The organism is Arthrobacter sp. MYb224, assembly GCF_002975455.1.
Lineage (GTDB): Bacteria > Actinomycetota > Actinomycetes > Actinomycetales > Micrococcaceae > Glutamicibacter.
The window spans coordinates 1-57185 of the sequence record NZ_PCPU01000007.1; the positions used below are offsets into that span (position 1 = coordinate 1).

Sequence of the window (57185 nt, forward strand, 5' to 3'; positions counted from 1 at the left end):
GCCGGTCCGCGACGCGCAGCAGGAAGTCTCCGCGTTCGGGGGCGGGGAGCTGGGACCAGGTCCCGGTGTCGAAGGCGCGGCGGGCCACGGCGATCGCGGCCTCGGCGTCCGCGGGCCCGGCCTCGGAGACGAGGGCTACCGGCTCGCCATTGGCCGGGCAGAAGATCTGCCTGGTCGCGGCCGAGCTGGCCGGACCAAAGCTGCCGTTAATATAAATCGTCGCGGCATTGAGCAGTAGCTCGTTTTGGTTCTGCGGAAAACTCATGACTCGTCCTTCGTCTTAGTTATCAGGGGAATAGAGGAAGTTTCAAAGTCCGACTCCCAGTCAGACTTTCCGGCTCCCGCCGCGTTGATCTGGCTGGGTCCATCGGATTCGATCTGTGCGTTCAGGAAGGTGAGGTGCGCTTCGTACTGGTCCAGCACATCGCAGATGAGCTGCTCTTTGCTCAGCCCCATCAGGTCGTATCCGTGGCTGCCTTCTTGGGAGAAGACTTCGATGCGGTAATAGATGTCGTCGCCCGCGGAGACTCTCGCGTAGCTCGGTACCGGAAGCTGGACCGGGTACACCTGGTATTTGAAGGGACGTTCCTGCCCGTTGCCGACTACCAGGTCCAGGGAGTCGAGGTTCAGGTTATGCACCGCTTCGGTCTCCAGCTGAACAGCTGCGCCGCGGGCGGTGAACTCCTCGCTCACCTCGCGCAGTGCAGGCTCGGCCACCTCAGCGAGGTAACGCTGCACCGCCCGGTGTCCGGGATAATTCATCGCCCGGGACAGGCGCTGCTTCCAGCTGCGCCGTTCGGAGCTGGGACCCATCCGGCTGCTCAGCACCTTGTGCATGGCCCCTTGATAGCTATCGGCCAGCGCAGATTCAACCCGCAGCGATTTAAACAGTCCCAGCATGATGAAGAGCAGCACGAAGGAGAAGGGAAGACCCATGATGACGGTCGCGCCTTGCAAGGTGGGCACGCCATCGACGAAGAGCATGCCCAAGGTCAGCAGGCCCGTGGCCAGCGACCAGAACAGGCGCACCGGCTTCGAACCGTCCGATTGCGCATCCTTCAGATGCGAGGTGAAGTTCGCCATCACCAGGGCACCGGAGTCGGCGCTGGTGACGTAGAACAGCAGGCCGGTGAAGGTGGCGATCGCCGCGGTGATGGGGGTACCCGGGTACTGCTCGAGCAGCGAATAGAAGGCCCGCTCGGGGGTGTTCATGGCGACCTCGCCGAAGGCCTCATTTCCGCCGCGCACCAGCGCCAGCGCGCTGTTGCCGAAGATCGAGATCCACAACAGGATGAAGGCGAAAGGAACTACCAGAACGCCGGTGACAAACTGGCGAATGGTTCGCCCACGCGAAATGCGGGCGAGGAACAGTCCGACGAAGGGCGCCCAGGCAATCCACCACGCCCAGAAGAAGAGCGTCCAGCCATTGAGCCACTCATCGGGCCGGTCATAGGCGAAGGTATCCAGCGCCATGCCCGGGAAGTTCGCGAGGCTGTCGCCGATGTTGATGATGATGCCGTCGAAGAGGTAGGCGGTACCGCCGACGATCAGCACAAAGAGCATCAGCGCAATGCACAGCAACACGTTGAGTTCGGATAGCCGGCGAATGCCTTTTTCCACACCGGTCAGTACCGAGATCGTGGCCATGAAGACGGCCGAGACGATCAGCACGATCTGCCAGCTCATGTTCTCGGGAATTCCGAACATGAAATTCAACCCATAGTTCAGCTGGGCCACGCCGATGCCCAGCGAGGTCGCGATGCCGAAAATCGTACCCAGCATGGCCGCGATATCCACGGAGTGGCCGATCCAGCCATTGATCCGGCGGCCCAGCAGCGGGTAGAGGGCGGAGCGGATCGACAGCGGAAGATTGTGCCGGTAGGCAAAATAGCCCAGCGCCAGTCCGATCAGCGCGTAGAGCCCCCATCCCAGCAATCCGTAGTGGAAGAGCGTCCAGACCACCGCTTGGCGGGCCGCCTCAACGGTTGAACCCTCTCCGGTAGGTGGCGCCAGGTACTGCGTGATCGGTTCGGCCACCGAGAAGAACATCAGGTCGATGCCGATGCCGGCCGCGAAAAGCATCGAAGCCCAGGTGAAAACGTTGAAGGTCGGCCGTGAATGATCCGGCCCCAGCCGGGTCTTGCCGACCTTCGAAATGGCGATGCTGATGACGAAGACGAGCACCGAGACGACGATGAGCGTGTAGTACCAGCCGAAGTTCTTGCCGATCCAGGCGACCGTGGCTCCGATCACCGCGTCGGCAGACTCCCTATCGAGAATGGCCCACAGGGCGATGCCGAGCACCAGCGAGGCCGAACCGAAAAAGACAACTCGATTGATTCGAGTTTCTTTCTGGACCGGTTCGGGCACCTTGGCTTGGTCGTTGGGTTTGCTTGGCGGTTCGGAATCATTCTTAGCCGTTGACATGCGTTCAAACCTACTCAAATTCGTGTCGAAAAGCACCCGAAACCGTGAATCCGAGGCACCGCGAGCATCCGAATTTGTGCCGCCGGGTCTAGTTATACCGGCTTGCTGGCGCGCCTGGCCGCCTTCGCCATCCGCTGCTTCGAGATAGTCCTCACAACCAGCAAAAACGCCCGTGACCTACCCTTTCGAGTCGGCCACGGGCGTCGGAAACTGCGTGCGCTAGAGCACGTCGGTAGCTCCGGAGGCCTTGAGCTTCTCCACCGTCTGCTTGACCTTCTGCGCGTGCTCCTTGGTCGTGACGAGCAAGGCGTCGGCCGTATCCACGACGATCACATCGTCGATTCCGATCAGCGCAACCACCCGGGGGCGATCCCCATAGACTACGCCGGTGGCATTATCCGAATACACCCGAACGTTCTCCCCCAGAGAGATCACCCCGGTGTCCTCGCTGGCCTTGTTCAGCCGACCGATGGCGGCGAAGTCCCCGACGTCATCCCAGTTGAAAACGCCGGGAATCACCGCGACGTCGCCGGCGGCCGCGGCGGGCTCGGCCACCGCGTAGTCGATCGCGATCTTGGGCAGGTCGGTCCAGACCGCGTTCATGACGGCTTCGCGCTCGTCGGTATCCCACGCCTCGGCGATGCGCATCAGGCCGGCATGCAGATCTGGCTCGTTCGACTTGAGGTGCTCGAGCATCAGCCCCACGGGGGCGACGAACATTCCGGCATTCCAGAGGAATCCCCCGCCGGCCAGGTAGCCGCGGGCCGTATCCTCATCCGGCTTCTCCACGAATTCCACGACGGCGCGGGCGGTGGGCGCGTTGGCAACATTCAGCAAATCGCCGGCCTTGATGTAGCCAAAGGCCGTCGAGGCATGAGTCGGATGGATGCCGATCGTCACGATCTTGCCCGTGGCCGCGGTATGGATCGCTTCGCTCAGCGCCTTCTGGAAGATGTCCACCGGGCCAATGACCTGGTCGGCGGCGAAAGAACCCATGATGATATTCGGGTCACGGCGATACAGGATGGCTGCGGCGAGTCCGATCGCGGCCGCCGAATCACGTGGCTCGGGTTCGAGCACCAGGTTCTCGTCACACAGTTCGGGGAGCTGGTCCATGACCGCGCCGCGGTGGGCACGACCGGTGACGACCATAATCCGCTCACCGGCCAATGGCACCAACCTGTCGTACGTCGCACGGATCAGGGTAGAACCCGAGCCGGTGAGATCGTGCAGGAATTTGGGAGCCGAGGCTCGGGAGAGGGGCCACAGTCGGGTTCCGACGCCACCGGCCGGAATCACGCCATGGAATCGCGCTAAAAGGTCTGCATTCACGAGCACAACACTAATTCATTCGGTGGGCAAACCCGGTCATTGAAGCTCTCGGGCGATCAATAAATACGAAACGTGTCTATGCGTTATTACGCGCGTATTTCCGGCCTTCTGGCGCATATTTGCCACTATTCGGTGAACATACTCACAAGGGCGAGACTCAAGATAGAACCGAGGCTCATATGTGGTTTAGACTCGCACAAGGAACGCTCGCACAAGTGCGTCAAATCTCATTGTGTGCAATATACACATGCGCCGTTGCGAGCCTTGGAGGTTTAGTTCAGTGTCGAAGACTTCGTCAGGCACCCTATACCGCGGCCGTGAAGGCATGTGGTCCTGGGTGGGACACCGGGTCACCGGTGTCGTTATTTTCCTTTTTCTTTTAGTGCACGTGCTTGATACAGCACTTGTACGCGTCGATGCCAGTGCATACGACGCAGTGATTGCCACGTACAAAAACCCCCTGATGGCACTCGGTGAAACCGCTTTGGTCGCCGCCATCCTCTTCCACGCATTCAATGGACTGCGTCTGATCTTGGTTGACTTCTGGAAGCAGGGCACCAAGTACCAGCGCCAGCTGTTGTGGGGCGTCATCGGCGTTTGGGTCGTTGTATTCGCCGGCTTCGCAATCCGCCACCTCTCGCTTGCATTCGGAGGACACTAAACCATGAGCGCAGAAATTGCTGCCCCCCGTAGCCAGCGTATAGACCCGAAGTATGTTCGCGGACCAAAGTCCCGCAGCAGCTTCGAGATGCTCGCATGGCTGTTCATGCGCCTATCCGGCGTAGTACTGGTCGTTCTGATCTTCGGTCACCTGATCGCCAACCTGCTGACCGGCACGGGCATTAACGCCCTGTCCTTCGGCTTCGTTGCCGGCAAGTGGGCCTCACCAATCTGGCAGTTCTGGGATTTGGCGCTGCTTTGGTTGGCGATGCTGCACGGCACCAACGGTGTGCGTACCATCATCAACGACTACGCCGAGAAGCACGCAACCCGTGCCTGGCTCAAGGGCGTCCTCTATGTGTCGACGATCTTCATCATCGTGCTTGGCTCCCTGGTGATCTTCACCTTCGATCCTTGCGTTGTGAACAGCCCGTTGCCACAGTGCTAAAACCCCTTTTTTAGCCACACAGATTTTTCAGAAAAGAGAGCATCAAGAATGCAGGTACACAAGTACGACGTAGTCATCGTCGGTGCCGGTGGTGCAGGTATGCGTGCCGCGATCGAGTCCGGTCAGCGCGCGCACACCGCAGTGCTTACCAAGCTTTACCCAACCCGTTCGCACACCGGTGCGGCCCAGGGCGGCATGTGCGCAGCACTTGCCAACGTCGAGGAAGACAACTGGGAGTGGCACACCTTCGACACCGTCAAGGGTGGCGACTACCTGGTGGACCAGGACGCAGCGGAGGTCATGGCGAAGGAAGCCATCGACGCCGTGCTCGACCTGGAAAAAATGGGTCTTCCGTTCAACCGCACCCCGGATGGCAAGATCGATCAGCGCCGCTTCGGCGGCCACACTCGTGACCACGGCAAGGCCGCCGTGCGTCGCGCCTGCTACGCAGCTGACCGCACCGGTCACATGATTCTGCAGACCCTGTACCAAAACTGCGTCAAGCACAACGTTGAGTTCTACAACGAGTACTACGTGCTGGATATGCTCATGGTTGAGGAGGATGCCTACCGCGAGGACGGCACCGCCTACAAGCAGAAGCGCGTTGCCGGCGTCGTTTCCTACGATCTGGCTACCGGCGAGCTGCACATCTTCCAGGCCAAGTCGGTTGTCTTCGCAACCGGCGGCGCGGGCAAGGTCTTCAAGACCACCTCGAACGCACACACCCTGACCGGCGACGGCATGGGCATCGCCTTCCGCAAGGGCATCCCGCTGGAAGACATGGAATTCGTGCAGTTCCACCCGACCGGCCTGGCCGGCTTGGGCATCCTGCTTTCCGAAGCGGCCCGTGGCGAAGGCGCGATCCTGCGCAACTCCGAGGGTGAGCGCTTCATGGAGCGTTATGCTCCGACCATTAAGGACCTCGCTCCGCGTGACATCGTCGCACGTTCGATGGCCAATGAGGTGCGTGAAGGCCGCGGCTGCGGCCCGAACAAGGACTACGTGCTGCTCGACCTGACCCACCTGGAACCGGCGCATATCGATGCGAAGCTTCCAGACATCACCGAGTTCGCCCGCACCTACCTGGGCGTTGAGCCGTACACCGAGCCAGTTCCGGTCTTCCCGACCGCGCACTACGTGATGGGCGGCGTGCCAACCAACATCGAGGCCGAGGTCCTGCAGGACAACGACACCGTGATCCCGGGCCTCTTCGCCGCCGGCGAAGTTGCTTGCGTTTCGGTCCACGGCTCGAACCGTCTGGGCACCAACTCGCTGCTGGACATCAACGTGTTCGGCAAGCGCGCTGGCCTCTCCGCGGCCAAGTACGCGGCCACCGCGGACTTCGTGGAACTTCCGGAAGATCCAGAGAAGTTCACCAGCTCCCAGATCGACTCCATGCTGAACTCCACCGGCACCGAGCGCGTTTCGGTACTGCGCAAGGAACTTCAGGACATCATGGATGCGAACGTCCAGGTGTTCCGTGACAAGGATTCGCTGGATCGTGCACTGGTAGTCATCGAGGAACTGCGCGAGCGCTACAAGAACGTTTCGGTCCAGGACAAGGGCAAGCGTTTCAACCTTGATCTGCTTGAGGCCATCGAGCTCGGCTTCCTGCTGGACATGGCAGAGGTCATGACCGCTGCAGCCATGCACCGCAAGGAATCACGCGGCGGACACTACCGCGAAGATTACCCGAACCGCGACGACGAGAACTTCATGAAGCACTCGATGTCGTACCGCGACGCAACGGCTACCACCGAGGGCATTTCCGGCATTCGCATGGAAACCAAGCCCGTAATCTTCACCCGTTACCAGCCGATGGAGCGTAAGTACTAATGAGCACGGAACTTCCGGAACCAGCATCAAAGATTGAACTCAAGCCAGGTGTCGGCGGCGGCGGAGAGATCCCTACCTTCGACATCACCTTGCGTGTTCGCCGGTACACCCCGGAGAGCACCGCTGACGCTTACTGGGAAGACTTCAAGCTGACCATGTACGGCACGGACCGCGTGCTGGACGCCCTGCACAAGATCAAGTGGGAGCACGACGGTTCGCTGTCCTTCCGCCGCTCTTGCGCCCACGGCGTCTGCGGTTCCGATGCGATGCGCATCAACGGCCGCAACCGCCTGGCCTGCAAGTCCCTGCTCAAGGATCTGGACACCTCCAAGCCGATCACCGTTGAAGCCATCAAGGGCCTGCCCCTTGAAAAGGATCTCATCGTTGACATGGAACCGTTCTTCCAGTCCTACCGCGAGGTCATGCCGTTCCTGATCAACGAAGGCCATGAGCCTTCCGGCGAGCGTTACCAGTCGGCAGAAGACCACGCCAAGTTCGAGGACACTACCAAGTGCATTCTTTGCGCCGCGTGCACCTCGTCTTGCCCGGTCTTCTGGACCGACGGCCAGTACTTCGGCCCGGCAGCCATCGTCAACGCGCACCGCTTCATCTTCGACTCGCGCGATGATGCAGGCGACATGCGTCTGGAGATCCTGAACGACAAGGAAGGCGTGTGGCGTTGCCGCACCACCTTCAACTGCTCCGAAGCTTGCCCACGTGGCATCCAGGTGACCAAGGCTATCGCCGAGGTCAAGCAGGCGATCCTGTCGCGCACCATCTAAGGATTCTTCCTTAACCCGCCAAGGGGCTCGAACCATCCGGTTCGGGCCCCTTCGCGTTAACTGCTGGCAACCAGCGGAGGAATTCCCGCCAGCGTATTTTGACCGATTCTGATTTGTGGCATGATGAGCAACAAGGGAGCTGGCGGCGACGCCAGCAGCCCTAAAAATTTCACAGACTTCCACGCACGCCACCCGTCCGTGGTTGAGGCCCATGCACAGGGCGTCCGCGACGCAGCTGCCCGCGGAGCGCACGGGGTAAACCCGTTCCTGGCAAATATGTAATTTCCACGCAAAGGAGAAACAATGGCTGAGAACAAGAACGTGAACCCCTCTGGTTCGACCACCCAGGCTGGCATTCCGACGGTCAGCGATCGCAACTCGCTCACCGTAGGCGCCGACGGGCCGATCGTCCTGCACGACCACCACCTGGTCGAAACCCTGCAGCATTTCAACCGGATGAACGTTCCGGAACGCCGCCCGCATGCCAAGGGCTCCGGCGCTTTCGGCGAATTCGAAACCACCGAAGACGTTTCGCAGTACACCAAGGCGGCCCTGTTCCAGCCCGGCGTCAAAACCGAAACCCTGATGCGCTTCTCCACCGTCGCCGGCGAGCTCGGCTCCCCGGACACCTGGCGCGATGTGCGCGGCTTCTCGATGAAGTTCTACACCACCGAAGGCAACTTCGATCTGGTCGGCAACAACACCCCGGTATTCTTCGTGCGCGACCCGATGAAGTTCCCGCACTTCATCCGCTCGCAGAAGCGCCTGCCCGACTCTGGGCTGCGCGACGGCACCATGCAGTGGGACTTCTGGACGCAGAACCCCGAATCCGCCCACCAGGTCACCTACATCATGGGCCAGCGCGGCCTGCCGAAGACCTGGCGCGAAATGAACGGCTACGGATCGCACACCTACATGTGGGTCAACGCCAATGGCGAGAAGTTCTGGGTGAAGTACCACTTCCTGAACCAGCAGTCCGAGAAGTTCGAAACCATGGGCGGGGAGAGGGCCGAATCGCTGGCCGGCTCCGATGCCGAATTCCACCGCCGCGACCTGTTCGAGAACATCAAGGCCGGCAACTTCCCGAAGTGGGACCTGTACATCCAGGTCATGCCGTACGACGAGGCCAAGACCTACCGCTACAACCCATTCGATCTGACCAAGGTCTGGTCGAAGAAGGACTACCCGCGCATCAAGGTCGGCACGATGACGTTGAACCGCAACCCGGAGAACTTCTTCGCGCAGATCGAACAGGCGGCCTTCTCCCCGGGCAATATGGTTCCCGGCATGGGCATGAGCCCGGACAAGATGCTGCTGGGCCGCAACTTCGCCTACGCGGACGCCCAGCGCTACCGCATCGGCACCAACTTCCAGCAGCTGCCGGTGAACAAGCCGAAATGCCCGGTCACCTCGTACAACTTCGAGGGAAGCATGACCTACGAGCACACCTCGGATCGCAGCGTCTACGCCCCGAACTCCTTCGGCGACAGCTACAGCGACCAGACCGGCCCGGCGGATAACTCCTTCGAGTCCGATGGCGAGCTGGTCCGCTCGGCCTACACCCTGCGTGAGGACGATGGCGACTTCGTCCAGCCAGGCATCCTGGTGCGCGAGGTGATGGACGACGCCCAGCGCGCCGAACTCGTGGAAACCGTCACCGGCGCGCTGGGCGGAGTGATCGAACCGGTGCTCACCAACGCCATCGAATACTGGAAGAATATCGACCCGGACGTCGGAGCCAAGATCGAAGCCAACGTGCGCGCCCAGTAGGCATTGCGCGGCGCTCTTCCGGGTGCAGGAGAGTGAGCTGAAACAGGTTGGTCCCCGCGAACATTCGCGGGGACCAACCTGTTTTTTTGCTTAACCGTTAGCGTGCTGTAGCTCCCGTTAGCGATTCTGACTGATTTTCGGGTTCATCGCACTTATGCGGATCGGGTTCCGATTCCAGGACTGCTTCCGTTTCATGCTCCGGGGAGACTTGCTCCCGGTTTGTGCCCGTTGCTCCAAGGGCGGGAACGTCTTCCCCGTTGAAAACCCGGCGGACCCGGTCGATATCCAGGGATTTGTCCCACCAGGCGATGAACAACGTAGCCACCGCATTGCCGCAGAAGTTCACCAGAGCACGGCACTCGGACATGAATTTGTCGATGCCGAAGATCAGCATAATGCCCGCTGCCGGAATGGTGCCCAATGTGCTCAGCGTTGCCGTCAGTGCGATGAATCCACCGCCGGCCACGCCTGCCGCGCCCTTCGAGGTCAGCAGCATCACCGCAAGCATTCCAATCTGCTGACCGACGGTAAGGTCCGTGTTGGTGGCCTGGGCTATATACACGGCAGCCAGCGACAGGTAGATCGCCGCCCCATCGAGGTTGAAGCTGTAGCCGGTAGGGACCACCAGGCCCACGGTTTCCTTCTTCACTCCTGCATGTTCCAGCTTCTTCATCAGCCCCGGAAGAGCCGGTTCGGCCGTTGAGGTACCCAGGATCAGCAGCAGTTCTTCGCGGAAGTGCTTAAACATCTTGAAAATGTTCAGTCCCAAGAAGGCCATGATTCCGCCAAGGAAGAAGACGACGAAGACGATAGAAGTGCCATAGAAGAGCAGGATCAGCCAGCCCAAGCTTGAGAGCGTTTCCACCCCGTATTTGCCCACGGCGAAGGCCATGGCGCCAAAGGCGCCCAGCGGGGCTGCTTTCATGATGAAGTTCAACACCTTGAAGATGACCGTTGTCAGACGCTGAACCATCTCCAGCACTGGGGCACCTATTTTACCGACCGCGTTGATCGCGATACCGAACACCACAGCCATGAAAATGATCTGCAGGATGTCGCCCTCGACGAATGGCGAAGCGACGGATCCCGGGATGATATGGGTGAGGAATTCCCACCACTGCTGGTTCTCGCCCTTGTCTATGAGTTCGGCCGCCTGGCCGGTGGTTTCGATCTTGCTCGCATCGGCGTTCACACCGTCACCCAAGCGGAAGATGTTGATCGCTACTAGTCCCAGGAGCATTGCGCAGATGGTGCCGATCTGGAAGTAGCCTAATGCCTTGAGCCCCGTGGCTCCGACCTTCTTCAGGTCGGCAACGCTGGCGATGCCGCCAACAATGGTCAAAAAGACGATGGGACCGATGAGCATTTTCATCGCTTCGACAAATGTCGTACCGATCGGTTGCATGGCTTGACCGGTCTTCGGCGCGAGCCAGCCCAGAATGATGCCGGCGACGATGGCGATCAGCACCCAGAAGTACAATTGCCGGTACCAGCGCTTGCGTACGGGAGGGTTGCTTTCGCTGTGCATGGTATTGCCCATGATTCCTACCTCAGTGTTGGAATAAGTCTTACTCCGTGGATCTCAGGCGTGCTTAGGAGCGAGACTAGAAAATATGTGGGGGGGTCGAAGACTAAGTCGCTCCGTGGGCGGAGTGCGGACTCTCGGGTCGGGTCGAGCACCCGACCCGAGAGCGCCGTGGCGCAGCTTAGACGGCTGCCAGGGTGCTGCTCAGCGCGTGGACGATGGCTTCGGTGACTGCTTCCGTGTCGGCGTTGCCGCCGATGTCCCGGGTCAGGTTTCCGGAGCCGGTGGCGACCTCGATGGCCGCCTCCACTCGGCGCGCCTCCTGCTCAAGGCCAAAGTGCTCGAGCATCAGCGCGGCGCTGGCGATCGCACCAATCGGATTGCAGATCCCCTGGCCAGCGATATCCGGAGCGGTGCCGTGGACCGGTTCGAACATCGAGGGGAAACGGCGTTCCGGATTCAGGTTCGCGCTGGCCGCCAGGCCCAGGCTGCCGGCGAGAGCCGATCCGAGATCCGAAAGGATGTCCGCATTGAGATTTGAGGCCACGACCACCGAGAGTTCTTCCGGATTCAGGATGAACTTCGCGCTCATCGCGTCGACGAGCACGCTTTCAGTGCGCACCTCCGGGTAATCCAGGGCCACCCGGTTGAAGACCTCGTCCCAGAGCACCATGCCGTACTGCTGGGCATTCGATTTGGTGACTGAGGAGACCTTCTTCACCGTGCGAGTGCGAGCCAGATCGAAGGCGAAGCGGATGATGCGTTCGCAGCCCTTCTCGCTGAACAACGCGGTCTGCAACGCGATTTCGTTGCCCGGTCCACGGCCCGATAGGTTGCGCCCGCCCAGTCCCGCGTACTCGCCCTCGCTATTCTCGCGCACGACGATCCAATCAAGTTCGGTGTCGTCGGCCTTGCGCAGCGGCGAGGTGACACCGGGCAGGAACTTCACTGGTCGGATGTTGGCCCACTGGTCGAAGTTCTGCGTGATGTTCAGGCGCAGACCCCACAGGCTGACATGGTCGGGGACGTTTTCCCAACCGACGGCACCGAAATAGATCGAGTCGAAGTCCTTCAACGTTTCCAGTCCGTTCGGATCCATCATGACCCCGTGCTGGGCGTAGTATTCACAGCCCCAAGGAAATTCGGTCCAGTCGAAGGCGAATTTGCCCGAGGATTGCTCGGCGATGGTGTCAAGCACGCGGCGCCCCGCCGCAACAACTTCCTTGCCGACGCCGTCGGCCGGGATTGAAGCGATCTTGAATACCTTGGTCTGGCTCATAGCGTTCTCCTCTGGAGTGAAAGTGTTCCGCGTCACATGCGAACTTAGTTTCAATTAGACCGGCTCCGCTGAATTGCGTCCAAGACTGAAATTGCATATTCCGAATAGGAAAAACCTATGAGTGGTGGCCAAGACTCGACGCGGCATACGCTTCGGCGACGCTCAGAAACGCCCGGGCTGCCGGCGTCAGGTTCGACTGCCTGCTGATAATCGCCACATGCAATTCGGCCACAGGCTCCAGCCGCGTCACGCGAAGTCCCGAACGGCGCGCCAGCGGCGCCCACGAGACGGGGAGGATCGCGTGCCCCACGCCGGCCAACACCAGCGGAAGTATCGAGGTGCGATGTGCAACCTCCGCCACGATCTCAATGTTGACGCCACCGGCGAGAAGGTCGTCAACCAGGGCGCGCATCAGTGAGCCCCGCTGCGAGATGATGACGCGTTCCCCACCGAGATCCTGGCCACTGAGCACCTCGCGTGCCCCAAAATTATCGGCCGTCGGATTGATGATCAGCATCAGCGGCTGGCGTTCGAGTTGCACCACGTCGACCCCGGGGGCGGTGATGGGCCGATCCGCGCCAAGCAGTCCTATTTCATTGCTGCCGTTACGCACCGAGGAAACCACATCGTCGACGGTAAACGCCGCGGCGGTGCTCACGGAGATCTGCGGATAGCGTTCGGTGTAGCCGGCTATCAGCGTGGTCAGCGGTTCGATTGCGGGCGAGGGCATGGCGATCAGCTCCAGGCGCCCGCGGCGCACCCCCTTCAACGCTGACATGGCCGAATGCGCGGCATCCAGGTCCCGGACCACCAGTCGCGCGGGTCCCACAAGCTCCTTGCCGGCCTCGCTGAGCACGGCCCTGCGCCCGACCCTGTGGAATAGCGGCAGCCCGATTTCCCGTTCAAGGCTTTTGATAGTTTGCGACAGCGATGGTTGTGCGATCAGCAAATGCTCGGCCGCCCGATTGAACCCCTCATGGTCGACCACCGCTAGAAAATACCTCAGCTGCCGAACATCCATGTCTCTCCTCCGCCGCGTTGCCCTGGCCATCACCGTGGCCCACTGACTATTATGTGATGCACCCCACGGGTCGCGTCACATCGTGAGTCAGTATGTGTAGCGCTGTTGGGGTTCCGTGCAGCTGGCCGGACAGAGAAAAACCCCGTGGAACATTTTTGTTCCACGGGGTTTTTGCTTTCCGTTCGGTTAACGCTAGCATCGCAGCGCGAGTTCCTCGCTGAGATTCCACGCCCCGCCGCGGGTGTCGAACAGCTGCAAAGTCCGCACCTCGAAGCTCAGCTCCACCTCGCGCAGCTGTTCCTGCGCGGCATCCAGGTCCGCACTGGGCACGTTCTGCGCGATCGTCAGGTGCGGGTGGTACTCGAATTGCGATTCGTGGCGCAACTGGTCGGCCAGCAGCTGCCGATGCAGCTCCCAGCACCGCTCGGCCCCCGCCGCCAGCGGCAGGTAGACCACCTCGCTGGCCGGGCGGAAGGAGCCGACCGAGGCGAGCCGCACCTCAAAGCACGCACTGCCCTGGGCAACTCGGCGCACCTGCCTGGCCGCCTGCTCCCAGGACTCGCCGTAGGACCCGGAAATCAAGGTGATATGCGGGGCGATCGGCTCGGTCGCCGCTCCCCCATAAACCCGCCGCCATTCGCGCAGCACGCTGCGCTGTGGTTCGGGCACGGGAATGACGACCCCCAGCGTGAAGCGGGGCTCGAGCATTCCGGCCTGCGGCTCGATCACGGTTAGCCGTGGCTTCCCAGCGGCGGCAGGAAGCCGACCTTCTCGTAGACATCGGTTATCGTCGCCGAGGCCACCGTGCGCGCCTTGGCGGCCCCGGCCAGCAGCAGCCGGTCCAGTTCCGCCGGGTCATCGAGCAACGCCAGGGTGCGCTCGCGGATCGGGGTGAGCCGTTCCACCACGGCCTCGGCCACGGCCACCTTCAGGTGCCCGTACATCTTGCCCTCGAATTCGGCGACCAGCTCGGTCACCTGGCGCCCGGTCATCGCCGCCAGGATGTCCAGCAGGTTCGAGACCCCGGGCTGCTCCTGCCGGTCGTAGGCGACGACGCTGCCCGCATCGGTGACCGCGGACTTGATCCGCTTGGCGATCAGCTTCGGCTCGTCGAGCACGTTGATCAGCCCGGCCGGGGACTCTGCGGACTTGGACATCTTGGAGGTCGGGTTCGCCAGGTCGTAGATGCGCGCCCCTTCCTTCGGGATGAAGGCCTCGGGCACCACAAAGGTCTCGCCGAAGCGGTGGTTGAAGCGCTTGGCCAGGTCGCGGGCCAGCTCCACATGCTGGCGCTGGTCATCGCCCACCGGCACGCCTTGGGGCTGGTAGAGCAGGATGTCCGCGGCCATCAGCATCGGGTAGGTGAACAGCCCGACGCTGGACTGGTCGGACCCGCCCTTGGAGCTCTTGTCCTTGAACTGGGTCATCCGGCTCGCCTCGCCGAAACCGGTGAGGCAGTTCAGCACCCAGGCCAGCTGCGCGTGCTCGGGGACCTGGGACTGGACGAACAGCGTGGATTTCTCCAGATCGATGCCGCCGGCGATGTACTGGGCCGCGGTCACCCGGGTGCGCTTGCGCAGCTCGGCCGGGTCCTGCGGCACGGTGATCGCGTGCATATCGGGGATGAAGAAGAACGCCTCGTAGTCGTCCTGGGCCTTGACCCAGTTGACCAGCGCGCCGAGGTAGTTGCCCAGGTGCAGCGAGTCGGCCGAGGGCTGCATGCCCGACAGGACGCGGGGACGGGTGGTGGTGGCGAATGTTTCGCTCATGGGATGAAGTGGTCCTTTAGAACTGGTAGTCGACGACCAGCGGTGCATGGTCGGAGAAGCGCAGATCGTAGGCCGAGGCACGGTCTACGTGGGATTTGATGGCCTTCGCCGCGAGCTGCGGCGTGGCCATCTGGTAATCGATGCGCCAACCGGCATTATTGTCGAAGGCCTGCCCGCGGAAAGACCACCAGGTGTAGGGACCCTGGGCTTCGGGGCCGGCCAGTTCGCGGGCCACGTCCTTGTACCCGATCTCCGCGCCGAAGAACCCGTCGAAGTAGGCGATCTCCTCGTCCATCACGCCGGCGCGCTTATTGTGGTTCGGCTTCCAGTTCTTGATGTCCTTCTCGGTGTGCACGACGTTCAAATCGCCCACCACCAGCACGTGGTCCTTCTCGTTCTTCAGCTCGAGCAGGCGCACGTTCATGCGTTGAAGGAAACGGTACTTGTCCACCTGCTTCTGGGTGTTCAGCTCCCCGGAGTGCACATAGGCGGAGACCACGCACAGCGTGCTGCCGTCTTCCATGGTGAAGTCCGCTTCCACCCAGCGCCCGGATTCGGCGAAGTACTCCTCGCCGATATCCCCGCGCACCGCGGTCGGCTCGGCGCGCGAAAGCACCGCCACCCCGGCGCGGCCCTTGTCCTTGGCTTCGGCGTGCAGAATGTGCCAGCCCTCGCCGATCAGCTCGCGCACGATCGCATCCGGCGCGCGCACCTCCTGCAGGCACAGGATGTCCGCGTCGCGGGCGGCGATCCAGTCGGCCATATTGCGCTTGTAGGCTGCGCGAATGCCGTTGACGTTGACCGAGGCGACGCGCACGGCGCCCTGAAGCTTGCTCAAAATTTCCACGCTGGTAGGTATCACAGTTCCACCTTACAAAAAGACAGCGCAACGTTCGGCGTGAACGTTGCGCTGCGCGGTAACAAAATAATTTAGTTGACGATCTCGCCGTCGATGGCCTCGCCGGAGGGCTTCATCATGTCGCGCGCGTTGGTCGCGGTCATTTGGATGGTTTCCAGGGCGCGGTCGATCATTTCCGCGGAGTTCTCCGCGTTCTGCTCGCGCTGCTCGGCGATCACCCGGGCCTGCACCTGGATGATCTTGAAGGAGTGGTCCAGCTTCATATCGCGCTGGCTCGTGCCTTCGTCGACGACGACGGTGGAGCCACCTTGCGCGCGGCCGGTGGCTGCCGCGGTGGCTTCGCGCAGCGAGCTGTTGATCTTATCCGCCCCGCGCTTCAGGCCGAACATCATGAACGCCGCAAGCAGCAGCCAGCCGGCGGAGATCGCGACGATGAACCAGCCGACGACCTCGTTCGAGTTGGCGGCGAACACGACCGCCACCAGGAGGACGACGACCATCACTGCCATGGCCAGAGTCGATGCGTTCAGGGTGACTTTCTTGCCCTGCTTCGCGGTGCTGCCTAGAGGTTCCATAGCTGAAATTATCTCATTTTGGCTCCGCGCTGACCAATTTTCAGGCCACCGGTTCGCCCACAGCGTGCCCCCGTGGCGCTAGGAATTGAATACGCGACTCATGAAGTCCCCCAGAGACATCCCGTCCAGCGCCGCCCGGATGATCAGAAAGCCGGCGATGCCCACCACCCAACCGAGGGTTTCCTGCGCGTAGCCGCCCAGTTTTCTGCCCACCCGTTGCAGCCAGTTATCCAAGCGGTCTCCGGCCGCCGCGCGGATGGCCGCGAAAATGAGGCCCGGGACGATCATCACCACGCAGTAGATCGCCAGCAAGGAGAGCTGCATCGGTTCGGACCAACCGCTCTGCTTGAGTATCGCCATGGCGCCGAGGTAGGGAAGCATCGTGGGCAGTTCCAGCAACCCCGCGACCAGCGCCAGCACCGCGATCCCGGACTTGCTATCCAGTGCCCGGGCCAGGAACCCGCGCAGGTTCTTCGGTATTTGCGGCCCGGCAGCCCCCGGCGTAGCTGGGTCCGTTGGCTCCGCGCGCTCTCGGGACGCGCCACCGACGGCCGATTTGCGCAGCGCAGCGGCCTTTTGCGCATCGGTTTTGTAGGTCAACGCCCAGATGATCATGCCCGCCCCGAGCAACAGGCTGAGCAGCCTGATCGTCGGGTGTTGGAAGAAGCCGGCCGGAACCAGTCCCGCACCAAGGTTCCATCCCGAGCCGATCAGCACGCCAATCACCCAGTAGAACGCCGCGAGCAGCCCCAGATACACAATCACACGCGGGATGGCTCGCCGGTAGTCGCGCCGCAGCAGCAACCAGATCGGGATGACCAGGGTGCCGATGCTTGTCGCGTCGATGAGCGCGAGGATTAGCAGCATCAGGCCCGGGGACTGCATCAAGAAGTTCATGCTTCTCACTGTGCGGCTTCGCTACGTGCTTGAAAATCGGGCAACGGGCCACCTGGCCTCCTACTTTAGGAGGACGCGAGGCGGCCGGAATAACGGGCATGCTTAATGGGTGAGAAGAAAACTAGCGCAGCTGCTGCGCCGCCTGGGCAGCGGGGATCAGGAACCCGAAACCGTAGGCATGTACTTGCTGCTCACCTCCGTGCTGCACTTGGCAAATCTGGTCAATCCGCCGCTGGCGGGTTTTGCTGCGCTGGCCGGATGGTGGTTCCCGGTGCTGGCCCTTGGCACGGCTCCGCTGTTTCTGCGCCGCCGGATGCCCACGCTCTGCGCCTTATGGCTGCTGCTGTTCGCGGCATTGCTGCTGGCGATGGGCAGCATCGGCGGGTATTTCCTGCTCTTCGAATCCGTATTCACCATCTACCTGCTGGCCGGCACACCGGTGCGGCGCTGGACGCTGATCGTGTTGAGCCTGGTCACGCTCACCGTGGCCGGGTACATCTGGGCGAAGACCGGATCCACCTCCGATGCGGTGCTGGCGATCTTCATCGCCGGGTTTGTCTTCTTCACCCCGATGCTCTGGGCCGAGAACGTGCGTACCGCCAAGGAACTGGCGCACATCGAATCGGCGCGGGCCGCCGCGGTAGGCGCCGCCGCGGCGGATCGCGAGGAACTGTTGGTGGCCGAGCATCGGGCGTCGAATATCGAGGAACGCACCGCGCTGGCCCGGGAGATGCACGACGTGCTTTCCGCACGGCTGTCCTCCATCGCGCTGCTCAGCGGCGCACTGCTCGAACGCGAGCCGGTGACCAGCCGGCCTGATCTGCGCGCCCCGCTGGAAAGCATCCGTGCCGAATCGGTAGCCGGGCTGCAGGAGATGACCTCGATGGTGCGCATGCTGCACGCGGGCGGCAGCTCGGCCCTGCGCGCGGACCTTAGCGGGTTGCCCGAACTGGTGCAGTCCTTCCAACAGGCCGGGCAGCGAATCCGCTATGACACCGGCGTGGATTCGGATCTGGCCCTGGTAGCCGAGCAGACCCAGACGGCGATCTACCGGACGGTGCGCGAGCTGCTGGTCAATCACGCAAAGCATGCGCCGGGCAGCGCGCTGCACCTGGAGCTGCTCCAGGCGCCGGCGGCCCTGGTGGTGCAGTCCAGCAATCCGCTGCGCGACGCGCCCGATTCGGCCGGCGCCCCTAGCGCTGGCGGAGCAGGCAGCGGGCTGAATAATATCCGTGCCCGCGTGCAGGCCCTGGGCGGGCACTGCGAATTTGGCAGCGGCAGCACATTCTGGACGCGGTGCGAATTCCCCACCGTCCCGGAAATCCAGCAGGGGAGCCGCATGAGATGAGCGTCAAAATCTTGATCGTCGACGATCATTCCACGGTGCGCATGGGGATCCGGCTGGTTCTCGAGGCCGACTCGTCCATCGAAGTCCTCGGCGAGGCGGCCGACGGCCGGCAGGCGGTGAGCATGGCGCGGGCGCTGCGCCCCGACGTGGTGCTCATGGATCTGCGCATGCCGATCCTCGATGGGGTCGCGGCGACAGCCGAAATCAGCTCCGCCGGATTGGCCCGCGTGCTCGTGCTGACCACCTTCGACGATGACGCCTACCTCTTCGGTGCGCTGCAGGCCGGCGCGCACGGGTTCCTGCTGAAAAGTTCCACGCCGACGCAAATCCTCGACGGGGTGAAAACGACCGCGCGCGGCTGTTCGGTGCTGGACCCCGAGGTGACTTCCCGCGTCGTGGCGCAGGCGATGGCGGCACTGGACCCGCACCCGGTGCCGCCCCCGCTGCCCGAGGCCCTCACCGACCGGGAATTGGAGGTGCTGGCGGGGCTCGGTGCGGGATTGAGCAACCCGCAGATCGCCGCGCGCTTGGGCATCGGGGAAACGACGGTGAAAACCCACGTATCCCGGGTGATGGGCAAGTTGTCGGTCAGCTCCAGATTGCAGGCGGCAAAGATCGCCTTTGCGCACTGGGGCTAGGCAAATCCCGCGCGGCTTACCAGCTCACCAGGCAGAACGGATGCTGTTGCGGGTCCAAATACACGCGGAAGGTCTTCGAGCCTTCACCGGTGAGCGCGGCACCGAGGGCGAGTACCTGCTGCTCGGCGAGATCCAGATCCTTGACCTTGACATCGAGATGCGCCTGCTGCGGGTGCAGATGCCCCGGCCATTCGGGGGCCACATAGGGGCTGACCGCCTGGAAAGCCAGTCCGGGACGGTCCGGTGCGTCGCCGATGCTCACCCAGTCCGGCTCATCGTCGAGCCGGATCATGCCCAGCAGCTGCTCATAGAATGTGGCCAACGCGCTGGGATCCTCGCAGTCGATGACCATGGCCTGCCATGTGCCAATCATTTCCTTAGCCCTTCGCCTTGAAAAGTCGTGTGTGCTTCGGATGCTTCCCATTATGCCCAGCCGCAGGCCCCGGCGATAGTGCCCGTCGGGGCAAGAATCCACGCTCTGCGGCGGTTCGGCCGTTGGCTTGGTGCGATGGGTTTTTGCCGATTTGGGCTAACTGCCGGCAGAACTCTGGTTCTCCGGTTGCGCACGCTGCCAGGACTCGTTCATCGCGGTAATGGCAAAGTCGATCAGGGCGAGCACCCGCGCCGAGAGCTGCGCCTTGCGCGGCCAGATCGCCACGACGGCGCTGGGATAGTTCGGCGGGTTGAGCCGGCGAATTGCCAGTTTGCGCCCCTCGAGCGATAGCTCGGCATTGTTCGGCCGTGACATCAGCAGCCCGTAGCCCAACCCGCGGCCAACCATCGCGTTGACCAGAATCATCTGCGGCACCGAGGCGGTGATCTTCGGCACCAGCCCGCGCGCCGCAAAAAGCTGCATGGTGTATTCGGTGCTCGGCACCGATTGGTACATGATCAACGGTTCCGTCACGAGATCGCTTAATTCCAGTGGCCGCTCAAGGCGCGCCAGCGGATGCTCGGGGTGCAGCACCACCTGCATCTCGGTCTCGTAGATGACCTGCTTATTCATCTCTTGCGGCAGCAACAGGTCGTAGACGAAGGCAACGTCGAGGTCCCCGGAGTTCAGCGCCGGGATCAGTTCCTCATGGGTGCCCACGCGCACGCTGACGTCCAGCTCCGGGTGCACCCGGGGAAATCCCTCGAGCAGCGCGGGGACCACATGGGGTGAGAGCGAAGCGAAGCAGCCAAAACGCACCGGACCGCGCAGCTTTCCCTCTTGGTGCGGAAAGGTCGCCTGCAGCTCATCGACCTGGGCAATGATTTTTCGCGCCATCGATGCGAAGTACTCCCCCGAGGCGGTCATCGAAACGCCATGGGCCTTGCGGCGCAGGCACAACGGTTCGCCGGCGATTTTTTCGATTGCGGTAATCGATTGGGACAAGGCCGATTCGGAAATCTTCAGCTCGCTGGCGGCCGAGCCTAGGGTGGCATGTTCGGGCAATTCGGCAATGATTTCCAGATGGCGCAGGGTGAACTTCGGCATACAGTTAAGTCTACCTTCAATAGTTCTGCAGATCTTTGAAGTTTACCTAAGGTTTGTGCGGTGCGACACTGTAGTGACTTACAACTCACGCAGTACTGGTTTTTTGGGGCCAGCGCAGCTCAGCGAGGAGCACCATGGGTAACACCGCAAACATCGCAGGACGGAGCGCCAAGTCCAATCAACGGCGCGTCGCTTTTGCCACCATCATCGGCACCACCGTTGAATGGTACGACTTCTTCATCTACGCCACCGCAGCCGGCCTGGTCTTCAGCCAGCTGTTCTTCGAACCGGCCGGCAAGGAAATTGGCCTGCTGATCTCCTTCGCCTCGGTGGGCCTGTCCTTCCTCTTCCGCCCGCTGGGTGCGTTCCTCGCCGGGCACTACGGCGACAAGATCGGCCGCCGGGCGATGCTGGTGCTTACGCTGAGCCTGATGGGCGCCGCGACGATGCTCATCGGCGTGCTGCCAACCTACGAGACCGCAGGCATCCTGGCGCCGATCCTGCTGCTGTCGCTGCGCATCCTGCAGGGCATCTCCGCCGGCGGCGAATGGGGCGGCGCGGTCCTGATGGCCGTCGAGCACGCACCCGATACCCATCGCGGACGTGCCGGTTCCTACCCGCAGATCGGCGTGCCGCTGGGCATGCTGCTCGCCTCGGGCACCATGGCGCTGATGACCGGCGTCATCTCCCCGGGCGAAGAATTCGTGCAGTGGGGTTGGCGCGTGCCGTTCCTGGCCTCCATCGTGCTGATCGCCGTGGGCTACTTCGTGCGCCGCGCGGTCGACGAGTCCCCGGTCTTCGAAGAGATCGCCGAGCAGAAGGCGCAGACCAAGGTGCCGATCCTCGAGCTGTTCCGCAAGCACTGGCGTCTGGTTGTCGTCGCGGCATTGGTATTCGCGGGCAACAACGCGGCCGGCTACATGACCACCGGCGGCTTTTTCCAGTCCTACACCACCGACCCGGATGGGCCAATCGGTCTGGAACGCACCGACGTGCTCATCGCGGTGGTCTTCGGGGCCGCAATCTGGCTGATCTTCACGATGATCGCCGGACTGCTGGCCGACGTGCTGGGCCGCGTGCGCACCTACCAGGTAGGCTTCGTGATTCTGGGACTGTCGATGTTCCCGGTCTTCGCGCTGGTCAACACCGGGTCGCTGGGCCTGCTCTACCTGGCCTTCGGCATCTTCGGCATCGGGCTGGGGCTGACCTACGGCGCCCAGTCGGCGCTGTACTCCGAAATGTTCCCCGCCTCGGTGCGCTTCTCCGGTGTGTCGATCTCCTACGCGATCGGCGCGATCGTCGGCGGCGCTTTCGCCCCGACCATCGCCCAGGCGCTGGTGCAAGCGACCGGCGGGACGAACGCGGTGGCCACCTACCTGCTGATCGTGGTGGCGATCTCGCTGATCGCAGTCTCGATGATCCGCGATCGGAAAGGCATCGACCTGTCCTTCCGCAATCAGGCCGAACAGGAAGTCGGCGCGCTGGTCTTCGACAAGCGCGTGGCAGAACCTGCCAAGGATCTGAGCAACCGCTAAACGGCACCTGGCATACAGCAATGCCCCGGCAAGAAACCAAATGGGTTTCCTGCCGGGGCATTGCCGTGCCCGTGGTGCTTAAAGTGCATGGATCTGCACGGCAAGATCCCGCATGGCAACGGCCGCGAGGGAGAGCCTGACCCCGGCTCCGTACACCATCGAGACCCCGACCCTTCGAACCGCCGGGTGAATTCGCTTGGTCACCAACCTCCGCCCTTCGTAGGTCAGATCAGAAGCGGGTCTCTGCACCAAAATCGCGTAGCCCATCCCCCGCCCCACCATCGAGCGGGTGACTTCGAAGTCGGTGGTGCGATACCTGATCCAGGGAGTCAGCCCCGCGGCTTTGAACACCATTTCTGTATGCTCTCGGCTAGGCGGCACGTCCAGCAGGATCATCGGCTCTGCGACGAGCTCCGCCAAGGCAACCTTCTGTTCACCGGCCAAAGCGTGGCCTGCCGGCAGCACCAGCGAGGGCTCGGTGGAAAAGAGCTTGGTCCGCTCCAGCCCGGCATCGAGCGAAAAATCGTAGACCAAGGCCAAATCCAGTTCGCCGGCCAACAACATCTCGTTGATGCGTTGCTGCGTTCCCGCATAGAAGTCCAGCTGCACCTGAGGGTGCAGCTGGCCATACACGTCCAAGAGCTCGGTGAGCACGGTGGGGGCCAAGGACGAGTAGCAGCCGATCTTTACCCGCCCACGCAGCACCTCTCCCACGCCGCTGGCCATTAGCTCCAGATCTTCGGCGCCTTCGATGAGATTGCGCGCCTGTGACAGCACGTAGCTGCCGGCAGGAGTGAGCTGCACCCCATGGGCTTTGCGCCGGATCGTCAGCTGGGTATTGAAGATCTTCTCCAACTCGTTCAGTGACCCGGTCACCGCCGAAGCCGATAGCGATAAGTTTTTCGCCGCGCCGGCTATCGATCCGGCCGCGCCGATCGCTACCAGGCATTCGAGCTGCCGCAGGGTAAAACGCATTTCAAAACCTCGCCTAAACCGTGGATACAGCTCACTTAAAACCAGTTTACCGACGATTGTGGCTTGTCGCACACTGGAGGAAGCCAGGAACATAACACGTACAGGAGCCCAGCCATGAGCACTTCCACCGACGCACCCGCCAGCTGCCCATTCAGTGGGGCAGCCGCCGAGGCTTCCAGCATTTCACCTGCGAAGGCCCGGCCGTCCAGCGAGACCGGAGCGGAAGCGCCTAGCGCGGACTGGGTCACCATCGCCGACTTGCACGACGATCCGTTCCCCATCTACCAGAAGCTGCGGGCGCAGGCTCCGATCCACTGGGTGCCCGCTGTCAACAGGTATATGGTCACCTCTTACGCGGCCGCACATGAAATCGAACAGAACGAGGCAGATTTCACCGCCAATGAACGCGAATCCCTGATGAAGCGCTCCATGGGCCATTCGATGCTGCGCAAGGACAATCCAGAACACCAGATCGACCGTGACTCCTATGGCAAGACCCTGCGTCCGGCAACCATCAAGAACCACTGGAATGAGATCTTTGCCGCCAACAATGACAAGTATCTGAACGAGCTGCAGGCCAAGGGGCCCGGCGCCGACTTCGTCTGGGACTATGCGGCCCCGTACACCGCGGAAAATTTGCGTCTGATCTGCGGATTCCACAACGCCAGCCAGCAAGACATGCAGCGCTGGAGCCAGAGCATGATCGACGGCACCGGAAATTACGCGGACGACCCGGCGATCTGGGCTAAATCCGCCGAGTCCTCCGCCGAGGTCGACGCCGCCATCGCGGAAATGCTTCCCTACCTGGCGAAAAATCCGGATCATTCGCTGCTCTCCGGGCTCGCTTCGATGCCGATTCCGTTGGAAGCGATCCGCGCGAACCTGAAAATGACCATCGGCGGCGGGCTGAACGAGCCACGCGACGTGCTGGCAACTACCGTCTGGGCCCTGCTGAATCACCCGGACCAGCGACACGCGGTGCAGAATGACGATGCGCTTTATTCCAAGGCGTTTGAGGAATCCGTGCGCTGGGTGGCACCGATCGGCATGTACCCCCGGGAGACCACACGTGATCTGGTGCTCGAGGGCATTGCTCTACCCCAGGGGGCCCGACTGGGGGTCGTGCTTGGTGCAGCGAACCGCGACCCGCAGGTGTTCGATGATCCGGAGTCCTTCAACATCTTCCGTCCGAAAAAAGCCCACTTGGCCTTCGGCGGTGGCGTGCACTTCTGCGCCGGCACTTGGATCGCCCGCGCACAGGTCGCCCAGATCGCCCTGCCAACTGTCTTCAGACGCCTGCCGAACCTGCGATTGGATCCGGCCAATGCGAGCGTCGACGCCGGATGGGTCTTCCGCGGCATGACCAAGATGCCGGTGCTCTGGGACAGCTAGTCCGCGCCGCATCTCCCGAATTTTCACCAACTATTCCAGTACGAAAGCGAGCCCCCCGTGCCTACCATCATTTTTTCACAGTCGGACCAGTCAGCTACCGAGATCGAGGTCTCCGAAGGCACCAGCTTGATGCGCGCCGCGGTCAGCAATGGTGTGGCCGGAATCGTCGGCGAATGCGGCGGTCAAGCCATGTGCGCGACCTGCCACATCTACGTCGACCCGGAATTCTCTGCCGAACTCGATGAGATCGGCGAGGACGAAGAGGAAATGCTCGACTGCACCACCGCAGCCCGCACCGAATACAGCCGGCTGGGCTGCCAGGTGAAGATGTCCGCCAAGCTCGCGCGGATTCGCGTAAGCGTACCGAACGAGCAGGTCTAGGGCCCGTGGGTGCAATCAACGAACGCGTCGTGATCATCGGCGGCGGGCAAGCGGGAATCCAGCTCGCCGACTCGCTGCGCGCGCAGGGGTACCAGGGCAAGATCAGCATCGTGGACGATGACCGGGCACTGCCCTACCAGCGTCCGCCGCTGTCCAAGGACTTCCTCGCCCAAGGCCCGGCCCCCGAGCCGCTGCCGCTGCGCGCGGCCAGCTTCTTCGCGGAGCAGAACATCGAGCTGCGCAGCGGTCTCACCGTGCTTAGCGTGGACACCGTACGACGCAGCGTGGCGCTCAGTGACGGAAGCACGCTGGGCTATGCGCATCTGGTGTTCGCCACCGGGGCACGCAACCGGCAGCTGGCCTGCCCGGGGGCGGAACTTCCCGGCGTGCTGGGGCTGCGGACCTTGGCTGACGCGCAACAGCTGCAACAGGCGTTGGGCCGCGCCCGGCAGGTGGTGGTGATCGGCGCCGGATTCATCGGCCTCGAATTCGCTGCGGCGGCGCGAGCCCGCGGGCTCGCCGTCACGGTGCTCGAATTCGCGCAGCGGCCGATGGGCCGCGCGGTGTCCACCTGCCTGTCGGACTGGTTTGCCCAGGCCCACCGGGACAACGGCATCGATCTGCGGCTCGGCGAGGGTGTGCGCGAAATCCGTGCCACGGGCAATTCCCTGGTGGTCGGATCGAGCACCGGCGACGAATACGATGCTGATCTGGTGGTCTATGGCATCGGGGTGCTGCCCAATATCGAGCTGGCCCAAGCCTCCGGGATTCACACCGAAAACGGAATCACCGTGGACGCCGCGCTGCGCACCAGCACCGCCGGGGTCTACGCCATCGGCGACTGCGCCTGGTTCCCCAACGCCTTCAGCGGATCGCGGACGCGCCTGGAATCGGTGCAGAACGCCACCGACCAGGCCAAAGCACTGGCCGAAGTGATCGCGACCGGATCCGGCGAGTACGCCGCGCTGCCCTGGTTCTGGAGCACGCAGGGAGCGTTGCGGCTCCAGATCGCAGGGCTTGCGCACCCGGAGGACACTCCGCTCGTGCTCGGCGAAATGCGGGCCGGCAAGTATTCGGTCGCGCTCTTCCGCCAGGGAGTGCTCACCGCGGTGGAGTCGGTTAATTCACCGGCGGACCACATCGCCGCGCGCAAGCTGCTCGCCTCCCGCACCGAAATTACCCCGGCGATGCTCCGCGAACCGGGGAGCACGCTGAAGGAATTGGCCAAGCGCGCGGTTCTCATCGGCGCCTGAGCCCGAACCTCGGAATCAGCTCAGCCATCAACGTCCAGTCAGGAACTCCATGAACACCGCCACCAGCACCCCAGGCCGCCGCGGCGCCAATCAGCGCCGCGTCGCCTTCGCCACGGTCATCGGCACCACCATCGAATGGTACGACTTCTTCATCTACGCCACCGCCGCCGGACTCATCTTCGCGCAGCTGTTCTTTGAACCGGCCGGCGCCCAAATCGGGCTGCTGCTGGCGTTCGCCTCGGTGGGCATCTCCTTCCTCTTCCGCCCGTTGGGTGCCTTCCTCGCCGGACACTATGGGGACAAAATCGGCCGCCGGGCCATGCTGGTGCTCACCTTGACACTCATGGGGGCCTCCACCACGCTGATCGGCGTGCTGCCCACCTACGACACCGCCGGGGTGCTGGCACCAATTCTGCTGTTGTCCCTGCGCATCCTGCAGGGCATCTCGGCCGGCGGCGAGTGGGGAGGCGCGGTGCTGATGGCCGTGGAACACGCTCCGGCGGACCGCCGCGGCCGGGCCGGGGCCTACCCGCAGCTCGGTGTGCCGCTGGGCATGCTGCTGGCTTCCGGGGTCACTGCCCTGATGACCGGAGTGATCTCGCCCGGCGAAGCATTCCTCGCCTGGGGCTGGCGGGTCCCGTTCCTGCTGAGCATCGTGCTGGTCCTGGTCGGATACTTCATTCGCCGTGCGGTGGATGAATCACCGATCTTCGAGGAGATCGCCGCCAAGAAGGCGCAAACGAAGGTCCCCGTAGTCCTGCTCTTCCGCAAGCACTGGCCGCTGGTGCTCATTGCCGCACTGGTCTTCGCTGGGAACAACGCCGCAGGCTACATGACCACCGGCGGATTCCTGCAGGCGTATATGACCAACCCGGAGGGTCCGGTCGGCTTCAGCCGCACCGCGGTGCTGATCGCGGTGTCCTTTGGCGCGGTCATGTGGTTCATCTTCACCGCGCTGTCCGGATTGGTGGCCGACAAGCTAGGGCGCAAACGAACCTACCAAATCGGTTTCATCTCGCAGCTGCTGTGCATATTCCCGCTCTTCTGGCTGGTCGATACCGGGAATCTAGGTCTGCTCTATCTGGCGTTCGCCTTCTTTGCCGTCGGGCTCGGATTCTCTTATGGTCCGCAGGCGGCGCTGTATTCCGAGCTGTTCCCGGCGTCGGTGCGCTTTTCCGGTGTGTCGATCTCCTACGCCCTCGGTGCGATCCTGGGTGGGGCCTTCGCCCCGATGATCGCCACCGCCCTGGTGAACGCCACCGGAGGGACCAATGCGGTGGCGCTGTACCTGATCAGCATCACCACGGTGTCGCTGATCGCCGTGTCGCTGTTGCGTGATCGCAGTGGGATCAACCTGTCCATCGAGAACCAAGCCGAGCAGGAAGTCGGGGCCACCATCTTCGACAAGCGCGTTGCCGTCGCGGTTCCGGAACAAGCAGGCATCCGCTAGACCACTTTGAGCATGTTTCAGGCTCGATAACCTGGCTCTTCGGCGGTCGTGCCCGGGTCAGCGCGGCGGGCGTGGCCAGCTGCGCTGACCGCCGGAGGCATCACCAGCCGGCGTTCCGGGTACGCAAAAGGCCCGTGGGCCATCCCCGCCGCGGCGGGGATGGCCCACGGGCCTTCGGGTTTCGTTGCGTCTAGCTGGCGACGCTGGCGGCGTGGGCGGCGTTGCGTTCGGCCGACTCGACCACGTTGTTCAGCAGCATCGCCCGGGTCATCGGGCCCACGCCGCCCGGGTTCGGGCTGATCCACGAAGCGACCTCGGCGGCCGCCGGATCCACATCCCCGGTGACCTTGCCGTCAACCCGGGAGACCCCCACGTCGAGCACGATCGCGCCGGGCTTGATGGACTCGGCCTTGACGATGTGCGGGACCCCGGCGGCGGCGATGATGACATCGGCCTGGGCCAGCAGCTCGGGCAGGTTGGTGGTGCCGGTGTGCGCCAGGGTGACGGTCGCGTTGACCGACCGGCGGGTGAGCAGCAGTCCGACCGGACGTCCGATGGTCACGCCGCGGCCCAGGACCAGCACGTGCTTGCCGTTCAGATCGATCTCGTGCCGGGCCAGCAGGTCCACGCAGCCCAGCGGGGTGCATGGCAGCGGGGAGGCCATCGGGCGGTTCACGTTGGCGACCAGGCGGCCCAGGTTCATCGGGTGCAGCCCGTCGGCGTCCTTCTGCGGATCCATCGCCTCCAGGATCGTGTCCTGGTCGATATGCTTGGGCAGCGGCAGCTGCACGATGTAGCCGGTGCAATCCGGGTTCTCGTTCAGCTCGCGCACCTTGGCCAGCAGCTCATCCTGGGTGGTTTCCTCCGGCAGATCCACGCGGATCGACTCGATGCCGACCTCGGCGCAGTCCTTGTGCTTGCCGCCGACGTACCAGGCCGAGCCCGGGTCGTTGCCCACCAGGATGGTGCCCAGCCCGGTGGCGTAACCCTGCTCCTTGAGCTTGGCGACGCGTTCGGCCAGCTCCGCCTTGATGGTTGCCGCGGTGGCCTTGCCGTCGAGAATACGTGCGCTCACACTGTTCCTTCCGTTGTGGCCTGCGCAGCTGCTGCGCGGCTCACGATGCTGTTCGGTACCAGACCCAGGCGCGCGGTCCGTATTCACTGCAGGTTGCTCGCTCCCCGGTGGTTATCCACCTCACGCCAGTCACGATGCTTCTGCGCACAAGTCTAACGAACTTCGCGGTGCGCACACCGGTGGATGACGGGCGAAAAATGTGATTTCCTCGGCCGAAGGCTGTGCACCATGTAGCGGGTGCGGCGGGAATGCGCACCGCTCCGGGGTTGTTGTACCCGGTGAGCGCAACGTGGAGAAAGCAGGTTCGGGTGAGCTACCAGAGCATCGTGATCGGCGCCGGCCAGGCGGGGCTTTCGGCGGCCTATCAATTGCACCGGCGCGGACTGGTACCCGGCGAGGATTTCCTGGTGCTCGACGCGAACGAGCGCCCCGGCGGCGCGTGGCAGCACCGCTGGGACACCCTCACCCTGGGCAAGACGCACCGGATCCACCCGCTGCCGGACTTCCCCTTCGAAAATCAGGACCCCACGCGGCCAGCCTCCGCGGTGGTCTCCGACTACTATGCGCAGTTCGAAGCGCTGCATCGCTTGGCGGTGCGCCGGCCCGCGAAGGTGGCGGCGGTCAGCCACGACGGAACCTGGTTCAGCGTTCGGCTTTCCAGCGGCGAGGAGCTCGCGACGCGCACGCTGATCAACGCCAGCGGCACCTGGACCAACCCCTTCTGGCCGGTCTACCCCGGCAGCCAAGAATTCACCGGGCCGCAAGTGCACACCTCCGGATTTGTGGCGCCGGAGCAGTTTGCCGGGCAGCGGGTGCTGGTGGTCGGCGGCGGGGCGAGCGCCACCCAGTTCATCGTGCAGCTGCGGTCCGCCGGGATCGACACCCTCTGGTCCACCCGGCGCGCCCCGGACTGGCGGGAGGTGGGCCACGATCCCGAATGGGGCGTGGCCGTGGAGCGCGAGGTCAACGCGCGGACCGCCGCCGGGCTGCCGCCGAAATCCGTGGTCGGCACCACCGGGCTGATTCTCACCGAGGCGATGCGGGCGGGCATCGACTCCGGTGCGCTGATCTCCCGCGGGGCCATCTCCTCGCTGGGTGCACGGTCGGTGCGCTTTGCCGACGGCACGAGCGAAAAGATCGACGCGATCCTGTGGGCCACGGGCTTCCGCCATGCCCATCGGCACCTGCGCGGGCTGAAGCTGCACACCAGCGCCGGCGGGATCCGGGTGCTTGCCGATTCGGTGAGCGCGGCGGCGCTGCCGGGAATGTTCTTCGTCGGGTACGGCGCCTCGGCCTCCACGATCGGGGCGACCCGGGCCGGGCGGAAAGCCGCGGTGGCGGCGGTGCGCCGGCTGGCCGAGCTCGGGGTGGCGGCTGGTTCCGCGGACGCGAGCGAAGCGGGGGCCGAAAATCGCCCGCCGCAGATGACAACGGCCAGGTAAATATCGCGCTGGCAAGACGCCGGATTCGGCGCAGGGGGCTCCGGGAGGTTAACCTCGATCCATGAGCAACCAGTACATCGTGACCCTTTCCTGCCTGGACCGACCGGGCATCGTGCATGCAATTTCCGGCGGGCTGCTGGGCGCTGGTTGCAATATCACCGAGTCCCAGCAGTATGAATCGCCGGATTCGAACACCTTTTTCATGCGCATCGAGGTGGCCACCGAACAGTCCCTGGTCCAGGTGCGCGCGGCGCTCGCGCCGATCCGCGAGGAATTTGTGATGTCGCTGCGCGTGGACGACGCGGCCAAGCGCACCCGCACCATGATCATGTGCTCCAAGGCGGGGCACGCGCTCAACGACCTGCTCTTCGCCCAGCGCGCCGGAAATCTGGCCATCGAGGTGCCGGTGATCGTCTCCAACCACCTGGATCTGAAGCCGATGGCCGAGTTCTACGGGGTGGACTTCGTGCACCTGCCGGTGACCCCGGCGAACAAGTTCCAGGCCGAGGCGGAGCTGCTGGCCCTGGCCGATGAGTACGATATCGAACTGGTGGTGCTCGCCCGCTACATGCAGATCCTCTCCGACGCCTTGTGCGAGCGGATGGCCGGACGGGTCATCAACATCCACCACTCCTTCCTGCCCTCCTTCAAGGGGGCGAAGCCGTACCACCAGGCCCACGCCCGCGGGGTGAAGCTGATCGGCGCGACCGCGCACTATGTGACCGCGGATCTGGATGAGGGGCCGATTATCGACCAGGAAGTCACCCAGGTTTCCCATGCGCGCACCCCCGCCCAGCTGGTCGCGCTCGGGCGCAGCGTCGAGGGCCGCACGCTGACCCGTGCGGTGCAGTGGCACTCCGAGCACCGGGTGATGCTCGATGGGCAGCGCACCATCGTCTTCTCCTAGTTTCGCGGCAGTGCCCGGCGGCGCGCACCGCGCAGCGCTTCGCCGAGCCGGACCCCGGCTGCGGATAGGATGGGTGCCATGGCTCACATCATTACCATTGACGGCGTTACCCCTACCGTGGGCGCCGAAGTTTTCCTTGCCCCGACCGCGACGCTGAGCGCCGACGTGCACCTGGCAGATCGCGCCAGCGCCTTCTACGGTGTCTCGGTGCGCGGCGATTCGGCCCCGATCCGGGTGGGCAAGGGCACCAATCTGCAGGACAACGTCGTATTGCATGCCGATGCAGGGTTCCCCTGCACGCTCGGGGACGCGGTATCCGTCGGCCACAGCGCAGTGGTGCACGGCGCCACCGTGGGCGATGGCTGCCTGGTCGGGATGAGCGCGACGATCATGAACGGCGCGGTCATCGGCGAGCAGTCGCTGGTGGCGGCCGGGGCCCTGGTGCTTGAGGGCACGCAGGTGCCGCCGCGCTCGCTGGTGGCCGGGGTTCCCGCGAAGGTGCGCCGCGAACTGACCGCGGAAGAGGTCGCCAGCCTGAACGTGAACGCCGAGCACTACCTGGTGCTCGCCGCCAAGCACCTGGCCGCCAACGGTTCCTGACCGCCCCGCCGATTCTCGACTCCCAGTACAAGGACACCGCCGATGACCTCGCATATCCGCACGCCACCGACCGCGCAGCCTTCAGCTCCGCCGGCCGCCGAGGCCACCGGGCGGACGTTGAACTGGGGCGTGGTGTCCACCGGGCGGATCGTCTCCAAGGTCCTGGGCGACCTGCAGGCGCTGGCCGACGCCAAGGTGTGCGCGGTGTCCTCGCGGAATACGGCCAAGGCGCGGGAATTCGCCAACGAGCACGGCATTGATCGGGCCTACGGGTCCTATCAGGAGCTGTTCGCGGACGAGCAGGTGGAGGTCGTCTACATCGCGACCCCGCATGGGCAGCATTATGAGATCGCCATGGCCGCGCTAGCGGCCGGCAAGCATGTGGTCTGCGAGAAGTCGCTGACCATCAACGCATCCGAGGCGCGCACGCTGGTGGAATTCGCGGCCGAACGTTCGCTGTTCCTGATGGAAGCGCTCTGGGCACGCTTCACTCCGGCATTCGCCCGGGCCCTGGCGATCCTCGCATCGGGGGAACTGGGCGAGGTCACCTGGGTGCAGGCGGATCTGGGGTTCCACGCCGCCTATGATCCGGCCTCGCGCCTCTTCGACCCGAAGGCCGGCGGCGGGGCCCTGCTGGATCTGGGCGTGTACCCGCTGACCTGGGCCATCGGCGCGCTCGGCTTCCCCGAGTCGGTGCACGCGGTAGCTCAGCTCAATCAGGACGGCGTGGATACGCAGACCGCGATGAACCTCTCATACGCCGGTGGCAAGCATGCCCAGTTGCTGCTGACGCTCAACGGGGGCGCCCCGCAGCAGGCGCGAGTCACCGGCACCGGCGGATGGCTGGCCACGAACGCGCCGCTGTACAACGCGAGCAAATTATTCATCCACCCCACCGATGGCCCGCCCCGCGTAGAAGAGTTCGAGGCGGTAGGCGAGAACTACGGATACGAATTCCGCGAGGCGACCCGCTGCATCCAGCAGGGGCTCACCCAGTCGCCCACGATGCCCTGGGAGCACTCGGTGAAAACCATGGAGCTCTTCGATACGATCCGCGAGTCTGCAGGGGTCGTCTACCCGAACGATCTGGTGACGCGCTGAGCTCCGGTCGCGTCAAAGCTCTGCGGCACAAAAGCGCCGGCCCCACGCTGAATTTCAACGTGAGGCCGGCGCTTTTTGCGTGGTGCAGCCGTGCGGCTAGTTGACGGGCTGTTCCGCGGTGGCCAGCTGGTCATTTTTGGCGCTGCTGCGCCGCCAGTAGGCGGCAATGAGCGCGCCGGAGAGGTTGTGCCAGACGGAGAAGACCGCGCCGGGAAGCGCCGCCTCGGGGGTGAAGAAGTCCTTGGCCAGCCCCGAGGCGAGGCCGGAGTTCTGCATGCCGATCTCCACGGCCATGGTGCGGCGGCTCGCGATCGGCTGCTTGAACAGCTTCGCGGTGCCATAGCCCAGGGCGATGCCCCCGGCGTTGTGCAGGATCACCGCGAGCAGGATCAGCAGGCCCGCGCTGAAGATGGCCGCCGAGCTGCCGGCCACCACGATGACCACCACGAAGGTGATCGCGATGACCGAAACCCACGGCAGGGCCGGCAGCACCATGTTGACCAGGCGGGGCAGGATCGTGCGCAAGACGAGGCCCAGGACCACCGGAATGAGCACGATCTGCACAATGGACAGCGCCATGGTTCCCGCGGCCACCGGCAGGTATTGCCCGGCGAGCCACAGGGCCAGCAGCGGGGTGAAGATCGGCGCGAGCAGCGTCGAGACCGAGGTCATCGTCACCGAGAGGGCCACGTCGCCCTTGGCCAGGTAGGTGACCACATTCGAGGCGGTGCCGCCCGGGGCGCAACCGACCAGGATGACGCCGGCGGCCAGCGCCGGAGGCAGCGCCAACGCCATGGCGATGCCCAGGCCCAGCAGCGGCATGATGATGAATTGGGCGATGACTCCGAGGAGCACCGGCAGTGGCCTGCGCACCACGAGGGCAAAATCGGGCAAGGTGAGCGTGAGCCCCATGCCGAACATGATGACCATCAGCAGCGGATTGATCAGCTTGGAGAAGCCGGAGAAGGTTTCGGGGGTGAGCAGTGCGAGCGCGCCGCCGGCCAGCACCAGCAGCGGGAAGAGGGTGACCGCAACTTTGGCGCTGCGTTCCTCGCCGGCCTTTTCGGGCGCGGAGTGAACAGGAAGATCAGAAGACATGGGATAATCTTGGCAAATCGATCATCGTTGCGCCAATTGTGACGGCAATTCGATCAAGCGCAGGCGGTCAGGGATCGACGATTTCCACGTCCAGCTGCCCCGCGCGCCACAACCGCGTCATCCGCTGCGCCAGCTCCTCGGCTTCCAAGGCCTCCGAAGGCGTCATGAAAAACGTATTGACCCGCAGGCGCTGTTGTGGATCCAGCTCCTTGGAGAGCAGCACCATTGGCCGGCACCCCTTGATCTTCACCGCGTGGAACAATCCGCAGTGCCGCTCGATATGGTGCACCGAGCAGCCCAACTCCGAGGATTCCACATCCGTGGCTCCGCCCTTCTCCCAGGCGTCCAGATGATCCAGCTCGCACCGCTCGGCGGGCATGCTGCATCCAGGATAGGCGCACCCCCGATAGGCGGCGCGTATCGCCCGGCCCTGAGCCTTGGAAAACAACCGCTGGGTGCGTCCCAAGTCCAATGGCAGGCTCTTGCCGTTGAGCACCAACGGGTACACTCCCGCGTTGCATAACGCCGCCCGCGTTTCGCCTGCCGACAACTCGATGCCCGAGGAGGTTACGGCGAAATCCTTGCCGCGCTCGCGCATCTTCTCGTAGTCCAAGATGATGCTCACCTGCGGGGCGACCAGTCCCGGCTGCTTCCCCTTCGAACCACCCGAACCGGTGCGGTCGGCCATCAGCAGCGCCATGAAGCCGATCAGATACCGGCGTTCGGGCCGCAGCTCTTCCCACGGCGCCTGCGCCTCAGGGCCGGCACGGGCAAGATCTGGCGGGTCAACCGCGGATTCGGGAAGGTCCTCGGCATCGCGGCTCTGCGCCACCGCGGTCGAGAGCCGCGGCGCATCGGTGCCCGGGAGCGCCGGCGCTGCAGGACAGCCGCCGGGCAGATCCGCTGGGCGGCTTTCGGCTTCCGCCGCCGGAGCCGCCGGTTCTTCATCCTGGGCTGCGCTGCCGCGCTCCACGGCGTTGCCTGGCTCGTCGTTTTCCGCGGGCTCGGTGGCGTCGTTGCCGGGCTCGGCATGCGCCGGGCGGTTTTCGACGTTCTCGGCATCCGCGTCGCCTTTGGCCCAGCCGGGCATCGAATCCGAGTCGTCCCACGAGCTGCCTGGCTCCCCGGTCAGCTCGGCATCCAAATCCTTCAACGCCTCCCGGTTGCCCGCGATCGTCTTCGGATTGTTCAGCGCCTGCTGGAACGCTTCGATCTGCGCCGCCTGCGCAGGCAGCACGCGCAGCAAGTACTCCACCAGCCCGTTGCGCACCCCGAGCTTGAAAAAGCCGATTTCCGCCAGCAGCGCCTTCATCGGCCGCTTCCCGGCCTTCACCTGCGCGACCAGATCCGCCACATGCTTGCGCGCGGTTTCCGGTTCGTTCTTGATGAAGCTCACCGCTTCGGCCTGCAGCCGCGCTTTGGCGGCCTCGCCCTCGGCTCCTTGGCCCAGATCGTTGCGGGCCGCGTGGATCTTCTTCGCCGTCCCCACGACCAGGCGCGGATCTGCGGCGGGATCGGCGAACTGCTCTGCCAATTGCGGCAGCCAGGGGTCGAGGCGTTGCCCGGCTTCGTCGACCCCGGCGATCAGGCAATCGGCCTGCAGCAGGCGTTCCCGCGCGGTGGTTGCGGGCACGCCCAGCCAGCCGTGCAGCAGCTCCGCGGTCGCCTTGAACTGCGTCCGGCCGGTGGTGGTCTGCCCGTGCAGTGCGTCGAGCTCTTCGGGTGCCGTCTGCGAGCCGGCGTCGGAAATCTTCTGGAGGGACTGCTGGTCCAGCTTGTGCGCTCCGCTGCGGCGCAGTGCGTCGGCCGCATGGATCTGCGCGTGGGCCACGGCCGCGGCGGCCCGCTCGGTGAGCCAGGCGAAGTAGGCGGCGTGCCCCGGGGCGGGCGTCTCGGCGGCGATGGCCTGCGTCGCGGCGGTCATCAGCGCCAGGCCCCGGGCCAGCTGGCCCAGGGCCACTGCGGTGCTGCGGGAGTTGTCCATGGCCCCAGTGTGCGCGGCGGTTAAAGCTGCAGTGCGGGTTCTCTCGCCGGCTGTGGACAAGTGGTGCGTGCCGGGCCGGCGGCGTTACGCGCGGCGGCCAACCCGCGGGAAAGATCCGCGATGAGGTCCTCGGGTTCCTCGATGCCCACCGAAAGGCGGACCAGGTTGGCCGGGATTTCCAGCTCGGTGCCGATCAGCGAGGCATGGGTCATTTCGCGCGGGTAGCAGACCAGGGATTCCACCCCGCCCAGGGAGACCGAGAGCTGGAAGTACTCCATGGATTCGGCGAATGCGCGCGCGGCGGGTTCGTCGGTGAGCTGCAACGAGACGATGCCGCCAAAACCACGCTGCTGGCGCGCCGCAAGCTCATGGCCGGGATGGGATTCCAACCCGGGGTAATAGACCCGCGTCACCTCAGGCTGGTCATCAAGCCAGCGTGCCAGCTTAGCTGCGGAGGCGCAGTGGCGTTCCATGCGCAGTCCCAAGGTCTTCAGGCCGCGTGCGGCCAGGTAGGAATCCTGCGGGCCGGCCACCGCGCCGCCGGCGAATTGCTGGAAGTCGACGGCTTCGGCCAGCGGCTGGCCACGGAAGAGGTGATCGGCGACGATCACCGCGCCGCCGAGCACATCCGAGTGTCCCCCGATGTACTTGGTGGTGGAGTGGACCACCGCGTGGGCCCCGAAGTCCAAAGGCCGCTGCAGGTAGGGAGTGGCGAAGGTGTTGTCCACCACCAGCAGGGCGCCGTGCTCGCGGGCGATGTCCGCCCAGCCGGCAAGATCGGCGATGCCCAGCAGCGGGTTGGAGGGAGTCTCCACCCAAAGCAGCGCGGTGTTCGGGCGCACCGCTGCGCGCACCGAGTCCAGGTTGGTGATATCCACCGCGGAAGAGGTGATGCCCCATTTGCTGTGCAATTTGGAGATCAGCCGGTTGGTGCCGCCGTAGCCGTCGGCGCCCAGGATGATGTGGTCGCCCGGTTCGAGGACCGCACGCAGCAGCGCGTCTTCGGCGGCGATGCCCGAGGCGAAGGCGAACCCCGCGGCTCCGCCTTCCAGGGCGGTGAGCTGCGCTTCGAAGCCATCGCGGGTCGGGTTCGAGCCGCGGGAGTATTCGTGCCCGGAGCGCAAGACGTTGATTCCGTCCTGGATGAACGTGCTGGTTTGGTAGATCGGTGGGACCACGGCTCCGGTGTGCGGGTCTTTATGCTGGCCGGCGTGGACGGCGAGGGTGTTGAAGCCGCTCATGATGCTCCTTGGGTTTGCGGGGCCAGGGCCCGGTTTAGTGCGCTGTCCAGCGCTTGGGTGAGGTCGGCGAGCAGATCGGCGGGGTCTTCAAGCCCCACCGAAAGGCGCAGGGTGGAGGTGTTCAGGCCCGCGGCGAGAAGTTGCTCCGCGGAGAGCCGGCAGTGCGTCATGGTGGCCGGGTGGGCGACCATGGTGCGGGTATCGCCCACATTTGCGGCCAGGGAAATCAGCTGCAGCCCGTCGATCACCGGGGACACCAGCGAGGGGTGGGCCAGTTCGATGGCCAGCACGCAACCGGTGCCCTTGGGCGTGAGCTTTTTGGCCAGCTCGTGGCTCGGGTGGGCCGGCAGCGAAGGGTGGTGGATGGCCGCAATGCCCGGGTGATCTGCAAGTTCCTGGATCAGGGTGCTCACGCTGCGCTGCACGTGTGCGGCACGTACCGGCAAGGTTTCGATGCCGGTCAGAATGCCTTGGGCGCTGGCCGGGGCCAAGGCCGGCCCCAGGTCGTGCAGGAATTTGGAGCGGACCAGCATGGCGTAGGCGGCCGATCCGTGGCGTTCAAGCAGCGAGGCATTGTTCAGCCGCACTCGCGGGGCGGCGATTTGCGGCCAGCGGGTGGAATCCGAGAAATCGAACTTCCCCGAATCCACGACCACGCCGCCGAGCACCGAGCCGTGTCCGGCTAGCCCCTTGGTGGCCGAGTGCACCACAATGTCGGCGCCAAAATCCAGCGGGCGAATATTCAGCGGGGTGGCCAGCGTATTGTCGACGACCACCGGAATGTTGTGCTCGTGCCCGATCGCCGAGATGGCGGGCAGGTCCGCCACGGTGCACAGCGGGTTGGAGACGGACTCCAGGAAGAACGCCCGGGTGTCTTCTTCGATGGCCCCGGCCCAAGCTGCGGGGTCGGCCTGGTCGACAAAGCTGACCCGGATGCCGAAGTCGGCAAAGGTGTCGGTGAACAGGTCCACGGTGCCGCCGTACAGCGAGGAGGAAACCACGATGTGCTTAGGACCCTGGGTCAGGGCAAGCAGCGAGAGTGCAACGGCCGACTGCCCCGAGGCGGTGGCTACCGCTTGGGCTCCGCCTTCAAGGGCGGCCACCCGCTGTTCCAGGATGGCCACGGTGGGGTTGCCGGTGCGTGAATAGGTGAAGCCGGACTGGCGCAACGCGAATTTTTCGATCGCTTCTGCGTGCGATTCGAACTGGTACGCTGCGCAATTGTGCAGTGGCGGCAGCATCGGGCGGAAATCTCCGCTCGGACGATACCCTGCATGGACCGCGTCGGTTCCTTGGCGTTGGCTCATAGCTCCTTCTCGTTTCTGATCCACGAGAGAGTGCACCGAACACCCGGCGACATACCGCCCCTCGGCCGACCTGAGGCCACAACGGTACGAAGCATGGCGCCTTATGGCACGTTCGGAACTGCTCCATCGTTCCTGGCATTAGCACCTTTCGGTTTCCCGATGGTTGCTGCGACGTCTACGAGCCAGATCTCTCGGTCGCTCTTGATGGGTTGTTGTTCTTCCATGGTTGGACATCGGCATCCGGCGGCGCAAACGACGCCCACGCCCGCGCTTCATACAGGGGCACCTAGCTTCACATCCCGCGCCAGTCCCGTAATGGGGCCCGGCCCGCAGTCCCTTTGTGACGCGCGGCAACCGCCAGAATCCTTGAAGAGCCAGGGTTTTGCGCAACTATTATGTCGCCGGCGGTCCGCCAAATGACACGGTGTTACGTCTTGGGGGCCGGGGATTCAGTCCAGGACCTCAACTCCGAAGCTTGAGACGACCGAGCGCACCTCGTCCAGATAGCGCCGCGCTTGCTCGGTCAGCGGAATCGCTGCATGGTCGATCCAGCCGATCTCGATGCGCTCATCGACATCCAGCGGGATGGCGACGATGGACGGGTCCAGCTCGTCGCTGATGATGCCCGTGGAGATGGTGTACCCGCCCAGGCCGATCATCAGGTTGAAGATGGTCGCGCGGTCCGAAACCTGGATTTCGCGCTTGCTGGAGCTGGTGGAGAGCACTTCCTCGGCGAAGTAGAACGAGTTGTTCGCACCCTGGTCGAAGGTCAAGCGCGGCAGGTCTTCGAGGTCCTCGAGCGTCACCCGCGCCCGGGAGGCCAGCGGGTTGCTGCGCGAAATGAAGATGTGCGGATCGGCGAGGAACAGGGGGTGGAATACGAGCCGGGACTCGCGCAGCAGCTTGTCGATGACCTTCCGGTTGAAGTCGTTGCGATAGAGGATGCCGATGTCGCTGCGCAGGGTGCGCACGTCCTCGATGATCTGTTCGGTGCGGGTCTCGCGCAGCGAGAATTGATATTCCTCGGCCCCGCTGGCCTGAACCATCCTGACAAAGGCATCCACCGAGAAGGAATAGTGCTGCGTGGAGACGCCGAGCAGGCGACGGACCGAGGGACGCCCGAGGTAGCGATGCTCAAGCAGCTCCACCTGCTCCAGAACCTGCCGGGCATAACCAAGGAATTCTGCTCCCTCGGCGGTGAGCGTCACTCCCCTGGCCGAGCGGACCAGCAAGGTGCGTCCCACGCGGGCTTCGAGCTCCTTCATCGCCGCCGACATGCTCGGCTGTGCGACGTAAATTAGGTCAGCCGCCGCGGAGATCGACCCCTCGCTGGCGACCGCGATGAAATAGCGCAACTGCTGCAGTGTCAAACCACTCGTCCCCTGAACCATAGTGCGAGTCTATATGAATCCATAGTTATATCGAGTTACCTGATATCCGCGATCTCACTGCATGATGGACGCATCGACTTACTTTCGGCCGGCCCAGGCCACTGAGCACCAGATAGGCCACCATGGCAGACGCGTTCACCTTCAGCATCAGCACCACCAAATTCGACGAAGACTACACCCCCTGTGCGAGCTCACGAGTCACGACAAACTTCGCCAACCTGGCCCGCGGGGAAAACCGCCAGGAGAACCTGCGCAACGCTCTGACGATGATCAACCGCCGCTTTAATTCCCTGGCTCACTGGGACAATCCTCAGGGCGATCGCTATGAACTCGAGCTGGAGATCATCTCCGCCAATGTGCACTTCGACTCGGCGAACGCAGCGGAGCAGTTCCCGCTGCTTGAAGTCTTAGACACCACCATCGTGGACCGAGCCACCAGCACCCGCAGCCACGGCATGGTGGGCAATAATTTCTCTTCCTATGTGCGCGATTACGACTTCAGCGTGGTGCTTCCGGCGGCCGGCAACGGCTCCGGTGCCCCTAAATTGCCTGAAGATTTTGGCGAACTTCATGGCCAGCTCTTCCAGCACTTCCTGGATTCGCAGGCTTATCGTCAGCGCTTTGCGCAACTACCCGTGGTCTGCATCAGCGTCTCCACTTCCAAAACCTACTACCGCACGGGCAACAGCCACCCGGTCCTCGGCTTGGAATACCAGCAGGATGAGAACTCCCTGACCGATGCGTACTTCGGCAAGATGGGGCTGCGCGTGCGCTATTTCATGCCACCGGGCGCCGTCGCTCCGCTGGCGTTCTACTTCCGTGGCGACTTGCTCAACGATTACACCAATCTGCAGCTGATCAGCACCATCGCCACCATGGAGACCTTCCAGAAGATCTACCGCCCCGAGATTTACAACGCAAACTCCGCTGCACCGACCGTCTATCGCCCAAGCTTGGGGGCACAGGATTTCGCCCCGACCAGGATCTCCTACGACCGCGAAGAGCGCACCCGGCTCGGCGCAGTGCAGGGCAAGTACACCGCGGAGCACTTCATCACCCCGAACCGCGAATTGCTGGACCAGTGGGCCGCCACTTGCCCCGCTCCCGTCGCCTGAGAACCGAAAGACACACGATGACATCAAAGCTACTTCCCACCTCCATTGTCGGCAGCCTGCCCAAGCCTTCCTGGCTGGCGAAGCCCGAAACCCTCTGGTCTGATTGGAAGCTGGAAGGCGCACAGCTGCGCGAAGGCAAGCAGGACGCCATGCGCGCAGCGGTGCTGGAGCAGACCCGGCGCGGCATCGACATCATCAGCGACGGCGAGCAGACCCGCCAGCACTTCGTCACCACCTTCATCGAGCACCTGACCGGGGTCGATTTTGAAAAGCGCGAAACGGTGCGCATCCGCAACCGCTACGACGCGAGCGTGCCGACCGTAGTCGGTGCGGTGCGGCGTGAGAAGCCGGTGTTCGTTGAGGACGCGAAGTTCCTGCGATCGTGCACCGACCGCCAGATCAAGTGGACCCTTCCCGGCCCAATGACCATGGTCGACACGCTGTATGATGCGCACTACCGAAGCCGCGAGAAACTGGCCTGGGAGTTCGCGGCCATCCTCAACCAGGAGGCCAGAGAACTCGAAGCAGCCGGGGTGGACATCATCCAATTCGACGAACCGGCGTTCAACGTGTTCTTCGACGAGGTCGCGGACTGGGGCGTCGCCGCGCTGGAGCGCGCCTGCCAGGGGCTGAAAGCTGAGACCGTGGCGCACATCTGCTTCGGCTACGGGATCAAGGCGAACAACGATTGGAAGGCAACCCTCGGCGCCCAGTGGCGCCACTACGAGAAGTCTTTCCCACTGCTGCAGGCCTCGTCCATCAACACCATCTCCCTGGAGTCTCACCACTCCAATGTCCCGCTCGAGGTCGTTGAGCTGGTGCGCGGCAAAAAGGTCATGCTCGGCGCCATCGACGTGGCCAGTGAAACGGTGGAAACCCCCGAAGAGGTCGCGCAGACGCTGCGCAATGCACTTGAATTCGTCGACGCGGACAAGCTGGTGCCCAGCACGAACTGCGGCATGGCACCGTTCCCCCGCGACGTCTCGCTGGCCAAGCTGAGCGCGCTCAGCGCGGGAGCCGGCATCCTGCGCGAGGAGCTGGTTGCTGCACGCGTCTGAGCTGGCGACGGCCAATTCACGGATCGGCTTCATCTTGCACGCTAGCTCGCAGTCCCGCCTGCGGAAGGTCCTAGCAAAGTTCTTGCCTGGAAGGCCGAAAACCCATCAGCCCCGGCACCAGCCGGAGGCTGATGGGTCTCGCCGTTCCAGAGCCGGGAAATAGGGCCAATCTCTGACCCGCGTGTCGGCCACCACTGGACGGAAACAATCACCATTGCAGGGACCGGTCCAGAGCAATCGTCCCGGCGCCGGATGCATCCCTAGCGGCAATCAGCAACTAGGGGCAGGATAGATGGCATGGATCCTGACGATGCTTTGATTCTTCCCGACGTTGCCGCATGGCGGGCATGGCTCGATGAGCACGAAGAGACCAGCGACGGCGTATGGCTGGTTGTAGCGAAGAAAGGGACTACCACTCCGACTTCGCTGACTGTCACCCAAGCCCTGCCCGAGGCGCTATGCAGCGGATGGATTGATGCCATTCGTCGCAAGCGCGATGAGACGACTTTCCTCCAGCGCTACACCCCTCGGCGCAAGGCCTCTGTCTGGTCGGAGAAGAATACTGGATATGCCCAGGAGCTGATCGACCAAGGCCGCATGCGCCCGCGAGGGTATGCGGAGATCCAAAAGGCGAAGGACGATGGACGGTGGGAACGCGCGTACCAAGGCCAAGCCACCGCCCAGGTGCCGCAAGATCTCCAAGATGCGCTGGACCGCGCCCCGCTTGCTGCCAAGAATTTCGCCGCGTTGAAGTCCCAGCCGCGCTATCACATCCTGCACCAGCTGATGATTGCCCGGACCGAGAAGACCCGGAGCGCGCGGCTTGCCAAGTTCCTGGCCGAGCTGGAAGCCACCGACACCGAAGGCTGAGGGGCCAGCTCCCTGTCCACGATGCGCAAAACGGTCAACGATGCTACTTAGTGCGGTTCCGCCGCCTAGGCTGATTCTCCGGGTTCTCAAGTAATCGAGCCGAGGCGTCCTTGAGCGAACGGCGTTAGTCCCAACTGTCGGTAGGACATGTCAGCATTTAGTAAACCGCGATCGAAGGATATCAATGGACTCTCAGCTTCCTCTGCGAATACTTGAAGCCGTTGGACTGCTGCACCGCTTGGGCTACTACGGTCTGCGTGTTTTGCCCGGAATGAATGCCTCAGGTACGGCCTGGCGGATTGTTATTTTCAACGTCACGGAATGGAACCTCGAGGATGAGTTCGGCGACCCCTATAACGCCGAAGAGCGTTGCCTCTACTCCACCTCTGGCCAGAACGTCTTCAACAATGACATCCAATTTCCCGAAGACGTCAGCCATGTGAGCGTTGCGGAAGCAATTCTTGAGGCGATGCCGTCACTCCAGCGCAGTACCGGCAAGGAGAATGGAAACAAGCAATATACCGACTGGTACGCGATGCTTTTGTCCCAAGTTCATAGCCTGGCTGATCTCCCCGTTGCCTACGCCGACTACTTCGACGATTCACTCGGCTGGGAGCTGGGGTGGTGCAGCAGGCACCGTGTGCCAGCGCCGCCGAAGCACCTGCCTGCACCCACGCTCAGCAAACGCGCTGACAGCGACGAGCACTACGTGCTCGAGCTCTGCGACCAGGTGCTGGCGGCAAAGCGGACAGGCCAGCAAACGTTCCCTTGGCTCGTCGGCGATCCGTCGGCCAAGAATGGAAAAGTCAAGCCGCTACCGGTGGACGGTTACTGGGCTGAACTAGGAGTCGTCGTGGAATATCACGAAAGGCAGCACACCGAATCCGTGCCGTTCTTCGACGACAAAATCACGGCGAGCGGACGACGACGCGGCGAACAGCGCAGAATCTACGATGCCCGCAAAGCAGAACTTATTCCGGAGCACGACTTGAAGCTTGTCATCATTGATTTCACGGACTTCGGCAACAAGCGCGGCAAGATCGTTCGAAAGCCTGCTGAAGATTTGAGAATCGTCGAATCGATACTCGCGCAGGTTATGGAAGATTCCGCACGGAGTATCCCAAGATAAGGATCGCTGAACTACCAACGGTACCTATCGGAACTACAAGGCCAGGACGACACATCCGGATCTTCCGCAACGCCTTGGCCCCGAGGTGCCAACACGGCCGGCGATGCTATTTAGTGCGGATTGCTTCGGTGATGGTGGTTCCCACGTACAGCACGGCACCGGAGAGCAGCAGCAGCCCGCCGCTGATTCCGCCGCCCAGAATGAGGCTGGCGAGACCAAGAACCATCACCGTGCATCCCAAATACAGGAAGATCGACGAGCTGGTATTCGCCTGGGACTTGTTGGATGTTTTCACGTATTCTTCCGGCTGCGACATGCCTAAACTCTAACATCTTGATAATCAGCAGAACATCATGAAGCACCTGATTCGCCTAATCAGCGTGCGCTTCACACAAGGACAAGGCACTTGCACGGTTTGGCAAAGATGCGCAGAATAAGCTCCGAGGCTCGCACCAAAAAACATATGTCGCCGGTGTGACCAGTTCGGGAGGAAACCCTTTGACTTTACGAGTGCTTGTGCCCAATGGCCGGCTGGCAATGAAACTGGATCTGCCTGGCATCACTCCGATCTACTGGCACCTCAACGACTCGGACGAAGCAGCGCCGGAAGCAGATATGTTGATTACCGAGCGTCCGCTGCAAGTCGAGCGGCGAGCACGGGTTGCGCAGATTCCAGGACTGCGCCACGTGCACCTGCTCTCCCTTGGCTACGAATGGATCCTAGAGCATCTGGCTCCCGGCGTCAGCTTGAGCAATTCCCGCGGGGCGGTGGAAGACGCCACCGCCGAGCACACGCTGGCTTTGGTTCTGGCTTCGCTGCGCGAGCTTCCCGCGGCAGGAGCTCAACAGCTCAAGCGGGATTGGAATCCGCTCTGGGGCGGCACGCTCCATGGAGCCACCGTCTTGCTGTTGGGATTCGGCGGAGTCGGACAGGAAATCTACCAACGCCTGCTGCCCTTCAAACCCAAGGAGGTGTTCGCGGTGGCCAGCCGTGCTCGGCAGCTGGCAAATGGCACTCCGGTCCATGGGATCGATGAGCTGCCAGAGCTTTTGCCTCAGGCACAGGTCGTGATCGTGGCCCTGCCCGATGCCCCGTCGACACGCGGACTCGTCGATGCCGGGTTCTTGGCCCAAATGCCGGATCAGGCCCTGCTGGTAAATGTGGGACGCGGACCGGTTCTCGACTCCGACGCGCTGCTTGCCGAATTGCAGTCCGAGCGGCTGCACGCGGCATTGGATGTCACCGATCCCGAACCGCTGCCCGTTGCCCACCCCTTGTGGTCGGCCCCGAACTGCTTGATCACCCCGCATATTGCCGGAAATACCCTGATGTTCATCGACTTGGCCATGAACCTGGCCGTTGAACAGGCCCAACGCCTCGCCGCGGGAGACGATCCGCTGCATGTGGTCCGCGGCGCACTGCAGGAGAATTAGCCTCACCAATTTTCTCTCCTTGCCTGCTCCCCGGGTTCCGATCGCCTAGGCTGGTTCCTACGATGGATATCAGGCAGAAAACCCATGACACCGGCGGCCGGGAACGCGCGATCGACGAGGCTAACCGTACAGGTGAGGACGAGTTCCGCATCGATATCGAGCGCATTCGATTCTCCCCGTACTTCTCGCGCCTCTCGGCGGTGACCCAGGTGATTCCGCAGGCGGGTTCGGGCACCACCGTGCACAACCGGTTGACGCACTCCTTGAAGGTCTCCGCGGTGGCCCGCACCATCGCGATCCGCTTGCGCACCGCAGATGAGCCAACCCGAAAACTCGTCGCCGAGCTCGGCGGCTGCGACCCCGTGGTCGTGCAGGCGGCGGCCGCGGCCCACGATTTGGGCCACCCGCCATTCGGGCATTTGGGTGAGCAGGAATTGGATCGTGTTGCCCGCAATACCTTGGGGTTGCCCGACGGCTTCGAAGGCAACGCGCAGACCTTCCGCATCCTCACCGCGCTGGATAGCTGCGATGCCACACCACGCGGGATGAATCTGACCCGTGCCGTACGCGGCGCGGTGCTGAAATACCCGTGGACTCGCAACGAATGGCGCACTATGGCTCCGCTCGCCCCGGAAATGCTGCCCCGCGGGGTGGGGACCGACCCGGCGGCGGGAGCCTTGAAGTACTCCGCCTACGACATCGAGGCCGCCGAAATGCGCGATGTGCTCTCGGTGTTCCCCGCCATCGGCAAATTCCAGCAGACCCTGGAAAGCTCCGTGATGGATATCGCCGACGATATCGCCTACGCGGTCCACGACCTCGACGATTTCTACCGTGCAGGGATCTTGCAGTACACCACCGTTTCGGCCGAGTTCCGTGCCTGGCTCGATCAAACGGTGCAGCTAGCTGCCATGCGCCAGGCCGACCTCGACCTGCGCAAGCCGGGCCACGCCTTGGAATCCACCTGGCGGCGCGCCTTTGCAAAGGACCCGTGGATCGCCGACGCGGAGGCCTTCCGCGCCTCGGTGCAACGCGTGGGCCATGACCTGGTCGAGGGGCTGCTGGCGGTTCCTTATGATGGCGGTCTGGAGGCGGATCGGGCGGTCACCGCTTTCACCCGGCGCTGGATCGACCGGCTGCAGGAATCCGTCACGGTGGAACGCAATCCGACGATCCGCAGCGGACACGTCCGCCTCACCAAGGAGGCCTGGCACGATGTGGGCGTGCTGAAGTTCGTGCACTCGCGCTTTGTGCTGGACCGCTCGGATTTGGCCGTGTACCAGCGTGGCCAGACGCGCATCGTCAGGTCTTTGGCCGAGGGCTTCCATAGTTGGCTCAACGACGCGGAGGATGCCGCCCGTGCCCCGCGCCGGCTGCTCGATTCGGTGGAAGCCGCCACCGACGAATACCGTCAATTGCGCGCGCACTCCCCCGAGCTTTTCTTGCAGGCCGGACCGGATGAGGTGCAGCGTTTGGGCCAGGCCCGAGCGATCGTGGATTACATTGCCTCGTTCACCGATGCCCAGGCGGTCTCGCTGAATGCCTTGCTGGCAGGTACGGCGGATAACCTCTGGGAGGCCGGGCGCGGGCTGTAGCTCGCCGAAGCCATTGCCCGACTAAAGCAACTCGATGCCGGGTCCGGAGAGGCTGCCCTCGCGCGCCTCGCGGGCGGTGGCGATCATCAGCAGCTCTAGCGCCGGGCCACGGACTTCGGGTCCGGTGCCAAAGATGACGCCCGCATCTTCGGCCACGAGGCTGACGCGTTGGGCCAGTTCCTTCGCGCCGCCAAAGGACTGGCTCGTCCGGGTCTGGTAGCGAATAGCCGCGGTGACGGCCTGCGCCGGATAGCTGCGGGTGATCCCCAAGGGCCTGCGGATATCTTCGCCATGGGCGACTTCTTCGACGAGTCGGCTGGCGAGCGGGGCCGGCGGCCCGCTCTTGCGCACAGCTACCTCGCGCAGCCGCTGCAAGGTCAGTTGCGGAGTCGCGCCCTTTTCCGCGGCGACTCCATTTGAGTTTTGCCGGTCGAAATCAAAGCGCGCCCGGAGCATGGCGAGCAGCAGCCCAGGGGTGGTGGTGCGCGCGTTGTTCACGAGATGAGCGGCGACGTCGTGAACCGTCCACCCCGAGCACATCGATGGACGCTCCCACTGCTCCGGGCTCAGGACGGACAGGTCATCGATCAGTGCATTGCGTTCGGCATGTACTAGTTCCCAGACTTCTTGCATAGGTAGAGTCTGGCAGTTGGAGCCACGCGAAACAACACGCGTGGTGTGCCACAGCGTCGGCCAACACCTTGGAGGAAGCGTTCACTCGCCATGTGCCAGCGGGCAATCATCCCGTGCGCTCGGAGGCACAGACCATCACTTTCTTGGACAACGTATGTTCGCCGCTCAATCGGTCGGACACCGCCGGAGCTCTCTACCGTAGTTTTACTTTTAGTGGCTAGGCTAATAAGCGGCCCCTCGTGGGCTTGCTCCGAAACCAACTCAGCGAGGAATGAAATTGAAGTTGAGACCTCTCGCAGTCGTGGCTGCGGCACTTGCCGTGGCGACGCAGCTGGCTGCTTGCGATGCCACAGGTGACATACGGCCAGCTGGATCGAACGACGATGCCCCGCCGTCCTTGCAGGGCCATGAGATCGCCGTATTATCTACGGTTGTTCAGAACAATAATCAAGAAATTTCCATCGGCCGCGCTATCGCCGGCGGTCGCTATTCGATTGCGGTCCGGTGCAACGGTCAGGACCAAGCAACACACATCCCCTGGGCTGGCGGCACCGAGAACAATCGAGGCCAGCTGGAGATTCTTTGCTCGCCAGAGAGCCCGGTCAGGTACGCAGAGATCGAGCTTCCTGACTACGCCGAGGCCGTCTCATTCCAGCTTCAGCAGCTGCGCGCCAGCGAAGTGACCATCTCGATTGCCGCGGTCGAAGGCTGATCCTGGAAACTCTATGCACGAGTTCAGATACTTCAGGTTAAAACCGTGGGCACCAACTCTTTCGAGTTGGTGCCCACGGTTTTTGGCCGGCTAGGACTACTTGGTCAGCAGTTCCAGCGTCTTGTTCAGGGTGGCGCTTGGACGCATTACGGTTGAGGTCTTGGCCTCGTCCGGACGGTAGTAACCAGCGATATCCACTGCCTTGCCCTGGACCTCGGCAAGCTCGGAAACGATTGCTTCCTCATTCTCGCCCAGTGCCTTGGCAACTGCGGAGAAGGCCTCAGCAAGCTGAGCGTCCTTGTCCTGCTTGGCCAGTTCTTCTGCCCAGAACTTAGCCAGGTAGAAGTGGCTGCCACGGTTGTCCAGCTGGCCAACCTTGCGCTTTGGCGACTTGTCTTCCAACAGGAAGGTGCCGGTCGCGGCATCAAGGGTGTCAGCCAGCACCTGAGCGCGGGCGTTGTCATTGGTGGTGGCCAGGTGCTCGAAGGAAGCGGCCAGGGCCAGGAACTCGCCGAGCGAATCCCAACGCAGGTGGTTTTCGTTCACCAGCTGCTGGACGTGCTTTGGAGCCGAACCACCGGCACCGGTCTCGAACAGCCCGCCGCCGGCAAGCAGCGGAACGATCGAGAGCATCTTTGCCGAGGTGCCCAGTTCCAGAATTGGGAACAGGTCGGTCAGGTAGTCGCGAAGCACGTTGCCGGTCACCGAAATGGTGTCCTCGCCACGGCGGATACGTTCGATGGTGTACTTGGTGGCCGCAATCGGATCCAGGATCTCGAGGGTCAGGCCGGCGGTATCCAGATCCTTGAGGTACTCGTTGACCTTGGTGATCAGCACCGCGTCGTGCGCGCGCTTTTCATCCAGCCAGAATACGGCCGGGGTGGCCGAGGCGCGGGCACGGTTCACGGCAAGCTTGACCCAGTCGCGGATGGCAACGTCCTTGGTCTGGCAGGCACGCCAGATGTCACCGGCGAAGACCTGGTGCTCGATGAGGACCGCGTCGTTCTCGTCCAGGATCTGGACGTGGCCGTTGGCCGCCAGTTCGAAGGTCTTGTCGTGGGAGCCGTACTCTTCGGCCTTCTGAGCCATCAGGCCAACGTTTGGCACGGTGCCCATGGTGGTTGGGTCAAAGGCGCCGTTTGCACGGCAATCCTCGATCACGGTCTGGAAGACGCCCGAGTAGGAGGAGTCTGGCAGGACTGCCAAAGTCTCGGCTTCCTTGCCATCTGGGCCCCACATCTTGCCGCCGAGGCGGATCATTGCTGGCATCGAAGCATCAACGATCACATCCGAAGGGACATGCAGGTTGGTGATGCCCTTGTCGGAATCGACCATGGCAACCGCTGGGCCCTCTTCAAGTCCCTTGGCGATCAGCTTCTCCACACCGGCGCGCACGTCGTCGGAGAGCTCGTCCAGTCCGGCGATGATGGCCGCCAGGCCGTTGTTCGGGTTCAGGCCGGCTGCTGCCAGCTCGTCGCCGTAGGTCTCGAAGAGTTCGGCGAAGTACGCCTTGACGACGTGTCCGAAGATGATTGGGTCCGAAACCTTCATCATGGTGGCTTTCAGGTGTGCCGAGAAGAGCACTCCTTCTTCCTTGGCGCGGGCCACTGCGTTCTTCAGGAATTCGGACAGTGCCGCCACGTGCAGGACGGTGCCGTCGATGACTTCGCCTTCGAGGACCTTGAATGGCTTCTTCAGAACCTTGACTTCTCCGTCTTCGCCCACGAAGCGGATGGAGATGCTCTTGTCCTTGTCGATGACGACGGACTTCTCGTTCGAGGCGAAGTCATCGGCGGACATGGTGGCGACATTGGTCTTCGAGTCGGCTGCCCAGGCACCCATGGAGTGCGGGTACTTGCGTGCGTAGTTCTTCACGCTCAACGGCGCACGGCGGTCCGAGTTGCCTTCGCGCAGCACAGGGTTCACTGCCGAGCCCTTGAGCTTGTCGTAGCGTGCGCGGACGTCGGTGTCCTCATCCGAGGATGGGTTTTCCGGGTAATCCGGAAGCGCGTAGCCGGCTGCCTGGAGCTCGGCGATGGCGACCTTCAGCTGCGGGATGGAAGCCGAGATGTTCGGCAGCTTGATGATGTTTGCCTCTGGGGTCTTGGCCAAATCGCCAAGCTCTGCCAGGGCATCGGAGATGCGCTGTTCCTCGGCGAGGTAGTCCGGGAAGGTGGCGATGATGCGTCCTGCCAGCGAAATGTCGCGGGTCTCAAGTTCAACACCGGCGGTCGACGCGAAGGCCTCCACGATCGGCAGGAACGAGTGGGTTGCCAGCATCGGGGCTTCGTCGGTGTGGGTGTAAATAATCTTGGCCATAGGTGTGGCGTCTCCCTGAACGTCGTGCGGAAGCGGGCTAACCGCCCTAAACTCAACGTTCCAAACTTACCTGATTTTAGCCTGCACCACACTTTTGGGTGCCCAGATTTCCCCGGGCAGCACAGCGTTTAGCCCCGAAATGCCGGGATGAATAACGGTAGAGCAGTTCGTCACATTTAAGTTAATGCGCAATAACTCAAAGCGGGCTATGGCGTCTTTTCGGCGCTCGGAGCGGGCAATGAAGCGATTTGCGCCAGACCCAGTACCGCCTTCTCAAAAAGTTCAGCAGGCTTTGAATCAATTCCCGCCCGTTCTTCATGGGCGAAACATTGCCACGCAACGCGCCAGGTAGTCGCCAGCATTTCGGCAAGCAGCAGGGCTTGGATCGAATCCAGCAGCTCGCGGTCAATCAACGATTGGCTCAGCGCTACGACCAGTTCCTGCTCACGCCGCGTGGCGATCATGAGCAGCTTCGGATCCTGCAGCATGAGCCTTGAGATCCTGCGGAATTCATGGTGCCTGACTTCAACGCTGAAGTGCCCGCGGCACACTTCGAGCAGTGCGTGAAAAATTTCTGCGGCGGAGCTTCCCGGGGTCATTTCGGCGGCGACGAGCGCGTTGATCAGTTCTCGCTGGCCCGGAACTATAGCGGATTCCTTGGAATCGAAATAGCGGAAGAAGGTGCGGTCCGAGATCCCTACGCGTTCGGAGATCCGCGCCACCGTGATGGCCTCTAGCCCCAAGCTTTCGACAAGGTCGAGGGTCGCGGCCTGAATCTCCCGTTTGGTCGCGGCTTTGCGTTCGTCACGAATTCCCATTGAGCTCCCCCTGTCATTCTGCGTGCATTTATCGTCCCATGACCGCACGGCGAAAACTTATTTCCTGTCACAGTCTGCCAGTTCTTCTTACGAAATTCTGTCACTCTGTGACAGAATTTGAAAGTTGACATCACCTAGAAAGAGGAATCCGTGACTTCCGAGCGCACCGAAATCAAGGCCGAGTCCGCCCCTCCGCGGCCTGAGAAACCCGAACTGACCACGAAACAGCTCACCGGAATCATCGGCGCACTGGCACTTGCCGCCTTCCTGATGATCCTCAATGAGACCGTGCTGACCGTGGCGTTGCCCGGAATCATGTCCGACATGAATATTTCGGCGGCGGCCGGCCAATGGCTCACCACCGGATTCCTGCTCACCATGTCCGTGGTCATTCCCACCACCGGCTTCCTGCTGCAGCGTTTCAGCACCCGCTCGCTGTTCATCTTCGTGCTGTCCAGCTTCTTCATCGGCACGCTGCTCGCCATCTTCGCCCCGAGCTTTGCCGTCTTGCTTGCCGCCCGAATCATCCAGGCTATTGGTACCGCGATCGTTTTGCCGTTGCTGATGACCACCACCTTGACGCTAATTCCAATGCACAAGCGCGGCGCGGTGATGGGCCTGAACTCCATCGTGATCTCCGTCGGACCGGCAGTCGGCCCAACCGTATCCGGCGCGATCGTCCACGCTTGGGGATGGCACTACATCTTCGTCCTGATGGCCCCGCTATCGATGATCATCCTGGCCTTGGGCATCATCTTCCTCAAGCTTCCCTCGAATACGCGCAAACTTCCCGTTGACGTGATCTCCGTGATTCTTTCCGCGCTTGCATTCGGTCTGCTTGTTTACGGAATCTCCACCATCGAGAAGGCCAGCGAAGACATGCTGCTCACCGTGGCAACCTTCGCCATCGGCTTGGTCTCCCTGGCCCTATTTATCAGGCGCCAGATTCGCTTGACCCGCGAGGGCAAGGAATTGCTGAACCTCACCCCGTTCACCTCGCGAACCTTCACCTTCGCAATTCTGATGATCATGATCGCCTTCGGCACCTTGCTCGGCTCGATCATGATGGTTCCGATCATCCTCGAATCCGGCAAGGGCATCAGCTCCCTGGCAATCGGCATGATGCTGCTGCCGGGCGGCCTGGCCCAGGCCATCGTTTCGCCCATCTTTGGTCGCATCTACGACAGGCACGGACCACGCCCGGTGCTGATCCCCGGTGCCATCATGCTCGCGCTGGGACAGTGGATGTACGTTTCGGTCACCACCGAGACCGAGCTATGGATGTTCATGCTCAGTCACAGCGTCTTCTCGATTGGCCTGGCACTGCTCATGACCGGCTTGATGTCTTCGGCCATGGCCTCGGTGAATCCACGCCTCTACGGCCACGGCTCGGCCATCTTCAACACCGGCCAGCAGCTCGGCGGTGCCATCGGCACCACCATCTTCATCACCGTGCTGACGGCGCTCTCAAACGCCAAGCTCCAAGAGGGCGCCGAGCTTGCCGAAGCCTTGTTTGCCGGCGCCCACGCTGCCTTCATCGTTGGTGCGTTGCTCGGCACGGCCGGCGTGGTGCTTTCCCTCTTCGTGAAGGTTGAAAAGCGCGGCTAGCCACGATTGCCCGAAGCGCGGGCAAAATTGCGCGGGGTTCAGCAGCCAGTGGCTGCGGAACCCCGCGCTCTTTTAACGATTGCCTTCACTTCGGCCGCACCCCGCCCCGCACAGCAAATTTACGATCCAGTCAAAAGATTGTTGAACAATCTCTATTTTTGGTGCATGCTTAGATAAACGGCACAGCGAGACGGGGATCACAAATGACATGCATCGACCTGAATTCCGACGTAGGCGAATCCTTTGGCAATTGGGTTATGGGCGACGATGCGGCCATTTTCAGATCCGTCTCCTCGGCCAACGTAGCTTGCGGCTTCCATGCAGGGGACCCCACCGGCATTGCGCAGACCTGCCGCGCTGCAGTCTCCGCGGGCGTCACCATCGGTGCACATGTCGGATATCGCGATCTTGCCGGGTTCGGTCGTCGATTCCTCGACTGCTCCGCTACCGAACTCGCCGATGACGTGCTCTACCAGCTGGGCGCACTGCAGAGCTTGGCCCGAGCTGCGGGATCCAGCATCAAGTACGTCAAGCCGCACGGCGCCCTCTACAACACCATCGTGCACCATGAGGTCCACGCTCAAGCCGTCATCGACGCCATTAAAGCGTTCGGCGACGATCTTCCGGTGCTGCTCTTGCCCGGTTCGGTGGCACTGGCCAAGGCCGAGGCCGCCGGGCTGCGTCCGGTCGCCGAAGCCTTTGCAGACCGCAACTACACCCCCGAGGGCACCCTGGTCTCGCGCCGCGAGGCGAACGCCGTGCTCCACGACTCCGTGCTGGTCACCGAAAACATGATCCGCCTGGCCACCGAGGGGACCATCAAGGCGGTGGACGGTTCGATTATCCAGATGCCAGCCGAGTCGATCTGCGTGCACGGCGATACCGCAGGATCGGTCGCGATGGCGGCCGCGGTCCGCGCCGGACTTGAATCGGCCGGCGTGCAGATCAAGAGCTTCGCATGAGCATCACCGCGGTACACGCCGCCGGAAGCCACGATGTGCTCGTCGAATTGGATGATCTCGAATCCGTCCTTTCCCTCGACGCCCTGTTGCAGGCCCAACCGTTGCCTGGGCAACGCGACGTCCTAGCTGCCGCCGCGACGCTCATGGTGAAATTCGAAAACGTCGAACAGGCCCGGCAGGCCAGGCAGCTGTTGCCCAAGCTGACATTGAACACGGCAGCGGCAACTACGGGCAAACTTGTCACCATCGAGGTCTATTACGACGGTGCGGATCTGGAAACCGTCGGGGAGCTCACCGGCCTTGGGGCCCAGGGAGTTATCAACGCGCATACCGGCCAGCAGTGGCGTGCGGCGTTCGGCGGATTCGCGCCCGGTTTCGCCTATCTTCTGGGAGAAAACACCGACCTGCAGGTTCCCCGCCGCGAGAGCCCCCGTACCCAGGTGCCCACCGGTTCCGTGGCCCTCGCCGGTGAGTACTCGGCCGTTTACCCACGCCAGTCCCCCGGCGGATGGCAGCTGATCGGCCATACGAATGTCGCGCTGTGGGATCTGGGTCGAGAAAATCCGGCGCTCATCCGCCCGCAGGACCGTGTGCAGTTTATTGCCTCACGCCAAGCGCTGACCGTGAAAACGGCGGCCTCGGCCGCTACCGAAACCGAAGCTCCAACGGGTACCGGATTGGCCATTCTCGATTCGGGTTTGCAGAGCCTGCTCCAGGACACCGGCCGGCAGGGCTTTGGCGGGCTCGGCGTACCGGCCAGCGGCGCCGCCGATCTCGCCTCCTTGCATCAGGCAAATCGGCTGGTTGGAAATACGGCCGATTCTGCCTGCATCGAAAACCTGACCGGTCGGATGAGCCTGCTCGCCCACGGCGACCAGGTCCTTGCGGTGTGCGGAGCCGAAGCGAGGCTGGTCATCAGTCCGGCGGCCGGCGACGACCTCCGTGCCGAACGCGAGGTTTGCATGGACGCGCCCTTCGCCCTGCTGGACGGCGAGCGCCTGGATCTGGAGCCCACCGGGAACGGATTGCGCAGCTACCTTTCGATTCGAGGCAAGATCCAGCTGCCCCGAATTCTGGGTTCGCTGTCCACCGACACGCTCTCCGGGGTGGGTCCGGCTCCACTGATGGATGGAAGCTTCCTGCCGGTATCGCTGCCGGAGAACCTGCAAATCGTGGGACAGGGCGAACCGAGCACCCTGCCCCGGCCAGATGCCGAGGGCTGCTATGTTCTGCGCGTCCAGGCTGGCCCGCGCGATGACTGGTTCGGCCCCGCCGGACTGGCGAAACTACTGGACCAGCGCTGGCTGGTCACCAGCGAGTCCAACCGCATCGGCGTGCGGCTGGGCGCGGAAGGGGACGCCAGCGCGCTTGAACGCGTTCGCTCCGGCGAGCTTTCCAGCGAAGGCGTCGCGCTCGGCTCCTTGCAGGTACCTCCCTCGGGATTGCCAGTGCTGTTCCTGGCCGATCACCCGGTCACCGGCGGTTACCCGGTGATCGCCACGGTCATCGCCGAGGATCTATCCGCCGCGGCACAGTTGCCGCCAGGCTCACAGCTTCGTTTTGAACTTTCCGAATCCACCCCAAGCACCGAAGGATCCCAGGCATGAAAAAGGTCTTGATCGCCAACCGCGGCGAAATCGCTGTTCGTATTGCCCGCGCCGCAGCCGACGCCAATTTGGTATCGGTTGCCGTCTATTCCGATCCCGATGCGGATGCCCTGCATGTGCGCCGGGCCGATGAAGCCTACGCGCTGGGTGGGACTTCGAGTGCCGAAACCTATCTGGATATTTCCAAGATCATCGCCGTTGCCAACCGCTCCGGGGCCGACGCGGTCCACCCGGGCTATGGGTTCCTTTCGGAGAACGCCGGCTTTGCCCGCGCAGTCATCGAGGCCGGGCTGATCTGGATCGGCCCAACCCCTGAAGCTATTGAGCTATTGGGCAATAAGGTGACGGCGCGCGAAATTGCGGTACGCGCCGGTGCCCCGCTGGTGCCCGGTACCGATGCACCAGCGGCCGACGCATCCGAGGTGCGCGCCTTCGCCGAGAAGCATGGCGTGCCGGTAGCCATCAAGGCGGCGTTCGGAGGCGGCGGACGCGGGTTGAAGGTTGCGCGCACCATGGAAGAAATCGAGGATGCCTTCGAATCGGCGGTCCGTGAAGCCACCGTCGCCTTCGGCCGCGGCGAGTGCTTTGTGGAGCGATTCCTGGACAAGCCGCGCCACGTCGAGGCACAGGTTCTCGCCGATACGCACGGCAATGTCATCGTGGTGGGTACTCGCGATTGCTCGTTGCAGCGCCGTCACCAGAAACTCGTCGAAGAAGCGCCAGCCCCATTCCTCTCGGATGAGCAGCGTGCCAAGATCCACGAGTCGGCCAAGGCCATATGCCGGGAGGCAGGCTACGTAGGCGCAGGAACCGTCGAATACCTGGTTGCGCCGGACGGACTCATCTCCTTCCTGGAAGTTAATACCCGTTTGCAGGTTGAGCATCCCGTTAGCGAGGAGACTGCCGGAGTGGACCTGGTCATCGAACAGTTCCGGATCGCCGAGGGCAAAGAACTGTCTTTGAAGGAAGATCCGCAGCCGGTAGGCCATGCCTTCGAATTCCGCATCAACGCCGAAGATCCGGCCCGTGGTTTCCTGCCCGGCCCGGGGACCGTGACCCGGTTCGAGGTCCCTACCGGCTCCGGAATTCGTGTCGATGCCGGGGTGCGCAGCAACTCGAATATTCCCGGGCAATATGATTCGCTGATGGCTAAGCTGATCGTGCATGGTGCGACTCGCGAGCAGGCTCTGCGCCGCGCCCAGGTGGCTCTGGCGGAGTTCACCATCGAGGGTGTTCCCACGGTTTTGCCCTTCCACCGGGCCGTCGCCAAGCATCCAGACTTCACCGCCGAGCAAGGCTTTAAGATCTACACCACTTGGATCGAATCGGACTTCGCCGAGGAACTGGCAAATAGCGAGGAAATCGCCACCACGTCCGTCGGCGGCGAGCGTGAAGTGCTCACCATCGATCTAGACGGCAAGGCGATGGCGTTGGGCCTGCCTGCCGCGCTGGTGCACGCCATCCGCCACGGTGGTTCCGCCTCGGATGGGGCAGGCGGAGGCGAGGCTTCGGTGGTCGACGCCGACGCACTGCTGTCCCCCATGTCC

At 63.2% G+C, this 57185-nt stretch carries 52 protein-coding genes and 1 riboswitch (1 of these 53 running past the window's edge); of the genes, 28 read left to right on the forward strand and 24 right to left on the reverse strand.

Annotated features, from left to right (window positions below):
• The 3 genes from CQ017_RS13495 to CQ017_RS13505 all read right to left on the reverse strand — a co-directional run.
• On the reverse strand, positions 1-265 hold a 265-nt coding region (locus CQ017_RS13495), incomplete at its 3' end, for an aldehyde dehydrogenase family protein (RefSeq protein ID WP_146112487.1).
• On the reverse strand, positions 262-2427 hold the full coding sequence (gene betT, locus CQ017_RS13500; RefSeq protein ID WP_105554136.1) for a choline BCCT transporter BetT: 2166 nt from the start codon (positions 2425-2427) through the stop codon (positions 262-264). The genes betT and CQ017_RS13495, both read right to left, overlap by 4 nt.
• Positions 2428-2646: 219 nt before the next feature.
• Positions 2647-3759 carry a mannose-1-phosphate guanylyltransferase gene (locus tag CQ017_RS13505; protein ID WP_096289249.1) on the reverse strand — a complete coding sequence of 371 codons (1113 nt, stop codon included), beginning with the start codon at positions 3757-3759 and terminating at the stop codon, positions 2647-2649.
• Between the two features lie 247 nt (positions 3760-4006).
• Between CQ017_RS13505 and sdhC the strand changes: the two genes are divergently transcribed.
• From sdhC to CQ017_RS13530, 6 genes are all read left to right on the forward strand, one after another.
• Complete coding sequence (gene sdhC / locus CQ017_RS13510; RefSeq protein WP_170947871.1) at positions 4007-4420, forward strand: succinate dehydrogenase, cytochrome b556 subunit; 414 nt, start codon at positions 4007-4009, stop codon at positions 4418-4420.
• Between the two features lie 3 nt (positions 4421-4423).
• Positions 4424-4867 (forward strand): succinate dehydrogenase hydrophobic membrane anchor subunit, encoded by a 444-nt coding sequence (locus CQ017_RS13515; RefSeq protein ID WP_096288996.1) that lies wholly within the window; start codon positions 4424-4426, stop codon positions 4865-4867.
• Positions 4868-4915: 48 nt separating this feature from the next.
• Positions 4916-6703 carry a succinate dehydrogenase flavoprotein subunit gene (sdhA, locus tag CQ017_RS13520; protein ID WP_105554137.1) on the forward strand — a complete coding sequence of 596 codons (1788 nt, stop codon included), beginning with the start codon at positions 4916-4918 and terminating at the stop codon, positions 6701-6703.
• Positions 6703-7485 carry a succinate dehydrogenase iron-sulfur subunit gene (locus tag CQ017_RS13525; RefSeq protein WP_096289000.1) on the forward strand — a complete coding sequence of 261 codons (783 nt, stop codon included), beginning with the start codon at positions 6703-6705 and terminating at the stop codon, positions 7483-7485. The genes sdhA and CQ017_RS13525 overlap by 1 nt, the downstream gene beginning before the upstream one ends.
• Positions 7486-7605: 120 nt before the next feature.
• The gene (locus CQ017_RS18170; protein ID WP_181150554.1) at positions 7606-7767 is read left to right on the forward strand and encodes a hypothetical protein; all 162 of its coding nucleotides are present in this window, start codon (positions 7606-7608) and stop codon (positions 7765-7767) included.
• Positions 7768-7788: 21 nt separating this feature from the next.
• Positions 7789-9255 carry a catalase gene (locus CQ017_RS13530; RefSeq protein WP_105554138.1) on the forward strand — a complete coding sequence of 489 codons (1467 nt, stop codon included), beginning with the start codon at positions 7789-7791 and terminating at the stop codon, positions 9253-9255.
• A gap of 97 nt (positions 9256-9352) precedes the next feature.
• Here the strand turns inward: CQ017_RS13530 and dctA are convergent, their stop codons facing one another.
• The 8 genes from dctA to CQ017_RS13570 all read right to left on the reverse strand — a co-directional run bounded on the left by dctA (position 9353) and on the right by CQ017_RS13570 (position 17180).
• Entirely contained in the window at positions 9353-10795 is a 1443-nt protein-coding gene (dctA, locus tag CQ017_RS13535; RefSeq protein ID WP_096289004.1) for a C4-dicarboxylate transporter DctA, read from the reverse strand.
• A gap of 166 nt (positions 10796-10961) precedes the next feature.
• Positions 10962-12059 (reverse strand): tartrate dehydrogenase, encoded by a 1098-nt coding sequence (locus tag CQ017_RS13540; RefSeq protein ID WP_096289006.1) that lies wholly within the window; start codon positions 12057-12059, stop codon positions 10962-10964.
• A gap of 115 nt (positions 12060-12174) precedes the next feature.
• Positions 12175-13080 (reverse strand): LysR family transcriptional regulator, encoded by a 906-nt coding sequence (locus CQ017_RS13545; RefSeq protein ID WP_096289008.1) that lies wholly within the window; start codon positions 13078-13080, stop codon positions 12175-12177.
• Positions 13081-13272: 192 nt separating this feature from the next.
• Entirely contained in the window at positions 13273-13749 is a 477-nt protein-coding gene (locus tag CQ017_RS13550; protein WP_176484303.1) for a 2'-5' RNA ligase family protein, read from the reverse strand.
• 62 nt (positions 13750-13811) lie between these two features.
• Positions 13812-14849: a tryptophan--tRNA ligase gene (gene trpS / locus CQ017_RS13555; protein WP_176484304.1), complete on the reverse strand. Its 1038-nt coding sequence runs from the start codon at positions 14847-14849 to the stop codon at positions 13812-13814.
• A 16-nt stretch (positions 14850-14865) separates the two neighbouring features.
• The gene (locus tag CQ017_RS13560; RefSeq protein WP_181150555.1) at positions 14866-15711 is read right to left on the reverse strand and encodes an exodeoxyribonuclease III; all 846 of its coding nucleotides are present in this window, start codon (positions 15709-15711) and stop codon (positions 14866-14868) included.
• Between the two features lie 68 nt (positions 15712-15779).
• A complete protein-coding gene (locus CQ017_RS13565) occupies positions 15780-16283 on the reverse strand; it encodes a hypothetical protein (protein WP_105554139.1) in 504 nt (167 codons plus the stop codon).
• A gap of 78 nt (positions 16284-16361) precedes the next feature.
• Complete coding sequence (locus CQ017_RS13570; RefSeq protein WP_105554140.1) at positions 16362-17180, reverse strand: GAP family protein; 819 nt, start codon at positions 17178-17180, stop codon at positions 16362-16364.
• 109 nt (positions 17181-17289) lie between these two features.
• Between CQ017_RS13570 and CQ017_RS13575 the strand changes: the two genes are divergently transcribed.
• Together CQ017_RS13575 and CQ017_RS13580 are read left to right on the forward strand one after the other, a co-directional pair.
• A complete protein-coding gene (locus CQ017_RS13575; RefSeq protein ID WP_146112488.1) occupies positions 17290-18528 on the forward strand; it encodes a sensor histidine kinase in 1239 nt (412 codons plus the stop codon).
• Positions 18525-19166, forward strand: a complete 642-nt coding sequence (locus tag CQ017_RS13580; RefSeq protein WP_105554142.1) for a response regulator transcription factor — start codon at positions 18525-18527, stop codon at positions 19164-19166. Before CQ017_RS13575 ends, CQ017_RS13580 begins: the two co-directional genes overlap by 4 nt.
• Positions 19167-19182: 16 nt before the next feature.
• Here the strand turns inward: CQ017_RS13580 and CQ017_RS13585 are convergent, their stop codons facing one another.
• A complete protein-coding gene (locus CQ017_RS13585) occupies positions 19183-19539 on the reverse strand; it encodes a VOC family protein (protein WP_096289022.1) in 357 nt (118 codons plus the stop codon).
• Between the two features lie 156 nt (positions 19540-19695).
• Complete coding sequence (locus CQ017_RS13590) at positions 19696-20646, reverse strand: LysR substrate-binding domain-containing protein (RefSeq protein ID WP_105554143.1); 951 nt, start codon at positions 20644-20646, stop codon at positions 19696-19698.
• A 134-nt stretch (positions 20647-20780) separates the two neighbouring features.
• Between CQ017_RS13590 and CQ017_RS13595 the strand changes: the two genes are divergently transcribed.
• Positions 20781-22181 carry an MFS transporter gene (locus tag CQ017_RS13595; RefSeq protein ID WP_105554144.1) on the forward strand — a complete coding sequence of 467 codons (1401 nt, stop codon included), beginning with the start codon at positions 20781-20783 and terminating at the stop codon, positions 22179-22181.
• Between the two features lie 78 nt (positions 22182-22259).
• On the opposite strand, the gene CQ017_RS13600 is transcribed toward CQ017_RS13595, so the two are convergent.
• A complete protein-coding gene (locus tag CQ017_RS13600) occupies positions 22260-23156 on the reverse strand; it encodes a LysR substrate-binding domain-containing protein (protein ID WP_181148543.1) in 897 nt (298 codons plus the stop codon).
• Between the two features lie 114 nt (positions 23157-23270).
• On the opposite strand from CQ017_RS13600, the gene CQ017_RS13605 reads away from it, so the two are divergent.
• From CQ017_RS13605 to CQ017_RS13620, 4 genes are read left to right on the forward strand one after another with little or no spacing between them, the layout of a single operon-like run.
• Positions 23271-24548, forward strand: coding sequence for a cytochrome P450 (locus CQ017_RS13605; protein WP_105554146.1), 1278 nt, complete (start codon positions 23271-23273; stop codon positions 24546-24548).
• A gap of 57 nt (positions 24549-24605) precedes the next feature.
• Complete coding sequence (locus tag CQ017_RS13610; RefSeq protein WP_105554147.1) at positions 24606-24929, forward strand: 2Fe-2S iron-sulfur cluster-binding protein; 324 nt, start codon at positions 24606-24608, stop codon at positions 24927-24929.
• 5 nt (positions 24930-24934) lie between these two features.
• Complete coding sequence (locus CQ017_RS13615) at positions 24935-26182, forward strand: NAD(P)/FAD-dependent oxidoreductase (RefSeq protein WP_105554148.1); 1248 nt, start codon at positions 24935-24937, stop codon at positions 26180-26182.
• Between the two features lie 49 nt (positions 26183-26231).
• Positions 26232-27632: an MFS transporter gene (locus tag CQ017_RS13620; RefSeq protein WP_105554149.1), complete on the forward strand. Its 1401-nt coding sequence runs from the start codon at positions 26232-26234 to the stop codon at positions 27630-27632.
• A gap of 190 nt (positions 27633-27822) precedes the next feature.
• Here CQ017_RS13620 and CQ017_RS13625 read toward each other — a convergent pair whose 3' ends face one another.
• Entirely contained in the window at positions 27823-28707 is an 885-nt protein-coding gene (locus CQ017_RS13625) for a bifunctional methylenetetrahydrofolate dehydrogenase/methenyltetrahydrofolate cyclohydrolase (RefSeq protein ID WP_105554150.1), read from the reverse strand.
• Positions 28708-28928: 221 nt separating this feature from the next.
• Between CQ017_RS13625 and CQ017_RS13630 the strand changes: the two genes are divergently transcribed.
• The 4 genes from CQ017_RS13630 to CQ017_RS13645 all read left to right on the forward strand — a co-directional run bounded on the left by CQ017_RS13630 (position 28929) and on the right by CQ017_RS13645 (position 32757).
• Positions 28929-30149 carry an NAD(P)/FAD-dependent oxidoreductase gene (locus CQ017_RS13630; RefSeq protein WP_258133657.1) on the forward strand — a complete coding sequence of 407 codons (1221 nt, stop codon included), beginning with the start codon at positions 28929-28931 and terminating at the stop codon, positions 30147-30149.
• Positions 30150-30210: 61 nt separating this feature from the next.
• Positions 30211-31056, forward strand: coding sequence for a formyltetrahydrofolate deformylase (purU, locus tag CQ017_RS13635; protein ID WP_096289032.1), 846 nt, complete (start codon positions 30211-30213; stop codon positions 31054-31056).
• Between the two features lie 78 nt (positions 31057-31134).
• Positions 31135-31656: a gamma carbonic anhydrase family protein gene (locus CQ017_RS13640; protein ID WP_105554152.1), complete on the forward strand. Its 522-nt coding sequence runs from the start codon at positions 31135-31137 to the stop codon at positions 31654-31656.
• Between the two features lie 42 nt (positions 31657-31698).
• Positions 31699-32757, forward strand: a complete 1059-nt coding sequence (locus CQ017_RS13645) for a Gfo/Idh/MocA family protein (RefSeq protein WP_105554153.1) — start codon at positions 31699-31701, stop codon at positions 32755-32757.
• A gap of 96 nt (positions 32758-32853) precedes the next feature.
• Here CQ017_RS13645 and CQ017_RS13650 read toward each other — a convergent pair whose 3' ends face one another.
• The 5 genes from CQ017_RS13650 to CQ017_RS13670 form a co-directional block, all read right to left on the reverse strand.
• Entirely contained in the window at positions 32854-33855 is a 1002-nt protein-coding gene (locus tag CQ017_RS13650; protein WP_105554154.1) for a bile acid:sodium symporter family protein, read from the reverse strand.
• A gap of 67 nt (positions 33856-33922) precedes the next feature.
• Positions 33923-35839, reverse strand: a complete 1917-nt coding sequence (locus tag CQ017_RS13655; protein WP_105554155.1) for an HNH endonuclease — start codon at positions 35837-35839, stop codon at positions 33923-33925.
• 20 nt (positions 35840-35859) lie between these two features.
• The gene (locus CQ017_RS13660; protein ID WP_105554156.1) at positions 35860-37080 is read right to left on the reverse strand and encodes a cystathionine gamma-synthase; all 1221 of its coding nucleotides are present in this window, start codon (positions 37078-37080) and stop codon (positions 35860-35862) included.
• A complete protein-coding gene (locus CQ017_RS13665) occupies positions 37077-38387 on the reverse strand; it encodes an O-acetylhomoserine aminocarboxypropyltransferase/cysteine synthase family protein (protein WP_105554157.1) in 1311 nt (436 codons plus the stop codon). Before CQ017_RS13665 ends, CQ017_RS13660 begins: the two co-directional genes overlap by 4 nt.
• Positions 38388-38507: 120 nt before the next feature.
• Positions 38508-38598: riboswitch (SAM riboswitch) on the reverse strand.
• A gap of 238 nt (positions 38599-38836) precedes the next feature.
• Positions 38837-39778: a LysR family transcriptional regulator gene (locus tag CQ017_RS13670; RefSeq protein WP_105554158.1), complete on the reverse strand. Its 942-nt coding sequence runs from the start codon at positions 39776-39778 to the stop codon at positions 38837-38839.
• 122 nt (positions 39779-39900) lie between these two features.
• Here CQ017_RS13670 and CQ017_RS13675 point away from each other — a divergent pair, with 122 nt between their 5' ends.
• From CQ017_RS13675 to CQ017_RS18245, 4 genes are all read left to right on the forward strand, one after another.
• On the forward strand, positions 39901-40893 hold the full coding sequence (locus CQ017_RS13675; protein WP_105554159.1) for a DUF1852 domain-containing protein: 993 nt from the start codon (positions 39901-39903) through the stop codon (positions 40891-40893).
• Positions 40894-40910: 17 nt separating this feature from the next.
• Positions 40911-41951, forward strand: coding sequence for a methionine synthase (locus CQ017_RS13680; RefSeq protein WP_096289050.1), 1041 nt, complete (start codon positions 40911-40913; stop codon positions 41949-41951).
• A 297-nt stretch (positions 41952-42248) separates the two neighbouring features.
• Positions 42249-42821 carry a YdeI family protein gene (locus CQ017_RS13685; RefSeq protein ID WP_105554160.1) on the forward strand — a complete coding sequence of 191 codons (573 nt, stop codon included), beginning with the start codon at positions 42249-42251 and terminating at the stop codon, positions 42819-42821.
• Between the two features lie 184 nt (positions 42822-43005).
• Positions 43006-43950, forward strand: a complete 945-nt coding sequence (locus CQ017_RS18245) for a hypothetical protein (RefSeq protein WP_219843946.1) — start codon at positions 43006-43008, stop codon at positions 43948-43950.
• A 106-nt stretch (positions 43951-44056) separates the two neighbouring features.
• Here CQ017_RS18245 and CQ017_RS13695 read toward each other — a convergent pair whose 3' ends face one another.
• Positions 44057-44266 carry a hypothetical protein gene (locus CQ017_RS13695; protein ID WP_105554161.1) on the reverse strand — a complete coding sequence of 70 codons (210 nt, stop codon included), beginning with the start codon at positions 44264-44266 and terminating at the stop codon, positions 44057-44059.
• Between the two features lie 182 nt (positions 44267-44448).
• On the opposite strand from CQ017_RS13695, the gene CQ017_RS13700 reads away from it, so the two are divergent.
• Both CQ017_RS13700 and CQ017_RS13705 read left to right on the forward strand, forming a co-directional pair.
• A complete protein-coding gene (locus CQ017_RS13700; protein ID WP_146112490.1) occupies positions 44449-45384 on the forward strand; it encodes a 2-hydroxyacid dehydrogenase in 936 nt (311 codons plus the stop codon).
• A 62-nt stretch (positions 45385-45446) separates the two neighbouring features.
• Positions 45447-46979 (forward strand): deoxyguanosinetriphosphate triphosphohydrolase family protein, encoded by a 1533-nt coding sequence (locus tag CQ017_RS13705; RefSeq protein ID WP_105554163.1) that lies wholly within the window; start codon positions 45447-45449, stop codon positions 46977-46979.
• Positions 46980-47000: 21 nt separating this feature from the next.
• On the opposite strand, the gene CQ017_RS13710 is transcribed toward CQ017_RS13705, so the two are convergent.
• Positions 47001-47612, reverse strand: coding sequence for a maleylpyruvate isomerase family mycothiol-dependent enzyme (locus tag CQ017_RS13710; RefSeq protein WP_105554164.1), 612 nt, complete (start codon positions 47610-47612; stop codon positions 47001-47003).
• Between the two features lie 283 nt (positions 47613-47895).
• Here CQ017_RS13710 and CQ017_RS13715 point away from each other — a divergent pair, with 283 nt between their 5' ends.
• On the forward strand, positions 47896-48324 hold the full coding sequence (locus tag CQ017_RS13715; protein ID WP_146112491.1) for a hypothetical protein: 429 nt from the start codon (positions 47896-47898) through the stop codon (positions 48322-48324).
• A gap of 96 nt (positions 48325-48420) precedes the next feature.
• On the opposite strand, the gene CQ017_RS13720 is transcribed toward CQ017_RS13715, so the two are convergent.
• Positions 48421-50643, reverse strand: coding sequence for an NADP-dependent isocitrate dehydrogenase (locus CQ017_RS13720; protein WP_096289064.1), 2223 nt, complete (start codon positions 50641-50643; stop codon positions 48421-48423).
• Positions 50644-50849: 206 nt separating this feature from the next.
• Positions 50850-51461 (reverse strand): TetR/AcrR family transcriptional regulator, encoded by a 612-nt coding sequence (locus CQ017_RS13725; RefSeq protein ID WP_096289066.1) that lies wholly within the window; start codon positions 51459-51461, stop codon positions 50850-50852.
• Positions 51462-51611: 150 nt separating this feature from the next.
• Here CQ017_RS13725 and CQ017_RS13730 point away from each other — a divergent pair, with 150 nt between their 5' ends.
• The 4 genes from CQ017_RS13730 to CQ017_RS13745 all read left to right on the forward strand — a co-directional run.
• Positions 51612-53069: an MDR family MFS transporter gene (locus CQ017_RS13730; protein ID WP_258133663.1), complete on the forward strand. Its 1458-nt coding sequence runs from the start codon at positions 51612-51614 to the stop codon at positions 53067-53069.
• 203 nt (positions 53070-53272) lie between these two features.
• Positions 53273-54031, forward strand: a complete 759-nt coding sequence (locus CQ017_RS13735; RefSeq protein WP_105554166.1) for a LamB/YcsF family protein — start codon at positions 53273-53275, stop codon at positions 54029-54031.
• Positions 54028-55638, forward strand: a complete 1611-nt coding sequence (locus tag CQ017_RS13740) for a carboxyltransferase domain-containing protein (RefSeq protein WP_105554167.1) — start codon at positions 54028-54030, stop codon at positions 55636-55638. The genes CQ017_RS13735 and CQ017_RS13740 overlap by 4 nt, the downstream gene beginning before the upstream one ends.
• Positions 55635-57185, forward strand: partial view of a biotin carboxylase N-terminal domain-containing protein gene (locus CQ017_RS13745; RefSeq protein ID WP_105554168.1) — the 5' portion only. The gene runs 186 nt beyond the window's last position; only the first 1551 of its 1737 coding nucleotides appear in the window; it begins with the start codon at positions 55635-55637; its stop codon lies off the right edge, out of view. The genes CQ017_RS13740 and CQ017_RS13745 overlap by 4 nt, the downstream gene beginning before the upstream one ends.

Coding starts and splice junctions, on each gene's coding strand:
- CQ017_RS13725 (WP_096289066.1), bottom strand. CDS start 51,461: ATGGGAATTCGTGACGAACGCAAAGCCGCGACCAAACGGGAGATTCAG.
- CQ017_RS13655 (WP_105554155.1), bottom strand. CDS start 35,839: ATGGACAACTCCCGCAGCACCGCAGTGGCCCTGGGCCAGCTGGCCCGG.
- betT (WP_105554136.1), bottom strand. CDS start 2,427: ATGTCAACGGCTAAGAATGATTCCGAACCGCCAAGCAAACCCAACGAC.
- trpS (WP_176484304.1), bottom strand. CDS start 14,849: ATGAGCGAAACATTCGCCACCACCACCCGTCCCCGCGTCCTGTCGGGC.
- CQ017_RS18245 (WP_219843946.1), top strand. CDS start 43,006: ATGGACTCTCAGCTTCCTCTGCGAATACTTGAAGCCGTTGGACTGCTG.
- CQ017_RS13705 (WP_105554163.1), top strand. CDS start 45,447: ATGGATATCAGGCAGAAAACCCATGACACCGGCGGCCGGGAACGCGCG.
- CQ017_RS13545 (WP_096289008.1), bottom strand. CDS start 13,080: ATGGATGTTCGGCAGCTGAGGTATTTTCTAGCGGTGGTCGACCATGAG.
- CQ017_RS13680 (WP_096289050.1), top strand. CDS start 40,911: ATGACATCAAAGCTACTTCCCACCTCCATTGTCGGCAGCCTGCCCAAG.
- CQ017_RS13595 (WP_105554144.1), top strand. CDS start 20,781: ATGGGTAACACCGCAAACATCGCAGGACGGAGCGCCAAGTCCAATCAA.
- CQ017_RS13710 (WP_105554164.1), bottom strand. CDS start 47,612: ATGCAAGAAGTCTGGGAACTAGTACATGCCGAACGCAATGCACTGATC.
- CQ017_RS13675 (WP_105554159.1), top strand. CDS start 39,901: ATGGCAGACGCGTTCACCTTCAGCATCAGCACCACCAAATTCGACGAA.
- CQ017_RS13735 (WP_105554166.1), top strand. CDS start 53,273: ATGACATGCATCGACCTGAATTCCGACGTAGGCGAATCCTTTGGCAAT.
- CQ017_RS13695 (WP_105554161.1), bottom strand. CDS start 44,266: ATGTCGCAGCCGGAAGAATACGTGAAAACATCCAACAAGTCCCAGGCG.
- CQ017_RS13670 (WP_105554158.1), bottom strand. CDS start 39,778: ATGGTTCAGGGGACGAGTGGTTTGACACTGCAGCAGTTGCGCTATTTC.
- dctA (WP_096289004.1), bottom strand. CDS start 10,795: ATGGGCAATACCATGCACAGCGAAAGCAACCCTCCCGTACGCAAGCGC.
- CQ017_RS13530 (WP_105554138.1), top strand. CDS start 7,789: ATGGCTGAGAACAAGAACGTGAACCCCTCTGGTTCGACCACCCAGGCT.
- CQ017_RS13590 (WP_105554143.1), bottom strand. CDS start 20,646: ATGCCGAAGTTCACCCTGCGCCATCTGGAAATCATTGCCGAATTGCCC.
- CQ017_RS13540 (WP_096289006.1), bottom strand. CDS start 12,059: ATGAGCCAGACCAAGGTATTCAAGATCGCTTCAATCCCGGCCGACGGC.
- CQ017_RS13660 (WP_105554156.1), bottom strand. CDS start 37,080: ATGAGCGGCTTCAACACCCTCGCCGTCCACGCCGGCCAGCATAAAGAC.
- CQ017_RS13600 (WP_181148543.1), bottom strand. CDS start 23,156: ATGCGTTTTACCCTGCGGCAGCTCGAATGCCTGGTAGCGATCGGCGCG.
- CQ017_RS18170 (WP_181150554.1), top strand. CDS start 7,606: ATGATGAGCAACAAGGGAGCTGGCGGCGACGCCAGCAGCCCTAAAAAT.
- CQ017_RS13665 (WP_105554157.1), bottom strand. CDS start 38,387: ATGAGCCAACGCCAAGGAACCGACGCGGTCCATGCAGGGTATCGTCCG.
- sdhC (WP_170947871.1), top strand. CDS start 4,007: ATGCGCCGTTGCGAGCCTTGGAGGTTTAGTTCAGTGTCGAAGACTTCG.
- purU (WP_096289032.1), top strand. CDS start 30,211: ATGAGCAACCAGTACATCGTGACCCTTTCCTGCCTGGACCGACCGGGC.
- CQ017_RS13640 (WP_105554152.1), top strand. CDS start 31,135: ATGGCTCACATCATTACCATTGACGGCGTTACCCCTACCGTGGGCGCC.
- CQ017_RS13720 (WP_096289064.1), bottom strand. CDS start 50,643: ATGGCCAAGATTATTTACACCCACACCGACGAAGCCCCGATGCTGGCA.
- CQ017_RS13570 (WP_105554140.1), bottom strand. CDS start 17,180: ATGAACTTCTTGATGCAGTCCCCGGGCCTGATGCTGCTAATCCTCGCG.
- CQ017_RS13585 (WP_096289022.1), bottom strand. CDS start 19,539: ATGATTGGCACATGGCAGGCCATGGTCATCGACTGCGAGGATCCCAGC.
- CQ017_RS13620 (WP_105554149.1), top strand. CDS start 26,232: ATGAACACCGCCACCAGCACCCCAGGCCGCCGCGGCGCCAATCAGCGC.
- CQ017_RS13650 (WP_105554154.1), bottom strand. CDS start 33,855: ATGTCTTCTGATCTTCCTGTTCACTCCGCGCCCGAAAAGGCCGGCGAG.
- CQ017_RS13740 (WP_105554167.1), top strand. CDS start 54,028: ATGAGCATCACCGCGGTACACGCCGCCGGAAGCCACGATGTGCTCGTC.
- sdhA (WP_105554137.1), top strand. CDS start 4,916: ATGCAGGTACACAAGTACGACGTAGTCATCGTCGGTGCCGGTGGTGCA.
- CQ017_RS13580 (WP_105554142.1), top strand. CDS start 18,525: ATGAGCGTCAAAATCTTGATCGTCGACGATCATTCCACGGTGCGCATG.
- CQ017_RS13645 (WP_105554153.1), top strand. CDS start 31,699: ATGACCTCGCATATCCGCACGCCACCGACCGCGCAGCCTTCAGCTCCG.
- CQ017_RS13515 (WP_096288996.1), top strand. CDS start 4,424: ATGAGCGCAGAAATTGCTGCCCCCCGTAGCCAGCGTATAGACCCGAAG.
- CQ017_RS13605 (WP_105554146.1), top strand. CDS start 23,271: ATGAGCACTTCCACCGACGCACCCGCCAGCTGCCCATTCAGTGGGGCA.
- CQ017_RS13525 (WP_096289000.1), top strand. CDS start 6,703: ATGAGCACGGAACTTCCGGAACCAGCATCAAAGATTGAACTCAAGCCA.
- CQ017_RS13565 (WP_105554139.1), bottom strand. CDS start 16,283: ATGGAACCTCTAGGCAGCACCGCGAAGCAGGGCAAGAAAGTCACCCTG.
- CQ017_RS13685 (WP_105554160.1), top strand. CDS start 42,249: ATGGATCCTGACGATGCTTTGATTCTTCCCGACGTTGCCGCATGGCGG.